Genomic DNA, 55,737 nt, shown 5'->3' on the forward strand with positions numbered 1-55,737 from the left:
TTGACCGACGTCTCAGGGTTCTGCTTCCACCCTTGCACGATCATCCCACTCACACTTCTTTCGGACGTCCGGGAGACAACCCTTCCTCATGCCTCCCCCCTTGACTTGGGACATAAGAGGATGACGGCAGTGCTCGCGGAGACAGTGCTAGCGCCTACAGCCCCAGATATGCCTTGCGCACGTCCGGATTGCCCCTGATCTCCGCCGACGGGCCCTGCATCAGCACGCGGCCGGTTTGCAGGATGTAGGCGCGGTCGGCGATCTCAAGGCACTCGGCCATGCGCTGCTCGACGATCAGGACGGTCATGCCGGAGTCGCGGATGAGCTTCACCGCCTGGAAGATTTCATCGACCAGCTTCGGCATGATGCCCTGCGAGGGCTCGTCCAGCATCAGGAGCCGCGGGCGCGTCATCAGCGCGCGGCCGATGGCGAGCATCTGCTGTTCGCCGCCGGAGAGCGTCTCGGCGCGCTGGTCGAGACGTTCGGACAGGCGCGGAAACAGTTTGAAGACGAGATCGAGCGGACCTTCGCGATCGGCCTCGCCGCGATAGAGGTAGCTGCCGAGGCGAAGATTGTCGCGCACCGACAGGCGCGGGAACAGGCGGCGGTTCTCCGGCACATAGGCGATGCCGGCCGCCGTGATGTGGTGCTGCGCCATGCCGTTGAGCCGCTTGCCGTCGAAGGTCACGGTGCCCGAGCGCGGACGCTCGGCACCGGCGATCGACTTGAGCAGCGTCGACTTGCCGGCGCCGTTGGCACCGGCGACACAGACGATCTCGCCCTTGGTGACTTCGATGCTGACCGCGGAGATCGCGACCAGGCCCTGATAGGCGGTCGTGACTTCATGCACCGACAGCATGACGATCTCCCAGATATGCCTTGATCACCTTGGGATCGCGGACGACGTCGGCGGGCTTGCCCTCGACCAGCACCTTGCCGAGGTCGAGCACGATGGCGCGATCGACCAGCGGCATCACGATCTCCATGACATGCTCGACCATCAGCACGGTGATGCCGGCATCGCGCACCTTGCGCACCAGCGCCACGCCGGTCTGCGCCTCGGTCGGCGTGAGGCCGGTGAGGACTTCGTCGAGCAGCAGCAGTTTCGGTTCGGTCGCGAGCGCACGGGCGACTTCGAGGCGGCGCTTCTCAGCCGGCACGAGGTCGCTCGCGAGCACGTCGGCGCGCGCGGCAAGGCCGGTGAACTCCAGCACCTCATGCGCCTTGCGGCGCGCCTCGCGCATTACCGTGTTGCGCACGAGCGCACCGACGATGACGTTGTCGACGACGGTCATGGTCTCGAAGCTCTTGACCACCTGGAAGGTGCGGCCGACGCCACGCTGGCAGCGCACGGCCGCCGGCAGATGGGTGACATCCTCGCCGTCGAACCAGATCGAACCCTGGGTCGGCGGCAACACGCCGGCGATGAGATTGAACAGTGTCGACTTGCCGGCGCCGTTGGGGCCGATCAGGCCGACGATCTCGCCGCGGCCGACCGAGATCGAGACGTCGCTGTTGGCTATGAGGCCGCCGAACCGCTGCCAGACGCCGCGGGTTTCAAGGAGCGCGGTCATCGCGTGGCTCCTTTCGCTTTTGAACGGGAGAACAGACTGACCAATCCCTGCGGCAAAGCCAGCGAGATCGCCACGATCAGTGCGCCATAGACGATGAGGTCGACGCCGCGGCCGGAGCCACCGATATAGGAGCGCGTCAGTTCGGTCATCGGGATCAGGATGGCCGCGCCAAGCACCGGGCCCCAGAGGGTGCCGATGCCGCCGAGCACGGCCGGCAACGCCATCAGCAGCGAGAACTGGAAGCCCATCACGCTTTCAGGATCGATGTAGGCAAGGAACTGCGCATAGAAGGCGCCGCCAATGGCGACCAGGAAGGCGGAAACGGCGGCCGCGCCCATCTTGGAGTTGAACACGACGACACCAAGACTTTCAGCCGCCTCCGGATTGTCCTTCACCGCGCGCCACCAGAAACCCCATTTGGAGTCTTCCAGCCACCAGGTGACGAACCAGGCGAGGCTACACAGTACCAGCGCGAAATAGAAGTACGGCAGCTTGCTGCGCATGAACTGGAATTTCAGCCAGCTGTCGCCGCGCACGGGAACGGTGATGCCCATCGCAGCGCCCGCCCACTCCCAGTTCTGGAACAGCAGCAGGCCGATCTCGGCGATGACGATGGTCGCGATCACGAAGTAATGGCCGCGCAGGCGGAAGAAGGGATAGCCGAGCCCCATCGCGATGATCGCCGCGATGACGCCGCCGGCGAGCATGCCGAACCAGGGCAGCACGCCGAACTTGGTGAACAGCAGCTCGGTGGTGTAGGCGCCGATGCCGAAATAGAGCGCGTGGCCCAGCGAGATCTGCCCGCAATAGCCGGACAGGATGTTCCAGCTCTGCGACAGCGCCGCGTACATCAGGGTCAGGATCAGGATGTTCTGGACGTAGACATCCTTGATGAACAGCGGTGCGAGGGCTGCGAGCCCGGCCAGGACCGCGGCGATGATGAGGTCGCGGCGGCGCCGCGCGGCAAAATTCTTGTCCATCACATCGACCCGAACAGGCCACGCGGCCGGATGAAGACGACGAGGAGATAGACGGCGTAGATGCCGACCGATTTCAGCGACGGCGGCAGCACCAGTGCGGTCACCGCCTCGACGAGGCCGACGATGATGCCGCCGGCGAAGGCGCCGAACACGCTGCCGAAGCCGCCGAGCGCCACCGTGACGTAGGCGATGAGCGCGAAGGACGCGCCGACGTCGGGATAGATGTAGAAGAACACCGCCATGATCGCACCGGCGAGGCCGACCAGCGCGGCGCCAAGGCCCCAACCGAACGCGAACACGCGGTTCTTGTCGATGCCGACGAGCGCGACCGCACCGGGATCTTCACGCGTGGCTTCCAGCGCGCGGCCGAAGTCGGTGCGGTGGATGAAGAAGTAGAGACCGGCGAAGGCCGCGATCGAGACCAGCGCGCCGACCAGTTGCGGCTCCGGCAGGAAGATCCCGGCCACCGAGATGGTTTTGCCGCCGAGCCAGGACTGCGGGATGCTGCGATAATCAGGCGTGAAGAAGTACTGCGCGAGGCCGCGCATCACGATGGCCAGGCCGAAAGTGGTGAAGATCTGCACCATGCCGGCATTGGCCTTGGCCCGCATGGCGAAGCGTACAATTAACAAGTAGACCACCGCCCCAAAGATGAAGAGCGCCGCCGCCACCAGCGGTGCGGACAGCAAGGGATCGATCGCGAAGAACGCGAACAGGAAGAAGGACAGGTACATCGCGATCATCAGGAACTCGCCATGGGCGAAGTTCGTGACGTCCATCAGGCCGAAGATCAGCGCGAGGCCGACCGCGATCAGCCCGTAGAGCAAGCCCATGAGAAGGCCGCTCGCGAGACTCTGGATAATGGCTTGGGCTGTCAACTCTAGTCCCCCGTTCGAAACGTCATCGTTTGCTCCGTCATTGCGAGCGAAGCGAAGCAATCCAGAGATGCCTCTGCGGCAATAGTCTGGATTGCTTCGTCGCCAGCGCAAAATTGCTCCGCAATTTTGTCGCGGCTCCTCGCAATGACGAGGCTCGTGCGACGATCTCGATTTGCTCCGCTGCCCCCGCAGCGCTTACTTCATCGGCCAGGTCGCTTCCGCGATCGCGGCCTGCGGCGGGAAGATGGTGACGAACTTGCCGCCGATATATTGCAGCAGCACCGGATCGGCGTCGTTGTTCTGGCCGGCCTCGTCGAACTTGACGCGCTTCCAGGGCATGATGGTCTGCTCGCCCGGGATGTCGGTGGCGGCCAGCGCGTCGCGGATCTTCTCGCCGTCGGCCGACTTGGCGCGGTTGATCGCGTCGGCGAGGATGATCAGGCCCATGAACTGGCGCGAGGTGAGGTCGTTGAAGTCCTTGCCCGAGCGCGCCTTGAACATCTCGTTGATCTTGCCGACCATCGGGCGCTTCTGCGCGAGGTCGAGCGAGAAGGTGCCGCGCGAGATCACGCCTTCGAGCTTGTCGCCGACGGCGTCATAGAGCGCCTTCTCGGAGAAGCCGGCGTCCTGCGCCACGATCGCGTTCGGCTTGTAGCCGAGCTCGGCCATGGTCTTGACCAGCAGGATGCCGTCGGTGGTGTAGCTCGACGGCATCAGCACGTCGGCATTGGCGGTCTTGAGCTGCTGCACCTCGGCCGAGAGCGAGGGCGAGTTGGCGCGATACTTGATGTCGGTGACGATCTTGTAGCCGCGCTCGCCGGCGATCTTGGCCTGGGCGTTGCCCGAGTCGGTGCCGAAGATGGTATCCTCGTGGAACAGCGACAGCGTCTCGATCTTGGTGCCCTTCTTCTTCATGGCATCGAAGAAGTCGAACATCGCAGCCGAGTACATTTCGTCGTGCGGGGCGGCGCGGAAGTAATATTTGAGGCCGCGGCGATGCAGGCTCGGCGAGGAGTTGTCGGCCGAGACGAACGGGATCTGGTACCGTTCGCAGATCTGGCTGACGGTGACGGCGACGGCGCTCTGATAGGTGCCGATGATGGCGGAGACCTTCTCCTGCGTGATCAGGCGCTCGGCTTCGGCGCGGCCCTTCTGCGGATCGGCCTGGTGGTCGGCGAAGACGAGACGCACCTTGGCGCCGCCGAGACCCGGCAGACCCTCGCCCTTGGCCAGCGGCAGATCGAAATCGGTGTCCTTGTTGATGACCTCGAGCGCGGTCTCATAGGCCTTCTGCGCATCGACGCCCTGCTGGGCGCTGCCGCCGGAGAACGGATAGATCACGCCGATCACGACTTCCGACGTTTGCGCGCGTGCGGCTAGCGGCATCAACGCGGCGGTTGCGGTAGCTCCGAGCAGAACGTCGCGGCGAGTGATCGTCATGGGTGGATTTCCTGTTACTGAATTTGCGCGTATCGAATGAAGTGATTGGTGGAGAGCGTAAAGCCTGAAGAAGCAGCAAACGCTGCCTACTAAATCACGGCCATGGTCCTGTTCTTCAGGTCCGTCACCAGCATCAGGCCCGGCGAATGCGTGATCGCGAACGGCAGCTTGGCGGCGTTGATGACCGATTGCGGCGTGACGCCGCAGGCCCAGAACACCGGGATCTCGTCGGCGGCGACAGGTACGGGATCACCGTAGTCGGGCTTGGCGATGTCCTTGATGCCGATCAGATGCGGATGGCCGAGATGCACGGGCGCGCCATGCACGGCGGGATAGCGCGAGGTGATCTGCACCGCGCGAATCGCATCGGCCGGCTTGAACGGGCGCATCGACACCACCATGGGGCCGGCGAAAGGACCGGCCTCGCCGCAGGCGATGTTGGTGCGGTACATCGGCACGCGCACGTTCTCTTCGATGTGGCGGATCGGCATGCCCTCGTCGAGCAGCGCCTCCTCGAACGAGAACGAGCAGCCGAGCACGAAGGTCACGAGGTCATCCCGCCAGAACCTGGTGACGTCGGTCGGCTCTTCCACCACTTCACCGTCGCGCCAGATTCGGTAGCGCGGCACGTCGGTGCGGATGTCGAGATCGGCGCCGAGCGCGGGGATGTACGGGCTGCCCACGTCGGACATGCCGATGATCGGGCACGGTTTTGGATTGAGCTGGCAGAAGCGGTGAAAGGCGCCGGCATATTCGGCCGGTAGGATCGCCAGATTGCCCTGGACGAAGCCGGGGGCGACGCCGGCGGTGGAACCCACCTCGCCGCCACGATAGGCGAGCCGGGCCTGACGGCTCGGGAGGCTGTCGGGTGTTTCAGTTTGCTGCGCTGCCACCAAAACAGTCATCGGATAGACCTGCCTATAAACTCGACAAAGACAGCCAACACCAAGCGTGCTATAAAGTCTAATCTTCCTTTCTAATCGATATCGATAAATCCAATTTATCGATCGGGAAAATCCTTCCAATGCTGGACTTCAGGTCGATCGAAACCTTTCTCTGGGTTGTGAAGCTCGGCAGCTTTCGCGGCGCCGCAGCAAGGCTCAATACGACCCAGCCGGCGATCTCCCAGCGCATCGCCCAGCTCGAGCGCGAGATGGGCGTCAAGCTCCTCAACCGCGACCATCGCGTCGCCTCGCCGACGCCGAGCGGACGGCAGATGATGGTCTATGCGGAAAAGCTGATCGGCCTGCGCGCTCAGATGATGGCGGAGATCGGCGACCGCTCGGCGATGCGCGGGGTGATGCGTCTCGGTGTCGCCGAGACCATCGTGCACACTTGGCTGCCGCGCCTCGTCAAGAGCGTGAACGAGGTCTATCCGAACCTGTCGCTGGAGATCGAGGTCGACATCACGCCGAACCTCACCGCGCGCCTGCTCGCACAGGAGATCGAGCTGGCCTTCGTCGTGGGACCGCTGTCGGCCTCCGGCGTGCACAATCGCGTGCTCGCCGATTATCCGATCGGATTTCTCGCAAGCCCCTCGCTCGGTCTAGGCAACGGCCCGGTGACGCGCGCCGAGCTGGCGCGGTTTCCGATCATCACCTTCCCGCGCAAGACCAGGCCTTACGAGGTCGTGCGCGAGGTGTTCGACCGGCCGGAGCTGCCGCCGATCCGGCTGCATGCGTCCGCTTCCCTGGCAACCGTCATTCACATGGCGGTCGAAGGCCTCGGCATCGCCGTGATCCCGGACGCCATCGTCGAGAACGAGCTGGCCGACGGGCGGCTGCAACTGCTCGACACAGATCTTGCGATCGCGCCGCTGACGTTCACCGCGAGCTGGCTCGCCTCGCCCGACGTCGTCGCGGTGGAGCGCGTCGCCGAGCTTGCACGGCAGATTGCGCAGAGCAGCCTCGCGGTTGACGCGCCCGCGCTGGCGGGTCATTGAAAAAGGCGCCGGATAATCGAGAGACCCAACGCATGAGCCGAGCCGCCACCAACCTGCAAATCGATTCCGCCCGCCTGTGGGGCTCCATCCACGAGACCGCGCAATTCGGCGGGACAGCCAAAGGCGGTGTGCGGCGACTGACACTGAGCGCCGAAGACAAGCAGGTGCGCGACTGGTTCCGCAAGGCTTGCGAAGACGCCGGGCTGGAAGTCCACGTCGACGCGCTCGGCTCGCAGTTCGGCCTGCGCAAGGGCCGCGACATGTCGAAGCTGCCCGTCGGCATCGGCTCGCATCTCGACACCCAGCCGACCGGCGGCAAGTATGACGGCATCCTGGGAACGCTCGGCGCGCTGGAAGTGATCCGCACGCTGAACGACGCCGGCATCGAGACCGACGCGCCGATCTGCATCGTCAACTGGACCAACGAGGAAGGCTCGCGCTTCGCGCCGGCGATGATGGCCTCCGCGGCCTATGTCGGCGATTTCACCACCGACGACATCCTGTCGCGCAAGGATATCGACGGCACCACCGTCAGCCAGGCGCTCGACAGCATCGGCTATCGCGGCGAGAAGCCGGTCGGTTTCCAGAAGCTTGGCTGCTTCGTCGAGCTGCACATCGAGCAGGGACCGATCCTCGAAGCCGAAGGCAAGACCATCGGCGTGGTCGATTCCGGCCAGGGCGTGCTCTGGTACGACGGCAAGATTTCCGGCTTCGAGAGCCATGCGGGCTCGACGCCGATGCCGCTGCGGCGCGATGCGCTGGCAACGCTGTCCGAGATCGTGCTGGCGATGGAGGCCATCGCCAAGAAGCACGGGCCGAACGCGGTCGGCACCATCGGCGAAGCCGTGATCGCAAATCCCTCGCGCAACGTCATCCCCGGCGAGATCGCCTTCACCATGGATTGCCGCAGCGCCGATGGCGCGATCATGGATGCGCTCGACCGCGATCTGCGCGCCGCCATTACCGAGATCGCCGCGCGCCGCAAGGTCGACGTGAAGATCGACCTCGTCTGGCGCAAGCCGCCGACGCATTTCGACCCCAAGCTGATCGCAGCGGTCGAGAACGCGGCGAAGACGCTCGGCTATTCCTCGCGCCGCATCACCTCCGGCGCCGGTCACGACGCCTGCAACCTCAACACCGTGATGCCGGCGGCGATGGTGTTCGTGCCGTGCAAGGACGGCATCAGCCATAACGAGCTGGAAGACGCGACGCAGCCCGACTGCGCCGCGGGGACCAACGTGCTCATGCACACCGTGCTGGCGATCGCCGGCGTCGCATCCTGACCGGAGAGAACCATGCGCGGAGTTTTCGTCGACGCCAACGAAGCCCTCGCCGTGATCATGGAGCGACTGGAGAAGCCGGACGATCCCAAGGTGCGGATCCACAGGGATCCCGACATCAAGCCCGAGCAATATCCTGAGATCCTTGATGGCGCCGAGATCGCGATCGTCGACCACACGGCGCTTCCGACCGAGGTCGCGAAGAAGTGCGCAGGATTGAAGCACGTCGTGTTCCTCGGCACCGGCGCACGCAGCTATATGAACCCGGAGGAGCTCGCCGAGCTCGGCATCTCCGTGCACCTGATCAAGGGCTATGGTGATACCGCGGTCGCAGAATCCGCGATCGCACTGATGTGGGCCTCGGCCCGCGTCATCGCCATGATGGACCGCGAGATGCGCGCCGGAAGCTGGTTGCGCGAGGACGGCATGCAACTCACCGGCAAGACGCTCGGCCTGATCGGCTTTGGCGGCATCGCAGCCGAGGTCGCGCGCATCGCCTCCGGCAGCGGCATGAAGGTGATTGCCTGGAACCGCTCGCCGAAGAGCCATCCGGGCGTCGAGTTCACCGATCTCGACACGCTGCTGGCGCGGAGCGACGTCGTGTCGCTGCATCTGCTGCTCAACGACGAGACGCGCGGCATGATCACGCGCGAGACAATCGCGAAAATGAAGCCGGGCGTCATCTTCGTCAACACCGCCCGCGCCGCCATTGTCGACGAGCAGGCGATGATCGACGCGCTGAAATCGGGCCATATCCGCCATGCCGGCCTCGATGTCTTCAACATCGAGCCCCTGCCCGGCGATCATCCCCTCACCAGGATTCCGAACGTGACGCTGTCGGCGCATTCCGCCTTCCGCACGCCGGAAGCCAGCGAAAACCTGATTGAAGCGGCATGGGTCCATTGCCGCCGGATCGTGAAAGGATAAGAGCAACAACAATGGCCGACTATCGCACCATCAAGGCAGAACCGCTCACCAACGCCATCCGCGCCATCGTCAAGGCGGGCGGATCTACCGACCGCGAAGCCGATCTCGTGTCCACCAATCTCGTCGAAGCCAATCTCAAGGGACATGATTCCCACGGCGTCGGCATGATCCCGCGCTATGTCCAGAGCGTCACCAATGGCGGCCTCGCCGTGAACCAGCACGTCAAGATCGTGCTCGACACGGGTCCCCTTCTCACCCTCGACGGCCTCACCGGCTACGGCCAGGTGATCGGCCATGAAACGATGGAGCTGGCGGCGGAGCGCGCCAAGCGCAACGGCGTGTGCCTCGTCGGCCTCTCCAACTCGCACCATATCGGCCGCATCGGCCATTGGGCCGAGCAGTGCATCGACCACGGGCTGGTCTCGATCCATTTCGTCAACGTGATCTCGCGCCCGATCGTGGCGCCCTGGGGTGGCAGCGATGCGCGTCACGGCACCAACCCGTTCTGCGTCGGCATCCCGCGCAGGGGGAAAGAGCCGATCGTGCTCGACTTCGCCACCAGCAGGATCGCGCAGGGCAAGACCCGTGTCGCCCACAACAAGGGCGCCGAACTCGAGCCCGGCACCATCATCGACAACGAAGGCAAGCCGACCGTCAACCCGCGCTACACCGTGATCCCGCCGTACGGCGCCATCCTGCCGTTCGGCGAGCACAAGGGCTCGGGGCTCGCGCTGGTGTGCGAAATCCTCGGCGGCGCGCTCTCGGGCGGACAGGTGGTCAAGGGCCCATCGGACGGCAAGTACAACGTCCTCAACGGCATGCTCTCGATCATCATCGATCCGGACAAGCTCGGCACCGGCGAAAACCTCGCGAGTGAAGTCGAAAGCTTCGTCGCCTGGCACACCGGCTCGCCTCCTGGCCCCGGTGTCGACAAGGTGAAGATCGCCGGCGAGCCCGAGCGCGAAACCAAGAAGAAGCGCCTCGCGGGAGGCATTCCGGTCGATCCCACCACCTGGCAGGAGATTATCGAGGCCGGGAAGAAGTTCGGGCTGGATCAGGCCGCGATCGAGGAGATCGTGGGCTGATAGCACCACCGCTGTCGTCCCGGACAGAGCAGCGAAGTAATCTGTAGGGTGGGTTAGCCCTGCAGATGCGCAAAGCGCATCTGCTCGGCGTAACCCACCACTGTTGGCATCCGCGGAGGAGAAAGAGGTGGGTTACGCCAGCGGACTGCGCTTTGCGCAGCCGCGGGCTAACCCACCCTACGCAGGGTCACCCCCGCCTCAATCCACCATATCCGCGACCGCCTTGCCGCAGGCGGTGGTGTCGGCATTACCGCCGAGGTCCTTGGTCCGCAGCGTGCGCTCGGCCAGGGTGCGCTCGATCGCCTCGACGATCGACTTGCCGGCGGCCTTCTCGCCGAGGTGCTCGAGCATCATCGCGCCGGACCAGATCATGCCGATCGGGTTGGCAATGCCCTGCCCCGCGATATCGGGCGCCGAGCCGTGGACCGGCTCGAACACCGACGGGAAATCGCCCTCAGGATTGATATTGCCCGACGGCGCGATGCCGATCGTGCCGGTGCAGGCCGGGCCGAGATCGGACAGGATGTCGCCGAACAGGTTGGAGCCGACCACGACGTCGAACCAGTCCGGATGCAGCACGAAGTTCGCGGTCAGAATGTCGATGTGGTACTTGTCCCACTTCACGCCCGGGAACTTCTTGGCCATCGCCTCCACGCGCTCGTCCCAATAGGGCATGGTGATGGAGATGCCGTTCGACTTGGTCGCCGAGGTCAGGTGCTTCTTCGGCCGCGACTGCGCGAGCTCGAAAGCGAACTTCAGGATGCGGTCGACGCCGGTGCGGGTCATCACCGTCTGCTGCGTCACGAACTCGCGATCAGTGTCGGGGAACATGCGGCCGCCGACCGAGGAATATTCACCTTCGGTGTTCTCGCGCACCACCCAGAAATCGATATCGCCGGGCTTGCGGTTGGCCAGCGGCGACGGCACGCCGGGCATCAGGCGCACCGGACGCAAGTTCACGTACTGGTCGAACTCGCGGCGGAATTTGATCAGCGAGCCCCACAGCGAGACGTGATCCGGAATCTTGGCGGGCCAGCCGACCGCGCCGAAATAGATCGCATCGTGCTTGCCGATCTTCTCCTTCCAGTCATCCGGCATCATCTGGCCGTGCTTCTCGTAATAGTCCCAGGACGAGAAGTCGAAATGGTCGAACTGCAGGGACACGCCGTGCTTCTTCGCAGCGGCCTCCAGGACGCGCAGGCCTTCCGGCATCACTTCCTTGCCGATGCCGTCGCCGGGAATGACTGCGATCCGGTATTGTTTCTTGCTCATCGAGAACGTCCTTGGTTGGTCCGGCAGCCGCCGCCTTTTTGACCGCACTGCAATGGACCAAAGTCAGCGGCAGTGCAACGCTGCACTGCAATGTTGACCATGGCGCGGCCGAGCGCCTACTGATTTCATCCTGTTTCCCACCGAGCGAGTACCCCTCATGGATCTGCATCTGCGTGGCAAGCGCGTCCTGATCACGGGCGCGTCCAAGGGCATTGGCGCAGCCGCCGCCGAGGCGTTTGCCGAGGAAGGCGCAAACCTGCTGCTCGCCGCCCGCAGCGGCGACCAGCTCAAGGCGTTGGCGGACCGCCTGCGCTCCGCGCACCAGATCGATGCCACGACGAGCGTCGTGGACCTGCGCAATGACGACGACCTGGCGCGACTCGCCAGGGAAGCAGCCGACATCGACATTCTGGTCAACAATGCCGGCGACATCCCCGGCGGCTCGATCGACAAGATCGACGAGGCGACCTGGCGCCACGCCTGGGAATTGAAAGTGTTCGGCTACATCAACCTGACGCGGCAGATCTACGCGCAGATGAAGGCGAAGGGCGGCGGTGTCATCGTCAACGACATCGGTGCCGCCGGCGAGAAGTTCGACGCCAACTACATCTGCGGCAGCGCCGGCAATGCTGCGCTGATGGCCTTCACCCGTGCGCTCGGCGGCAAAAGCCTCGCCGACAATATCCGCGTGGTCGGCATCAATCCCGGCCCTGTCGGCACCGATCGCCACGTCACCCTGCTCAAGACTCGGGCAAAGCATCAGTTCGGCGACGAGAGCCGCTACAAGGAATTCCAGAAGAGCCTGCCGCTCGGCAGGCCTGCGCATGCGCGCGAGATCGGTGATCTCATGGCGTTCCTCGCATCGGATCGCGCCGGCTATACGTCGGGCGTGATCTATACGGTGGACGGCGGCATCAGCGCCGGCTGGGGTTAACTCTATCGTCGTCATTGCGAGCGAAGCGAAGCAATCCAGGAATGTGGCCGCGGTGGCAGTCTGGATTGCTTCGCTTCGCTCGCAATGACGGACTAAAATAAGCACAGGAGTAAAATAATTGTCTCAAGACCTGATCCGTGAAACCGCCTGCGCCGTCGTCGACAAGCTGCGTTCCGGCGACGTCTCGCCACTCGAGCTGCTCGATGTGGTGGAGAAGCGCGTCAAGGAGGTCGACGGCAAGGTCAATGCGCTGCCGACACTATGCTTCGATCGCGCGCGAGACTATGCCAAGACGCTGATGCGGAAGCCTGCCGGCGCGCGCGGGCTGCTCGCGGGCCTGCCGCTGCCGATCAAGGACCTGACCGACGTCGCTGGCGTCTTGAACACCCAGGGCTCGCCGATCTTCAAGGACAACATCCCCGCGACGTCCGACCTCATGGTCGAGAACCTCGAGGCCAACGGTGCAGTCGTCTACGCCAAATCGAACACGCCGGAATTCGGAGCCGGCGCCAACACCTTCAACGAGGTGTTCGGCGCGACGCTCAATCCCTGGGATACGTCGAAGTCGGCCGCGGGCTCCTCGGGCGGCGCCGCCGTGGCGCTCGCGACCGGCATGGCCTGGCTCGCGCAGGGCTCTGACATGGGCGGCAGCTTGCGCAGCCCCGCGGCGTTCTGCGGCGTCGTCGGCATGCGGCCGAGCATCGGCCGGGTCGCGCATACCCCCAAATCCGGCATCGACCGCAATCTCGGCGTCGTCGGCCCGATGGCGCGCAACGTCGAAGACCTCGCACTGCTGCTCGACGCGATGAGTGGCGATTATGCGGACGATCCGCTGTCGCTGCCGGCGCCCACGACCTCGTTCCTGTCGGCGGCACAGTCGGGCAAGAAGCCCAAGCGCATCGCTTATTCGCCCAATCTCGGCATCACGCCCGTTGATCCCGAGGTCAAGGCGATCACGCGCAAGGCGGCGGAACGCTTCGCGGAAGCCGGCGCCATCGTCGAGGAAGCGCATCCGGACTGGCGCGAAGCGCATGAATGCTTCCACGTGCTGCGCGCCTTCGACTTCGCGATCACCAAGGCCAATCTGCTGCGCACCAAGCGCGACCTGCTCAAGCCCGAGGTGATCTGGAACATCGAGGAAGGTCTCAAGCTCACGGTCGAGCAACTCGCCCGGGCCGAGGCGCAGCGCGTCGGCATGACCGCCCGCGCGGTCGAGTTCTTCAAGACCTACGATCTGCTGCTGACGCCGACCACGATCGTGCCGCCCTTCCCGATCGAGCATCGCTATGTCGCCGAATGCGCGGGCAAGAAGTTCGAGAACTATGTCGAATGGCTCGGTATCGTCTACGCCATCACGCTCGCCTGCTGTCCATCGCTGTCGCTGCCTTGCGGGTTCACCGCGTCGGGCCTGCCCGTGGGCGTGCAGGTCGTCGGTGCGCCGCGCGCGGATGCGCAGGTGATCGCGGGCGCAAAGCTGCTCGAGGACATTCTGGGCCTGCGCGGGACGACGCCGATCGACCCGAAGGTCAAGGCTTAATACGGGCCGCACCGGGGGACCTTGATTGTCCCCCGGCGCCGGCATCCTTGTGCCCTAATCGTTCGCCTTCGGGCCACCGTGATACTGATGCGCGTCGTAGCCCGAATCCTCCGTCATAGCCGCGTTGGCCGTGAAACCCGGAGGGGACTGTGACATCCGGACGGTGGCTTCCGAAGCCATGGATGGATGGTGCACCACGTCGCGGGCGTCGGCAGCGGAGCAAAGCGCGACCAGAACGGCCGACGCGGCGAGAACAGATTTCATCATGATTTGACGTGCCTCTTGTTGAAGCCCACCAGCAAATAAGAGGTGGATGTCGCAACGTAGGATTCCCAGTCTGAATCCGGGCTCCTGCCATAGGCGCGGCATAAACATTTCGTGCTTTGCGGATTACCTCGCGGCGGTGTGAGCTTCGAGGCTCCGGCTGTAGCGCGACATCGCGAAGCAGAACACGAAATAGATCGCGGCGACGAAGATGTAGACTTCGACGGAGAACTGCTGCCAGGCGGGATCGATGATCGCGGTCTTGGCCGTCGTCAGCAGGTCGAAGATGCCGATGATCAGGACGAGGCTGGTGTCCTTGAAGAAGGCGATGAAGGTGTTCACCAGCGGCGGGATGACGTGGCGGATCGCCTGCGGCAGAACGATCAGGCGGTGCTTGCGCCAGTAGGACAGCCCCAGCGCATCAGCGGCCTCATACTGCCCGCGCGGCACGGCCTGGAGGCCGCCGCGGATGACCTCGGCAAGATAGGCCCCCGCGAACAGGATGATCGCGATCTGCGCGCGCAGCAGCTTGTCGATGTTGAAGCCGCTGGGCATGAACAGCGGAAACATCACGCTCGCCATGAACAGCAGGCTCACCAGCGGCACGCCGCGGATCAGCTCGACATAGAGCACGCTGAGCGAGCGGATCGCCGGCAGCTTCGACCGCCGGCCGAGCGCGACGAGAATGCCCAGCGGGAAGCCGAATGCCAATCCGAACGTCGCCAGGATCAGCGTCACCGGCAGGCCGCCCCAGCGGTCCTGCGAGACAAAGGAGAGCCCGAACACTCCGCCCCACATCAGCACGCTGATCAGCGCGAGCGCGCCGATCCAGAGAAAGGCCAGCTCGCGCCGCCACAGCGCGCGGCGGGTGGAGAGATAGAACAGCGCAATGAACAGCACCACGGACAACGCCGGCCGCCACTGCTCGTCGAACGGATAGGTGCCGAACAGGATGAAACGATATTTTTCGGGGATGACCGCCCAGCAGGCGCCGAGGCCGCGCACCGCTTTGCAGGCAGTGGAGTCATTCGTGGGCGTGAGCCAGACAGCATTGGCGATACCCCACTGCACGAAGCTGAAGATGCCCTTGGCGAGCACCGCCAGCAGCACGACCGTGAGGATGCCATTCGGAATCGAAGAGAACAGATTGGTGCGCAGCCAGCGCAGCACCGGATTGCCAATCTGCGGGCGGCGGGCCGCCCGCGGTGCATCGGGGATGTCGGTGATGGCAGTCATGATCAGCGCTCCACCAGCGCGATGCGCGCATTGTACCAGTTCATGAAGAAGCTGATGCCGAGGCTGATGGTCAGGAACACCGCCATGATCAGCGCGATCGCCTCGATCGCCTGCCCGGTCTGGTTCAGCGTCGTGTTGGCGACCGAGACCACGTCCTGGTAGCCGATCGCGACCGCGAGCGAGGAGTTCTTGGTGAGATTGAGATACTGGCTGGTCATCGGCGGCACGATGACGCGCAGCGCCTGCGGCAGGATGATCTGCCGCAGCATGAAGCTGCGGCGCAGGCCCAGTGCATTGGCGGCATCCCACTGGCCGCGCGGCACCGACTGGATGCCGCTGCGCACGATCTCGGCGATGAAGGCCGAGGTGTAGGTGACAAGCGCGATCAGCAACGCAAAATACTCCGGCGCGAGCGTCAGGCCGCCGACGAAATTGAAACCGCGCAACTGCGGCCATTCGATCGACCAGGACACCCCGAGCAGCACGGACACCGTCGCGGGCAACGCGAGGATGAGGCCAATCGCAAAGGGCCAGGCCGCCCGCGGCTTGCCATCGCGCATCTGCTGCGCAATCAGCCATCGCCTGATGAAGTAGAACACGACAAGCCCGAGCACCGCCGTGACGAGCACCCATAGCTGCGGCGAGCCTACCGGGATCGCCGGCAGGATCAAGCCGCGATTGGACAGGAACACGCCCTCGACTGGTCGCCACGCCGCACGCGCGGCCGGCAGGGCCTGCATCAGCACGTACCAGAACAGGAGCTGGAGCAGCAGCGGGATGTCGCGGAGCGTCTCGACATAGACCGCAGCAAGCCGTGACAGCAGCCAGTTCGCCGACAGCCGCGAGATGCCGACCAGCGTGCCCAGGATCGTCGCCAGCACGATGCCGATCACGGCGACGCGCAGCGTGTTGGCGATGCCGACGACGAAGGCCCAGAGGTAGGTATCTCGGGGATTGTAGGCGAGCAGGCTGTCGGCGATCGGCATGCCGGCTTCGCGGCCGAGAAAGGCAAAACCGGTCGTGATGCGGCGAGCCGAGAGGTTGGTGACTGTGTTGGACCAGAGGAAGGCGACGACGGCGAGCACGATGCCGACGACCAGAACCTGCCAGAACAGGCCCTTCAATTCGTTGCGCCCGGGCGCGAGGAAACTGCGGCGCGGCGGCGGCCTGGGGTGATCGTCGGTCACAGCACAAAAATCCTTCTCGAAATGCAGCGATTTCCGGCGGCGCACGTCAACTGTTGCACCAAACTCAGATCCATGCAACAAATGTTTCATGGCCGAGCCCGCGAAATCCTCGCCCCTGAGCGAACTGCGCATTGCATTGCCATCGCTCCCCCTGCGCCTGCAGGAGGTCGGCCGCTTCGTCGCCGCCAATGACTATGACGCCACCACCCGTTCGATGCGCGATCTCGCGGCCGAAGCCGGCGCCGATCCCGCCGCGTTCACGCGGCTTGCCAAGGCGATCGGCTATTCCGGCTGGGACGAACTCCGTGCGGCGCTGACGGAAGCGCGGCGGCCGTCGCAGACCTCGCCCTTCTCCGGCCGCGCGAAGAGCCGCCGCCACGGGCCCAACGCGGATGCCGCGTTCATCGCTGACAAGCTCGAGGCCGAAGCGGCCGGCCTCCCGCGTATTCCAGCGCAGCCGATCGCGGACGCGGCCCGTGCGCTGCACGAGGCCAAGCGGATCTGGATTGCCGGCTATCGCAGCTGCCGCAGCGTCGCGGAGCTCTTGAATTACGAACTGCGGCTGTTTCGCCCCGAGCAGGTGCAACTCGTCGGCGTGTCCGGCCCCGACGATCTCGATCTCGGCGCGTTCCGGCCCGGCGAGGCCGTCATCGTCGTCGGCTTCCTGCCTTACACCCATGCGAGCGTCCGCGTGGCGCAAGCCGCGCATCGCGGCGGCGCAACGCTGATCGCCATCGCGGACAGCTTGTCGGCACCGATGGCCGAGGGCGCCGACCACGTGCTGCTGTTCGAGGCGGCCTCATCGCCCGGCTTCTTCCCCAGCCTCACCGGCGCCATCGCCATCGCGCAGTCGCTCGCCGCGGTCACGTTCTCGCTCGGCGGCATCGCTGCGAAGAAGCGCCTTGAAAATACCGAGGCCCGGCTCGCCGCGGCTTCTACCTACGTCTCAGAGAAAGGTTGACCCATGGCCGCTCGCACCAGCCGCGTGCTGCACCGTTCGCTCCGCGAAACGCCGCCCAAGGCGATCGGCGGCGAAGGCGTCTATCTCTTTGCCGAGGATGGCCGCCGCGTGATCGACGCCTCCGGCGGCGCCGCGGTCTCCTGTCTCGGCCACCAGCATCCGCGCGTGATCGCGGCGATGGCGAAGCAGGCCTCGACGCTGGCCTATGCGCACACCGCTTTCTTCTCCTCCGAGCCGGCCGAGGCGCTGGCCGAGCGGCTGGTCGGGCACGAGCCCGGCGGCCTCGCCTATGCCTATTTCGTCAGCGGCGGATCGGAGGCGATCGAGGCCAGCATCAAGCTGGCGCGGCAATATTTCATCGAGCGCGGCGAGCCGCAGCGGCAGCATTTCATCGCACGGCGGCAGAGCTATCACGGCAACACGCTCGGCGCGCTCGCGGCCGGCGGCAACGCCTGGCGGCGCGCGCCTTACGCGCCGCTGCTCTCGGCCGCCTTCAGTCACGTGACCCCGGCCTTTGCCTATCACGAGAAGCACGACGGTGAATCCGATGCGCAGTTCGTGGCGCGGCTCGCGGCCGAGCTCGAAGCCGAGTTTCAGCGGCTCGGGCCCAACACCGTCGCGGCATTCCTGGCCGAGCCCGTCGTCGGCGCCACCGCCGGCGCCGTGACTGCCCCGGACGGCTACTTCAAGGCGGTGCGCGAGATCTGCGACCGGCACGGCGCCCTGCTCATCCTCGACGAGGTCATGTGCGGCATGGGCCGCACCGGCACCACGCATGCCTGGGAGCAGGAAGGCGTCGCGCCTGATATCCAGGCGATCGCCAAGGGCCTCGGCGGCGGCTACCAGCCGATCGGCGCGATGCTCGCGAGCGGCAAGATCATCGACACGATCCGCGCAGGCTCCGGCGCGTTCCAACATGGCCACACTTATCTCGCGCACCCGCTGGCCTGCGCGGCCGCGCTCGCGGTGCAGGACGTGATCCGCGAGGACAATCTGCTTGAGCAGGTGAAGCAGCGCGGCAGACAGCTCGAGCAGCGGCTGACCGAGCGCTTCGGCAATCACCGCCATGTCGGCGACATCAGGGGCCGCGGCCTGTTCTGGGCGATCGAGCTCGTCGCCGATCGCGCCAGCCGCACCTCGTTCGATCCCGCGCTCAAGCTGAACCAGAAGATCAAGGCGGAGGCCTTCGCCAACGGGCTCGGCTGCTATCCCGGCGGCGGCACTGTGGACGGCGTCCGCGGCGACCATGTGCTGCTTGCGCCGCCCTATATCGCTTCGGCAGATGAGATCGATCAGATCGTCGACAAGCTCGGCACGGCCGTCGACAACGTGTTGCGTAGTGTCAATCACTGAGGGGAGAGTCACATGATGAGGAAAGTGGTTATCGCAGCGGGCGTGCTCGCGGCATCGACGGTGGTCGCACCGGCGGCGACGCTCGACACGGTGAAGAGCCGCGGCACGCTGGTGTGCGGCGTCAGCGCGGGCTTTGCCGGTTTCTCGGCACCGGACTCGCAAGGCAATTACAAGGGCCTCGACGTCGACTATTGCCGCGCTCTCGCGGCCGGCGTGCTCGGCGATGCCAGCAAGGTGCGCTACGTCTCGCTGACGGCGCAGAACCGCTTCACCGCGCTGCAGTCGGGCGAGATCGACGTGCTCTACCGCAACTCGACGCAGACGTATTTGCGCGGCGTCACGCTGGGCTTGCGTCAAGGCCCGATCAACTTCTACGACGGCCAGGGCTTTGTCGTGAAGAAGGATCTCGGCGTGAAGGAGCTGAAGGACCTCAAGGGCGCCACCGTCTGCGTCGCGCAAGGCACCACGCATGAGGTCACGCTCGGCGATTACGGCCGCGCCAACGGCATCGACTGGAAGCCGCTGGTGTTCGACCGCGTCGACACCATGTACCAGACCTTCTTCGGCGGCCGCTGCGATGCCATGACCCAGGATGCTTCGGCACTCGCCGGCGCGGTCACGACCGCAGCGCCGAACCCGGCCGACTACGTCGTGCTGCCGCAGACCATCAGCAAAGAGCCGCTCGGACCCTTCACCCGCAACGGCGACGAAGTCTGGAGCGACATCATCACCTGGCTACATTACGGCCTGATCGAGGCCGAGGAGCTCGGCGTCACCCAGGCCAATGTCGACGAGATGACGAAGTCGCAGACGCCGGCGATCCAGCGGCTGCTGGGCGCCTCTGGCGATCTCGGCTCGCGACTCGGGCTCGACAACAAATGGCTGGTCACGGCGATCAAGGCCACCGGCAATTACGGCGAGATCTACGAGCGCAATGTCGGCAAGGCCAGTCCGCTCAAGCTCGAACGCGGCCTCAACGGCATCTGGAGCAAGGGCGGCTTGATGTACGCGGTGCCGTTCAAGTAACGTCTGCCGTGTCCCTGACGCGCTTGCGGTGTACAACGCTGCTGCGCAGAGCCGGGACCCAAACACGAATGGGCCCCGGCTCTGCAGCGCAATACTCCGCATTGCGCTGCGTCCGGGGCACGAGACCTGACAGGTAGTCACCTTCAATGACGACACCCCCGCGCATCGCCCTGATCCACGCCCTCAAGCACTCCATCGCCCCGATCGAGGCGGCGTTCGCACAGGCGTGGCCGGAGGCGCGCCTAATGAATCTGCTCGACGACAGCCTGTCGGCGGACCTCGCGCGCGCCGGCAAGCTTGACGATGCCATGACCGAGCGCTTCCTTGCGCTCGGCGATTATGCGGCGGCGACCGGGGCGAACGGCATCCTGTTCACCTGCTCCGCTTTCGGCCCCTGCATCGAGGCGGTCACACGGGCGCATGCGCCGATGCCGGTGCTCAAGCCGAACGAAGCCATGATCGAGCGCGCCGTGACGATGGGCAAGAAGATCGGCCTGCTCTCGACCTTCCCGCCGACGCTGGTCTCGATGCCGCCGGAGTTTCCAACCTCCGTCCAGATCGTGCCAAAGCTTGCCGAGGGCGCGCTGGCCGCACTCGACCGCGGTGATCGCACCACGCACGACCGGCTGATTGTCGAAGCATCGCAGGATTTGCGCGATTGCGACGTGATCGCGCTGGCACAGTTCAGCATCGCATCGACCGCGCCGATGGTCGCGGAAGCCACCGGCCGCCCCGTTGTGACGACGCCGGACAGCGCAGTCGACAAGCTGATGAAGCTGCTGAAGGCGAAAGCCTAAGCGCCGGCTTTCTTCCGGCGCCGCGCGTCCTTGATCGCGACCGCCAGCGCAGCCTTCGTCTCGTTGACGAAATCCTCGACCAGCTCCTCGCGCGTGGCATGCGCCGCTTCGCCGGTGAAGAGCCCCTGCTCGGCCAGCATCACCACGCCGTGCAGCGCCGCCCAGATCTTGAGGGCTTGTCGCTCGCGCAAATAACCGACCGCCGGCGCCTCGAGCGCCTCGATCACGAGCCCGAACGTCTCGTGCGTGGCCTCGTGCAGCTCGCTGCCTTTCGCCGCGCAGGAGACGGTGCGGGATGCGAACATCAGGCGGTACACACCGTTACGACGCAGGCCGAAGTCGAGCGTCGCCTGCGCCAGCCGCGACAGTTTCGATTGCTTCGACGGCTTCGCCATCGCTTCGCGCAACATCGCGCTGAACTGCCGGAACGCCTCGGCCGTCACCGCCGCGAACAGCGCCTCTCGATCGGCAAAATGCCGGTACGGCGCCGGCTGCGAGACACCGAGCTGCTTTGCCAGCGCCTTGATGCTGATCGCTTCCGCTCCGCCCTGCTCCGCCTCACGCAACGCGGCCTTGATCAAGGCGTCGCGGAGATCGCCATGGTGATAGGTGTTCTCGGGCTTGCGAGCCAGTTGTGAACGCATGTTACGGCGAAGCCTATAAGTTTGCGCTTGACAGGGGAAGCCTGTCGCGAATGTAATAGCATATAACTTAGAATGGACGGCAAATGCCGTCGATAATGTTGACAAGAGGAACGCGCGCAGTCTTCGGGCCGCGCATATGACCGAGGAAGCCGCCATGACAGAGCGACTGAGGGTTCACGTCGATCCCGACAAATGCCAGGGCCACGCGCGCTGCAAGGCGCTGGCGCCGGAGCTGTTCGAGCTCGACGAATACGGCAATGCCCATGAAGCCGGCGACGGCATCGTTCCGCCCGGCCTCGAGGACAAGGCCTGGCTTGCCAAATCCAATTGCCCGGAAATCGCGATCGACGTGATCGAGGAGTAGCGCGGCCCTGCCCGCCTCCACGTGCCTTCAGCGAACACGAGCCTCAGGGGATCCGAGATGTCCGACGTCAGCCAGCCCGCCGCCCATCCGCCCGTGACCGACTGGGTCAACGATTTCGACCACACCGATCCGCAATGGACGGACGATCCCTTCCCGATCTGGGAGAAGCTGCGCGCCGCGAGTCCGGTCGTGCATACCGACCGCTTCCTCGGCTGCTACATGCCGACGACCTATGAGGCGGTGCGCGAGATCGCCAACGACACCGAGCATTTCTCCTCACGCCGAATCATCGTCCGCGACGTCCGGCCCGAGGTGGCCAGGAACGCAGCCCCGCCGATCACCTCCGATCCGCCCGTGCACAAGACGGCCAAGCAATTGCTGCTGCCGCCCTTCACGCCGGACGCGATGAAGAAGCTGGAACCGCGGATGCGCGCGATCTGCAATGAGCTGATCGACGGCTTCATCGCCGACGGCAAGGTCGACGCCGCCGCGCGCTACAGCAAATACATCCCGGTCCAGGCCATCGCGCACATGCTCGGCATTCCCGAGAGCGACAGCGATCTCTTCATCAACTGGATCCACATGATCCTCGAGCTCGGCATCAAGGACGAGACCAAGCTGATCCAGGCCGTGCAGGAGATGAGCGCCTATTTCAGCGCGCATATCGAGGCGCGCAAGAACAAACCGACCGGCGACCTGATCTCCTATCTGATGAACGCCAAGGACAAGGAGGGCAACCCGCTCGAGGACTCCCATGTGCTGGGTTCGCTGCGCCTGCTCCTGATTGCCGGCATCGACACCACCTGGAGCGCGATCGGCTCCTCACTCTGGCATCTCGCGAGGACGCCGGCCGACCGCGAGCGGCTGATCGCCGAGCCGGGCCTGATCCCGACGGCGGTGGAAGAGTTGCTGCGGGCCTATTCGCCGGTGACCATGGCCCGCGAGGTGGTCAGGGAAACCACGATCTCGGGCTGCCCGGTCAAGGCGGGCAACATGGTGCTGCTGTCCTTCCCGGCCGCCAATCGGGACCCGAAGATGTTTCCGGACGCTGACAAAGTCGTGATAGACCGCCGGGAGAACCGCCACGCCGCCTTCGGCCTCGGCATCCACCGCTGCGTCGGTTCCAACCTTGCGCGGATGGAGATGCAGGTTGCGCTGGAGGAATGGCTGAAGCGCATTCCGGATTTTCGGCTCGATCCGGCAGGCACCGTGACCTGGTCCCAAGGCACGGTGAGAGGCCCCCGCCAGTTGCCATTTCTGCTTGGAAAGGCGATGTAGGCCTTTCCAAGACCAACGGAGAGAGGCCGGACGTGACTGAGCAAGCAACCCTACCGGCCTCCGACCATATCGACATCGCCGACGCCGAGCGGCGCATCAAGGCGATCCTCATCGGCTCGATCGGCAATCTGGTCGAGTGGTACGATTTCTACGCCTATACGGCATTCGCGCTCTATTTCGCTCCGGCCTTCTTCCCCGGCAACGATCCCGTCGTCCAGCAGTTGAATGTCGCCGTCGTGTTCGCGGCGACCTTCCTGATGCGCCCGCTGGGTGGCTGGCTGTTCGGCTACATCGCCGATCATTTCGGCCGGCGTATCTCGCTGACGCTGTCAGTGGTCTTCATGTGCTTCGGCTCGCTGATCATCGCGCTGACGCCGACCTATGCCACGATCGGCTTTGCCGCGCCGGTGATCCTGGCGCTGGCCCGCGTGATCGAGGGTCTCAGCCTCGGCGGCGAATATGGCGCCAGCGCCACCTACCTCAGCGAAGTCGCCGATCCCAAGCATCGCGGCTTCTATTCGAGCTTCCAATACGTCACCCTGATCGGCGGCCAGCTCACCGCGATCATCGTGCTGTTGCTCCTGCAAAAGGTCTTCCTCACGCCCGAAGAGCTGAAGGCCTGGGGCTGGCGCATTCCGTTCGCGATCGGCGCGGCACTCGCGATCTTTGCCGCGGTGATGCGGCGCAATCTGCACGAGACCGAGGCGTTCGAGGAAGCCAAGAAGGTGGTGAAGCCGACCGGCTCGATCGCCAATCTGCTGCGCTATCCGCGCGAACTGCTGCTGGTGGTCGGCCTCACCGCCGGCGGCACCGCGGCGTTCTACACCTTCACCACCTACATGCAGACCTTCGTCAAGCTCTCGGTTGGGCTGACCGAGGACCAGACCACCTTCGTGATCTTCGGCACGCTGATATTCGCGACCATCCTGCAGCCGATCTACGGCGCCATCTCCGACAGGATCGGCCGCAAGCCGCTGCTGATCTTCTTCGGCGTCGCCGGCACGCTCGCGACCGTGCCGCTGCTGATGACGCTGAAGGAAACCAAGTCGCCGTTCATGGCCTTCATCCTGATCTGCTGCGCCTGGCTGTTCGTCGCCGGCTACACCTCGATCAACGCGGTGGTGAAGGCCGAGCTGTTCCCGACCAATGTCCGCGCCCTCGGTGTCGGCCTGCCCTATGCGATCACGGTCTCGATCTTCGGCGGCACCGCGCCGGCGATCGCTCTCTATTTCAAGAGCATCGGGCACGAGGACTGGTTCTATTACTATCTCGCCGGCGTCATCTTCCTGTCGCTGATCATCTATTCCACCATGCGCGACACCAAGCACGCCTCCGCGATGCATCGCCACGAGTAGCTCATGGCTGACGACAACGAGCCGCCGCCCGACAGCAAGCTGACGCGCACCAAGGAGAAATGGGCGCGCGAAGGTCGCTTTCTGACGGGGAGGATTACGCGCTCCGAGGATCAGCGCCTGCCGCCCGGTCAGCATCTCACGAAAGACTGGCCCGTGCTCGATCTCGGGGTCCTGCCGCCAGTGTCGCGCGATCGTTGGCAGCTCGACGTCTACGGCGCGGTCGAGAACCCTGTGTTCTGGACCTTTGCCGAATTCGCCGCGCAGAAGCAGGACCAGTTCACCTCCGACATCCACTGCGTGACGACCTGGTCGCGCTACGACAATCTTTGGGAAGGCCTCGCCACGCGCGAGCTGCTGGCGGCCTGCCGGCCGCGCGAGGATGTTCACTTCGTCGTGCTGCATTCCTATGACGGCTACACCACCAATCTCGCGCTGGAAGACTTTGCCGCCGAGGACGCGCTGCTCGCCCATAGTTGGTCGGGCCAACCGCTGACGGAGGAGCATGGCGGCCCGGTGCGGCTGGTCGTGCCGCATCTCTATTTCTGGAAAAGCGCGAAATGGCTCCAGGCCATCGAATTCCTGACCGACGACGCGCCGGGTTTCTGGGAAGTCCGCGGTTATCATAACCGCGGCGATCCCTGGGCCGAGCAGCGCTATTCAGACGATTAGAATTTCAACAAGAACGGGGGAAGCCCATGCCGACGGAACGCTTTCAATTCACCGGCAAAGGCGGCCATCAGCTTTCGGCCGCACTGGAGCTGCCGGACGACGAGCCCGCCGCCTACGCGCTGTTCGCGCACTGTTTCACCTGCGGCAAGGACACGCTGGCCGCCAAGCGCATCTCGGTCGCACTCGCGGCCAGGGGCATCGCGGTGCTGCGTTTCGACTTCACCGGGCTCGGTTCCAGCGAAGGCGATTTTGCCAATTCGACCTTCTCCTCAAACGTCGCCGATCTCGTCCGCGCCGCCGATCATCTGCGCACGACACGCAAGGCACCATCACTCCTGATCGGCCACAGCCTTGGCGGCGCGGCGATCCTCGCTGCAGCCGGACAGATTCCCGAAGCCAGGGCGGTCGCGACCATCGCCGCGCCGTCCGATCCCGCCCATGTCACCGGCCTATTCAAAGAGCATATCGACAGCATCCGCGCGCAGGGCGAGGTCGAAGTCTCGCTCGCGGGGCGACCGTTCCGGATCAAGCGCGAATTCCTCGACGACGTCGCCGAGCACGAGTTGATGAAGGACATCACCGGGCTGCACAAGGCGCTGCTGATCATGCAGTCCCCCGTCGACGACACCGTCGGCATCGACAACGCGACCAAGATTTTCGTTTCGGCGAAACATCCCAAGAGCTTCGTCTCGCTCGACCACGCGGATCATCTACTGACCAAGCCGGCCGACGCGCTCTATGCCGCCGATGTGATCGTCGCCTGGGTCAGCCGCTACATTGATACGGCAAAGCCCGGGAAGGTGATGGATCTGGCCGAAGAGCCGCGCAGGGTCGTGGTGCAGGAGACCCGCAAGAGCAAGTTCAATCAGATCATCACGGTTGGGCCGCATCATCTCGTGGCGGACGAGCCGAAAGCTGCCGGTGGCGAGGATGCCGGCCCCGGGCCCTATGATTTCCTGCTCGCAGGCCTGGGTGCCTGCACCTCCATGACCATGCGCCTCTATGCCGACCGCAAGTCCTTGCCGCTTGACCGCGTCACGGTCACGCTGAAGCACTCGAAGATCTATGCCAAGGACTGTGCGGAGTGCGAGACGCGCGATGGCATGCTCGACCAGATCGAGCGCGACATCGCGATGGACGGCGCGCTCGACGCCGAGCAGCGCAAGAAATTGATGGAGATCGCCGACAAGTGCCCGGTGCACCGGACGCTGACCTCGGAAATCCGCATCGTCACGAAAGCCCTGGACTAGCTAGAAGCACGACGCCATCGTCCGTAGCGCTGCACTGATCTCGTTCTCACGCCAGGCCGCAAAGCCGAGCAGCAGACCGTGATCGCGCGGCTTGCCCAGGGCGAGACTCGATAAGGCCCGCGTCTCCACGCCGGCCTCAACCAGCCGCTTCACGGCCGCCTGATCGGCGCGACCGCGCTTGAGGCGCGCGACGAGCTGGATGCCGCCCGAGGGTACCTCGACTGAGAGCACTTCTCCCAACTGGCGCTCCAGCCCCTCAACGAGGTGATCGCGGCGCGCATGATAGAGCCGGCGCATTCGGCGCAGATGCGCGAGGAAATGCCCGTCGGCGATGAACTCGGCGAGCGCTTCCTGGATGTGGCTGGACGCGATCAGCCCGATGTGCCGCTGTGCAATCTCGAATATGCCGACCAGCGCCGGCGGCACGACGAGATAGCCGAACCGGATATCCGACGTCATCGCCTTCGAGAAGGTGCCGACATAGAACACGCGCTCATGGGCATCGAGACCCTGCAAGGCCGGCACCGGCCGACTGTCGTAGTGAAATTCGCCGTCGTAATCGTCCTCTACGATCCAGGTCTTTCCGGGCCTGCTCGACCTCAAGAATTCAGTGCGCCGCGCCAGCGACATCAGACGCCCGGTCGGATGCTGATGCGACGGCGTCATGAAGATGAGTTTTGGCGCGGCCGGTCCCGGCAATCGCTGCATGCCCTGCTCGTCCAACCTCATGCCCGTCACACGCGCACCGGAGGCGCGGAAGGCCGCAGCGGCGCCGGGATAGCCGGGATCCTCGACCCAGATGTCATCGCCCGGCGTGATGAGCGCAGCCGCGATCAAGGTCAGCGCGGCCTGCGCGCTCGGCAGGATCATGATCTGGTCGGCCGTGGCGCGAACACCTCGGCTGGTCGCCAGATAATGCGCCAGCGCCTCGCGCAAACGCGTGCGGTTGACCGGGCCGAGCTCGCGCTTAGCCGCGCGCACAGCGCTGCGGCGCAAGCATCGGGCCCAGACCTCGTTCGGAAACTCCCTTGCATCACCATGCCCCGGGCGCAGCGGCTTGAGCGGCGCCTGATAGGACATCGGCCAGTCGATCTGCCTGAGCTTCGAAGCCCAGGGTGAGAGCCGCAGCTTTCCAGACCGTGCGCCCGAGGCAGCGGTCGCGCTTTCGCTCCGCTGGCCGCCATCGACCGTCACCACCGGACGGCGGCCATGCGATGCCTCGAGATACCCCTCCGCGGCAAGCTGCTCGAACGCATAGGTGACGGTGTTGCGCGAAACGCCGAGATCGCTCGCAAGCCGCCTGCTCGACGGCAGCGCGCGGCCTTTGCCGAGACGGCCGGTCGCGATCAGGCCGCGGAGCTGGCTCGTCAATTGCGCCACCAGCCCCTCGTCGTCGGCCCGGTTCAGGTCGATCAGGCCGGCGATCACGTTGTCCGAAACTGGCACCTTATTCCTTTCCGATCTGGCACTTTTTTAGGAGCCAGACGGGATGCTATCCACCGGATCGGACTGCTTCAAGGACCTCGTGATGAACTCCTCCCTGTCTCCCCGCACGGCCGTCAGCCTGTTCCTCATCGTCGTGCTGGCCTGGGGCGTGAACTGGTCGGTGACGAAGCAGCTCGTGCAATTCCTTCCACCGTTGTGGACGTCTGCGATCCGGAGCTGGATCGCGCTGGCTGGATTGTTCGTGATCCTCGGACTGAGCAACAACCTGGTGATCCCGGAGCGGCGCGACATTCCGGTGGTCCTGAGCGTGGCGCTGCTGCACATGACGATATTCTCTGTCCTGGTTGCGGCCGGCGTGCGCTTTCTGCCCGCGAGCAAGGCCATCGTGCTCGGCTACACCACGCCGCTCTGGGTTGCGATTGCCGCGCCCCTGCTCGGGAAGGATACGCTGACCGCGCCAAAGCTCGCAGGTGCCCTGCTCGGACTGATTGGGCTGGCCGTGATCCTGAACCCGACGTCCATTGATTGGACCAATAGCAACGTCCTGCTCGGCGCCGGCATGGTCATCCTGGCCGCGATCTCCTGGGCCGCGAACATCATCTATATCCGCGCCCATCGCTGGATCGCGTCCCCGCTTCAGCTCCTGATCTGGCAGGTGCTGGTCGCCACGATCGTGCTGACTGGATCGGCGCTGGTGACCGATGGCCTGCCGCATGCGGAATGGTCGTGGCGGCTCGTGCTGCTGTTCCTGTATTCCGGCCTGATCGGAACAGCACTGGCCTATTGGGCGATGTCGATGGTCAACAAGAGCATCTCGGCGCTGACGACGGCGCTCGGCACCACCGGCACGCCGCTCGTCGGCATCGCCAGCGCGGCGATCCTGCTGGGCGAGCCCATCGACATCAGCCTTGCGGTCGCGGCCGCGCTGATCGTCACCGGCATCGGTCTGGCGACGCTCGGCGACCGGCTGCTGCGCGGTCAGGCCACCGCGAGCGGCTGAACGCGCAAGCTGCCGCGCAGGCCCGCGGTCGTGCCGAGCAGGATTCCGGCGATCGCAACGAACGAGCCCAGTGCGAGCGTCGATACGCCTGTCAGCCCCTGCCCGATCGAGCAGCCGAAGGCCATCACGCCGCCGATCCCCATCAGCGCGGCGCCGCCGGCCGAGCGCAGCATGTGGCGCGGCGAGGAATAGCCTTCGAGCTGGAAACGGCCGGTGGCGAGCGCGGTGATCAGGCTGCCGGTGAAGGCACCGGCGACCGTCGCAATGCCGAAATTCGGTGTCAGGCCGGTCGAGAGCATGGCGTATTGCAGGGCGTCCGCGATCGGCGCGACGAAGGTGAGCGAGGTCACCGGCACCGGATTGAAATCATCGGCCCCGAGATAGCCGGTCACGTACCAGCCGCCGGCGACGAGAAGACCGACGATGATTCCCGCCGCGATCTGGCCCGGCGAGCGGCGGAACGCCGGATGGGCGAAGGCAAACAGGATCAGCGCGACGACAATCATCGCAGCGGCCAGCGCGCGCGAGACGGCTTCGCCGGGACCAAGCGTCGCCAGCAGCGACGGCAGCGAATTCGCCTTGACGGTCGTTTGCGAGGCCTGAACCAGCGCAATGCGCGCCGGCGCGATCAGGCCCTTGAGCGTCATCTGCGCGGCGATGCCGAGCACGATCACGACGACGAAAGAGCGGAGATTGCCGCGGCCGAGCAGCACCAGCGCCCGCGAGCCGCAGCCGTTCGACAGCACCATGCCGTAGCCGAACAGCAGGCCGCCAAGAAACAGCACCGGCACCGAAAAGGTCGGCTGCAGATAGATCGACTTGCCGGGATCGACCATGCCGTTGCCGGCAAGGAACTGGCTCGCGGCGATCGCCACCGCAACGGCCAGCGCATAGGACCGCACCAGCCGCCTGTCCCCCTCCGCCAGCCATCCGCGCATGCTGCTCATCAGGCAGAAGCCGCTGAGCAGGCCCACGGCCCCGTAGACAAGACCGATGACGAGGCCGGCAAGGATGACGAGTTGGGTGGATTCCATCTTCTACTCTTAAACCTCTCCGCATTCTTCGTCATTGCGAGCGCGGCGAAGCAATCCTGTCTGCTTCCGCGGATACATTTCTGGATTGCTTCGCTGCGCTCGCAATGACGAGTTTCAAGGCTTCAGGATCACGCGATCGCGTGACGAACCGGCGACGGCGACATACGCCTCCCTGGCCCGCTCCAGCGCATAGATCGCATTCGCCTTGATCGGAAACGGCTTGAGGTGACCGCTCGCAAAGCCGGGGCCGAGGTCGCGCAGCACAGCGCCGGTCGCGGCCGACGATAGCCCCAGCGTGTCGATGCCGACATAAGTGTGCTGGCCGCGGTAGAACTCGAGGATGTTGAACTGCACGATGCGGTCGATCGCGGCGATCAGGATCTGACGGCCGCGCAACGCAAGCGACTTGTGCGCGGCCTGGAAATAGGGATCGCCGACCGTGTTGAAGACGATGTCGGCGCCCTTGCCGCCGGTCAATTCGCGCACGCGTGTGGCGACATCGATGGCGGAAGCGTCGATCACCTCGATGGGCGCCTTGGCGTGGCCTTCATAGGCCTCCGCCTTGCGCACAACGCCGATGACGCGCGCGCCCTGCCAGGTTGCGATCTGCACCGCGGCCTGGCCGACCTTGCCGTTGACGCCGAACACCAGCACGGTTTCGCCGGGCTTGGGAATGCCGGCGCGTCGAAAACCTTCCATCGCGGTGACGAAGGGCACGCCGATGCCGGCGGCCTCTTCCCACGACACCGTCTTCGGCTTCTCCACCACGGCATCGGCCTCGACGACGAGATGGCTCGCGTGGGTGCCGTCGCGGCGGATGCCGAGATCGCCGGAGGAACCGAATACTTCGCGTCCCATCGTGCCGGCCGGCCCGTCGATCACCACGCCCGCGTAGTCGCGGCCGGGCGTGCGCGGAAACACGGCATAGGGCATCAGACCGGTTGCGGCCTTGACGTCGGACGGATTGACCGCCGCGGCCTTCACCTCGATCAGCAGATCGTTTGGACCGCGCGCGAGCTTGTGATGCTCGACGCTAGGTGCGACCGCGGTGGCGTTCTCGGCCTTGGCATTGAGGCGAACGCAGCGCGCGTCGACGGTTTTGGTATCGGCTGACGACATGGATAAGACCCGCGATTTATCGCGGGCGTTGTCGCCTTTGGGGGCGGTCAAGTCAATCCGTCAAGTCAGTCCTTGGGCCGCTTGTCGTAGAGCCGCTTGGCCTTGCCAAGCGAGCGTTCCAGCGTGGCCGGCGCGACCACCTGCACCCTGGAGCTGATGCCGATGGTGTTCTTGATATGGGTCGAGATCCGGTCGGCATGGTCGACGAGCCCCCGTCCGTCCCAGCTCTCGGGCCGCGCCTCGGCAATGATGGTCAGCTCGTCCATGCGGCCTTCGCGGGTCAGCTCCAGGATGAAGTGACCGCCGCACCAGTCGGTCGCGAGCAGCACCTCCTCGATCTGAGTCGGGAACAGATTGACGCCGCGCAGGATGATCATGTCGTCCGAGCGGCCCGTCACCTTCTCCATCCGCCGCATGCCCGGCCGCGCCGTGCCCGGCAGCAGCCGGGTCAGGTCGCGGGTGCGATAGCGGATCACCGGAAAGGCTTCCTTGGTGAGCGAGGTGAAGACCAGCTCGCCCTTCTCGCCGTCCGGCAGCACCGCACCCGTCACGGGATCGATCACTTCGGGATAGAAATGATCCTCCCAGATGTGCAGGCCGTCCTTGGTCTCGATGCATTCCTGTGCGACGCCGGGGCCGATCACCTCGGACAGGCCGTAGATGTCGGTCGCATCCATGTCGAAGGCATCCTCGATCTCGCCGCGCATCGCGTTGGTCCAGGGCTCGGCGCCGAAGATGCCGACCTTGAGCGAGCACTGGCGCGGATCAAGCTTCTGCCGCTTGAACTCGTCGAGGATCGCCAGCATGTAGCTCGGCGTCACCGTGATGATATCGGGGCGGAAGTCGTTGATCAGTTGCACCTGTCGCTCGGTCATGCCGCCGGAGATCGGCACCACCGTGCAGCCGAGCTTTTCGGCGCCGTAGTGCACGCCGAGACCGCCGGTGAAGAGGCCGTAGCCATAGGCATTGTGGATGATCATGCCGGTGCGGCCGCCGGCGGCGCGGATCGAGCGCGCCATCACGTCCGACCAGGTGTCGATGTCGCGCTGGGTATAGCCGACCACGATCGGCTTGCCCGTCGTGCCGGACGAAGCATGCACGCGCACCAGCTTCTCGCGCGGCACGGCGAACATGTTGAAAGGATAATTGTCGCGGAGATCCGTCTTCACCGTGAACGGGAACTTCGCGAGGTCCGAGAGCTCGCGAAAATCGGACGGATGCACGCCGGCCTTGTCGAAGGCCTTGCGATAATGTGCGACGTTGTCGTAGGCGTGCTTCAGCGACCCGGCCAGCCGCTGCTTCTGCAGCGCCATGATCTCGTCGCGCGACGCGCGCTCATGCGCGTCCATCTCAGCACTATAGGAATTGCCACCTTCCTTGAGCCTCGTCAGAGCCATCCTCGTTTCCCCACATCATTGGTTTGTTCTTTTTGTTAGTCTTATTGATCTCTTAGTCTTCTTGCGCCGGTAGCCACGTGCCGGGAATGACACGCGAATGCCCGCGGAATTCCGCGACGACGGTGTCGCCCGCGGTAACGCGCACGTCGTAAATGCCGGAGCGGCCGCCGCGGGTGACCTCACGCGCCTTTGCGACGAGGCGATCGCCGAGCTTGCCCGGCTTGATGAAGGTGATTTGCCCTTGCGCGGCGACGACGCGGTCGTTGTGCGAGTTGCAGGCAAAGGCGAAGGCGGAATCGGCGAGCGTGAAGATGAAGCCGCCATGGGCGATGCGCTGGCCGTTGACCATGTCCGGCCGCACCGTCATGGCGAGCGTCGCAATGCCCGGGCCGATCTCGACGATCTCCATGCCGAGACCTTTGGAGGCATCGTCCTCCGCCCACATCGCTTCAGTGCAGGCGCGGGCAACATCCTCAGGCGACAGGGCGGCTTTGACGTTCACGCGCTTCTCCCGGCGAAATTTTTGCTCATGATGTTGTTCTGGTTGGCCGACACTGTCAAATCATGCGACGCATTTGCATTGCGGAGCAGCAAGCCGTCCGATCAGACATGATCATAATCGACCACGACCCGCTTGGATGACGGCTTGGCCTGGCAAGTCAGGACAAAGCCGGCCTTCAGCTCCCAGGGTTCCAGCGAATAGTTGATGTCCATCGGCGCCTCGCCCTCGACCAGTTTTGCACGGCAGGTCGAGCACATGCCACCCTTGCAGGCGAAGGGCAGATCGATGCCGGCGCGCAGCGCGGCATCGAGGATGGCCTCGTCCTCAGCGACCGGCACGTCGCGGCGCTTGCCGTCGATGATCAGTGACGCGATCGCCTTCGGTGGCGCGTTGGGCGCAACGGCCTTCTTCGGCCGCGGCTTGCCGCCGAATTCGGAGACGAAGCGTTCGACGTGAATGCGCTCGTCCGCAATGCCGAGATCGCGGCAAGTCGCCTCGATGTCCTCGCTCATGCCTGAGGGGCCGCAGATGAAGACATGATCGACGCTCGCCGCCGGCACCAGCGAGCGCAGCAGCACCCTCACCTTGTCGCCGTCGAGCCGGCCGTGCAGGATCGGGATGTCCTGCTCCTCGCCGGAAATGACGTGGAAGATCGAGAGGCGATCGATGAAGCGATCCTTGAGCTCCTCGAGCGCCTCGAGGAACATGATGTTGTCGGTGGCGCGATTGCCGTAGAACAGGAAGAAGCGGCTGCCCGGCTCGCGCGCCAGAATGCCCTTCACGATCGACAGGATCGGCGTGATGCCGGAGCCTGCAGCGAAACCGACATGAATGCGTCCGGCGTCCGCTGGCGGGATGACGCCGAAGCGGCCGGTCGGCGTCATCACGTCGAGCTCGTCACCGCATTTCAATTCGTCAGCGGCCCAGCTCGAAAACGCACCGCCGTCGACCTTCTTCACGGCGATGCGGATCTCGCCGTCGTCAGGGCCGGAGCAGATCGAATAGGAGCGGCGTACCTCTTCGCCATCCAGCATGGTGCGGAGCGTGAGGTACTGACCGGGCGTGAAAGCGTAGTCGCCGGCGAGCTCGCCGGGGATGACAAACGTCATGGAGACGGCATCCGACGCCTCGCGGCGGAGGTCGTTGACGGCCAGGCGATGGAAGCGCGGTGCGGCTGCTGACATCAGAAAGACCCTAGGTCGCCGTCATTGCGAGGAGCGAAGCGACGAAGCAATCCAGACTGCTTCCGCAGAGAAAGTCTGGATTGCTTCGCTTCGCTCGCAATGACGATGGAGTTGGCATCATGTGCCTCAATGACACTTGAAATAATCGAAGGGTTCGCGGCAGGCCTTGCAGCGCCACAGCGCCTTGCAGGAGGTCGAGCCGAATTCGGACAAGAGCTCGGTGTTGTCCGAGCCGCATTGCGGGCACGTGACGGTCTGCTCGCCGAACAGCGCACGCCGCGAGTGTGAAGCTTGCGGCGGTGCGATGCCATAGGCGGTCAGCTTGCGGCGGCCCTCCTCACTCATCCAGTCCGTGGTCCAGGCCGGCGACAGCACCGTGCGCACCTTCGGACGATGGAAACCGGCGCGCTCCAGCGCCACCTCGATTTCGAGCGCGATCATGTTCATGGCCGGGCAGCCCGAATAGGTCGGCGTGATCGCAACCTCGACGCGGTCACCGTCGAGCACGACATCGCGGAGCACGCCGAGATCGGCAATGGTCAGGACCGGGATTTCAGGGTCGACCACGCTCGCCGCGGCATCCCACGCGCGCTGACGCGTCTCGCTATCCCGCTCCAATACCGTCACCATGTCTGCCCCGGAAACGTGCGCTGCATCGCTTGCAGCTCGGACAGGAGATGGCCGAGATGCTCGCTGTGCCGGCCGGCGCGGCCACCCTGCTGCATCCAGTCGTTCTGCGGCAATCGAAGCGTTGCTTCGCCGATGACATCGGACAGCGTCGTCAGCCAGCGGCCGCGCAAGGTGCCGGGATCGATGGCGATGCCGGCATGGATCAGGGCGCGCTCGCCGTCATCGACGGCAAACATCTCGCCGGTAAAAGCCCAGAGATGATCGATCGCAGCTTGCGAGCGCGCGTGGCTCTCGTCCGTGCCGTCGCCGAGCCGGATGATCCATTCCGAGGCGTGGCGCAGATGATAGGCGCTCTCCTTCTCCGACCTGGCGGCTATCGCCGCCAGTGTCGTGTCGCGCGAACTCATCATCGCGCGCCAATAGAGGTCGGCGAAAGCGGAGTAGAAGAACTGCCGCACCAGGGTCTGGGCGAAGTCGCCATTGGGCTGCTCGACCAGCAGCAGATTGCGGTACTGCCTGACGTCGCGCAAATATGCGAGCTTGTCCTCGTCGTTGTCCTTGCCTTCGACCTTGGCGGCGTAGCTGTAGAGCTCGCGTGCCTGGCCGATCAGGTCGAGCGCGATGTTGGAGAGTGCCATGTCCTCTTCCAGCATCGGCGCATGCCCGCACCACTCCGACAGCCGATGGCCGAGGATCAGCGCATCGTCGGCGCGGCGCAGTGCGTAGAGCACCAGCGGCGTTTCGGAGACCTGGATGTTCGCGGTCGCCATCACATGTGTCCCACTTCCTCGGGCACCTCATAGAACGTCGGGTGCCGGTAGATCTTCGATTCCGCCGGCTCGAACATCATGCCCTTCTCGGCGGGATCGCTCGCGGTGATCGCGGTGGACGGCACGACCCAGATCGACAGGCCCTCGCCGCGGCGGGTGTAGATGTCGCGGGCGGCCTGCAGGGCCATGGTGGCGTCGCTCGCATGCAGCGATCCGACATGCTTGTGCGCGAGCCCGTTGCGGCTGCGAATGAAGACTTCCCACAGCGGCGTGTTCGGCGTGGCCATAATGATCTCCTACTCCGCGGCTTGTGCGGTTTGGCGCTGTGCGCGTTTCGCGGCGTAAGCGGCAGCGGCCTCACGCACCCAGGCGCCCTCGTTGTGCGACTTGCGGCGCGCGGCCATGCGGTCGCGGTTGCACGGACCGTTGCCGGCGAGCACCTGCTTGAACTCGGTCCAGTCGATCTCGCTGTAGCGCCAGTGCCCTTCGGCATCCTGAATCATGCCGGGATCGGGAATGGTGAGGCCGAGATATTGTGCCTGCGGCACGGTGGCATCGACGAACTTCTGGCGCAGCTCGTCATTGGAGAAGCGCTTGATCTTCCATTTCGTCGAGGTGTCGCTGTGCTGGCTGGTCGCATCCGGCGGACCGAACATCATCAGCACCGGCCACCACCAGCGATTCAGCGCGTCCTGCGCCATCGCCTTCTGCTCCTCCGAGCCGCGGCACAGCGTCAGCATGATCTCGTAGCCCTGGCGCTGGTGGAACGACTCCTCCTTGCAGACGCGGATCATCGCGCGCGCATAGGGGCCGTAGGAGCAGCGGCACAGCGGGATCTGGTTCATGATCGCCGCGCCATCCACCAGCCAGCCGATGGTGCCGATGTCGGCCCAGGTCAGCGTCGGATAGTTGAAGATCGAGGAATATTTTGCCTTCCCCGCAAGCATGGCGTCGACCAGCTCCTCGCGCGAAGTGCCGAGCGTCTCGGCGGCGGCATAGAGATAGAGCCCGTGGCCGCACTCATCCTGCACCTTGGCGAGCAGCGCAGCCTTGCGGCGCAGCGTCGGGGCGCGCGTGATCCAGTTGCCTTCGGGCAGCATGCCGACGATTTCGGAATGGGCGTGCTGGGAGATCTGGCGTGTGAGCGTCTTGCGATAGGCCGCCGGCATCCAGTCGTTCGGCTCGATGCGCTCTTCGGCATCGATGCGGGCCTGGAACTGCGCAGCCTTGGCCGCGTCCTCGAGGCCGCGATCATCGGTCTCGGCCATGTTCAGCGCCTGGGTATACACGCGCGTCCTCCCGTTTTATTGGGAGGCAATATATAACAAAAAATGCTTCATGCAAGATATTTCTGTAACATATAGATCAGGCCTCGAACCTCCTTTCCAAGAGCTCTCGCGCCGGCGGCAACGGCCCTTTTTCATTGGTTCCATGGCCATCAAGCCATTGTTCCGACGGTGCAAGCAGCGCCCGATAGATCTCGCCACAGAGCGCGCGGGCAGCCCTGCCCGGCCAGTCGGCCGGCAGCAGGCTATCCGGCAGCAGCGGATCGCGCAGCACGACGCGGCGATAATAGTGGATCAGCAGGATGCGCGCGGTGAAGGCGTCGGCTTCGGACAGATCGGAGCCGCGGGCGAGCGCGGCGCGGAGCGGCTCAAAGGTCTTCATGAATTTCAGATAGGCGTCGGCGGTGCGGTCCAGCGGCCAGCTCGCGCTGAGCAGGCGGCGGCCGCTGTCATCCTCGGCCGAAACTTCGAGACGGATGGCGCTGGCGGCCTCGTCCGGCACCGGCACGCCTGACGGCGCAACCCACACGCCCGGCAGCGGGCTGCCGAAGCCGGCATTGCGGAGCGCTTCGCGCGAGACGTCGCGGTCCTCGCCATTCCCGATCAGGAGCAGCTCGAAGCGGCCGGTCCAGTCGGACGGCGGCGGATCGTAGATGTGGCGCGTGGCTGCCTCGAACGTCTGGCGTCCTTTCTCGGCCAGGCGATAAAAGCTGTTGCGGCCGACCTTTTCGCGCGTCAGCCAGCCATCGGCGGCGAGGCGCGACATCGCCGTGCGCACCACACCGGCGTCGATGTCCAGGCTCTCGAAGAATTCCAGCAGCGTGCCGAGCCACACCGAGCCGCCGCGCGGCACGATGGCGTCGCCGAACATTGTGATGACGATGGAGCCGGTACGTGACGGCTCACGCTTGAGCTGGTCGATGATGCGGGAGAGCGGATGCGCCATGCCTCACGCATAGCGCGATTTGCGCGGGGCGAACAATCCAATCAATAGGATGTCGCTTCCTTGGACAGCATGGCAGCCCGTTTAGAGACGTAGGATCACTTCCTCTACGCGACGCTTCCAAACGTCGAAATCTCGAGACTCGCCCCAGAGTCCAAGGAGCGCGGAAGGTTCGACGAGAATTCGGGCGACTGACCGTTTGGCTTTCTCTACCAGCTCGTCCGAAATTGTGACCTTCGAGTTCGCAATCCACGAGTCTATCTCGGCCGTATACGCGGTCTGCTCCCCGGGGCTCCCCCTCAACCTCGCAATGATATCGGCGGCGGCAAGGCATTCTTCAGCATCCCGAGTTTCAACGTAGCCATTTCCGATCGATGCCACACGATCGATTGCCTCGATGAGGATGTCGATGCCACCGCCCTCCCTAACCGTGAATGCGAAATCGCACGCGGTATCGTTATCAAAAACGCCAGTTCCCCAAGCACCCAAAGCGATTGTCCTGTACCCGGATAGGAAGCTGCACAAACACCTTCTAGCGATGCGGATCGGGATAGGCCAAGCTGCGCCAGCCGCTGCGGTCGAAGGGACGCCACTGGCCTTCCTTCTGCGCGAGGCGGTCGGCGACGGCATAGACCACAGCGGGATGGTGGCCCATGCCGCAATGGCTGCTCTCGACCTCGATGCTCTCGGTCTGCGCGCCCGACTTCTCCATGCAGCCCTGCCAGGCGCAGACGCCGTCGGTGCGGCTGAAGATGGCGGTGGTCGGCACCGGCGGCGGCACTGCGAGCTCACCGCCGAACTCCGGATCAACCTCGTCGGACTTCCGTCCGCTCGCCCATTCATAGACGCGCCAGGCATTGGTCGACCGGGGATCGCCGGCGAAGGGGCTGCCGAGCGTGATCACCTGGCGCACGCGCTCGGGCATCATCTTGGCGAGCTGACGCGCGTAGAGGCCACCGAGGCTCCAGCCGACCAGGCTGATCTTGCGGCCGTGCTTGTCGCTCAGCTCGTGGACCAGATCGACCATCGCATGCTGCACGCCCTCGCGCAGGCCGTAATTGCGGCCCTGGCGCCAGCCGCTCACTGCATAACCCTTGCTGGTCAAAAACGTGCGCAGCGCGCGCGTGGACGCATCGGAGGCCACGAGGCCCGGCAGCACCAGCACCGGATGCCCATCGCCGCGCGGCGCGCGGCTCAGCAGCGGCAGCGCGCCGAGGAATGCGCCGAACTCGTGGATCGCGCGTCCTTCCAAAAACATCAGAGTCCGGGACGGCGGACGCAGCGTCTGGGCAGTAGCGGTCATCAATGGATCCCCTGGAGAAGGCGCCGGCCGCGATGCCGGCAATGGGCATGAATTCCAATACGCCGGCTTCTTGAACGTTCCGCAGCGCAACATGAATCAGCTAGGCGGCCGGTTCCTCACATTCAAGCGGGAGAGGCGCGAGGCGACAATAGGCCTGCGCGTTAATGCTAACGGCCGTGACGCAAAAGTCACAACAATCGGAGCAGGGATTCTACGGAGTAGAGCGCAAGTCCGGCGAGGCCGCCGATCAGCGAACCGTTGAAGCGGATGTATTGCAGGTCGCGCCCGATGTTGATTTCGATCAGCGAAATCAGCTGCGCCATGTCCCACGCCTTGACCTGGTCCGAGATGAAGATCGAGACGCCGCTCTTCTGGTCGGCGACGAAGCTGCGCAGCACCGCCACCAGGCCCTTGTTGATCTCGCCGCGCAGCTCGGCATCGCCGGCGAGCGCATCGCCCGCCGAAACGAACATGCCGGCGAGATGATGCTGCAGCACCTGCGTCTCGCCGCTCGCGCTGCGCTCGATGAAGGAGCGCGTGTTGGCCCAGACGGTGCGGGCGAGATCGGCAAGCTCGGGCCGCGCCAGCAGATCGCGCTTCAAGCCGTCGATGCGGTCGATATAGGCCTGGTCGGTGCCGAGCCGGTCGACGAAGCTCAGCACCATGCGGTCGAACTCGCCGCGGAACGGATGTTTGGGATCGCTGCGCACTTCATTGAAGAACGCGGTCGCCGACGACACGATCTTGTTCACCAGAAACTTGTCGGCGCGATAGAGCTTGAGCAGGGTCGGCAGCTCCGCGCGCACCTTCTCGCGGATCATCGCCATCGTCTCTTTCTGGTTCAGCGTCTCGTGCATCACGCGCAGGAGATCGTCGAACAGGATCTGGTGGCGCCTCTCCGCGACGAAGCCGCGCAGCGTGCCGGCGGCGAGCGGCGCGAGGTCGATCGCCTGGAGCTGCGAGGACATGCGGCGGATGATGAAGGTCATCAGGCCGGAGCTTTCGGTCGCGGACACCGCCTCCGGCAGCAGACTCAGTGCGAAGCGTGCGAGGTCATCGCTGCGCTTGCGATCACGCAGCCAGTCGGCGACGAAGGAGCCGAAGTCGATCTCGTTCAGCTTGGCCTCGACCGGGCCGGCCTCGAGGAAATGCACCTGGATGAACTCGCCGAGCTTGTCGGCGATGCGGGCCTGATTGCTCTGGATGATCGCGGTGTGCGGGATCGGCAGGCCGAGCGGCCGCTTGAACAGCGCGACCACCGCATACCAGTCGGCGAGCCCGCCGATGGTCGCGGCCTCGGCGAAGGCCGCGATGAAGCCGAACACGGGATGCACCGGCAGCAGCCATTTCGCGACGACGAACAGTGCCAGCGTCGAGGCCAGCACCAAGGTCGCCAGCGCCTTCACGCGACGCAGCTCGGCCGCGCGTTCAGCATCGGCATGTGTCTCAAAGGAGAAGCTGGCAGATGAGTCCATGATGGCATCACAGTACTCGTCATTGCGAGCGAAGCGAAGCAATCCAGTCTGCCTCCGCACAAAGACTCTGGATTGCTTCGTCGCTTCGCTCCTCGCAATGACGACGGCCAATGACGGCAGCGCAAAAAACAAAAGGCCCGCCGAAGCGGGCCTCAAATTTCAGTTTGCACTCAGGGCGCCGGATCAGGCGGTCTTGTTGTAGACCTTGGCGAAGTTGTCCTGAGCGGACTTCGCACCGTTGGCAGCGAGCTTGCCGAAATAGTCGGCGGTCGCCTTGGCGCGCGAGACGAACACTTCGCCGCGAGCGCGGAGCAGGCTCGACTGGATCTCGACGGCTTCGCTGACCGACTTGGCGGACGCGAGCTTGTCGATGCCCGAGAAGAACGCCTCGGCGTCCTCGTAGATCGCCTGCTGAATGTTGCGGCTGATCTTGCCGGCTTCAGTGACGGACTCTGTCACCGCGTTCTCGACGGCGGCGGTCACGCGTTCGGAGCCAGCGAACACCTCGGCAGCACGGTCCTTGGCGGTGTTGGCAGTCTTCTTGACGAATTCGCGGGCAGCCTCGGGAACTTCCAGGTTCTGGATGTTCTTGAAAGCGTCTTTGAAGCCCTCGAAAGCGGTGTTGGTTTCAGTGGTCATGGGGTTCTCTCCATCCTCATTGGGTTGAGCTATGGGCTCACCCCGTCCGCATTGGCCCGGGGCACGGCTTATATGACACAGTTAATTGTGCATCGCAATATTGATGCTGCATTGCGGTATCACGAAACCGTGAACGGCCTTAACGGGAGGCATCCTGATGCCTCCTTAGCCAGCCGGGTTCCCGGGCGGCGCGCTAGTGCTGGACGGCGCCTGGCAGCCCATAGGCCTCCATCTGGGCCTGGACCTGCGCGATGTTGTGGCCGAGCACGACAATGTCGTGGGTCTTGCCGCCGACATCCCGGACATGGTCCCGCAGCAGCGCCTCGGCCTTGAAGCCCAGGCTCTCGAACAGCGCGATCGCCGCCTGCTGATCCACCGTCATCTGGACCGAGAGCTTTTCGAGGCCGGCGCCGAGCGCGAGGGCAAAGGTCTCCTGCGACAGCGCCCGCCCCACCCCCTTCCCGCGCACATCGAGCGAGACCACCATCCGGATCTCGCCGACATGGGGCGACCAGGAATGCGGATCGCGCACCAGCGTGCCGCAGCCGACGACCCGGGCGTCCTTCACGGCAAGGAGGCTGGTAATCGCCCCGCGTTCGATCTCCTTGACCCAGGCCGACAGCACCTTCGGCTCGCTGATGTTGCGCGGCAGGAACAGCAAATCGTGGGTCGGCAGGCCCTTGCCGAAGGCGAGCACTGCGGCCTCATCCGCAGGCGACATCAGGCGGATCTCGATATCGCCGGCGTCGGTCTTGACGTGACGCGGATAGGAACGCTGCTCGCTCATGTCGATCTCTTCCCCAGCCAGGAATCCAGTTTCGGCCACAGCCGCTTTACCGCATTGGCGCCGGCGACCAGCGAGACGTGACCGCCCTTCAGCATCACCTCTTCCTTGTCCTCCGACCCGATCTTCGTGATCAGGTGTTTTGCGGCGTCATAGGGCACGATGTGATCGTGCTCTGCGACCGCATGCAGGATCGGCACCTTAATGTTCTCGAGCTTCGCCGCGCGGCCGCCCACCGACATGCTGTCGTTGAACAGCTTGTTGTCCCACATCAGGTCTTTGGTGATGGTGCGGAAATATTCGCCCGCGAGCGGCAGTGTGTCGGTCGCCCAGCGGTCGAACATCCGGTACGACTTCACGAACTCGTCGTTCCAGATGTTCTCCCAGAGCTGGATCTGGCTCACGGTGCGCGAGGCCGGGCGCAGCATCTCGAACGAGGACAGGATCATCTCCGGCGGCACGTTGCCGACGCTGTCGACGAGGCGGTCGACGTCGAAATAGCGGCGATCGGAGAAATTCGAGAACAGCTTCATCTCGCGGAAGTCGATCGGCGTGGTGAAGCAGATCAGATTCTTCATCGGCCCGTCCCTGTGGATCGCGCCGTAGAGCAGCGACAGCACGCCGCCGAAGCAATAGCCGATGACGGAGACCTCCTGCTCGCCGGAATCGGCCTGCACGCGGCGGACACAGTCCGGGATGAAGTCGAGGACATAGTCCTCCATCCGCAGGCTCTTTTCCTCCGGCCGCGGCGCGCTCCAATCGAGCATGTAGACGTCGTAACCACGCCTCAGCAGGAACTCGATGAAACTCTGGCCGGGCACGAGGTCGAGGATGTAACCGCGGTTGGTGGTCGCCATCACGATCAGCACCGGCACGCGGTAGATCTCGTTGGACATCGGCCGGTAATGATAGAGGCTCATCGTGCCGCGCGAATGCAGCACATCCTTCGGCGTCGAGCCGAGCGCGGGTCCGGAGGTCGAGAAATATTCGACGCCCTTGATGCTGCGCTGGATGGCGCGCTGCACCTCGGTCTGGATGCGCTCCGGGATAGATGCGAAATCAAGTCCCGTCGCCGCGTTCATTTCTGCTCTCCGTTTTCGGAGGGCGGACGCTTGGTCCGCGGCGGCTTCGGCGCCCCATCGAAGCCCTGCGAGATGCCAGAATTCGCCGCCATCTGGCTCAGCATCGCCTTCATCTCACCGATCTGGGCTTCGATTGACTGCAGCCGCTCCGCAAGGCCCGTCACCTGCTCCCGGCTCGGCAGGTTCATCGTAACGAGGTATTTCTCCATGAGCTCGCCGAGCTGCTTCTGAGCACCTGCAGCAACTCCACCCGCACGGTTCATCGCCTGTGAAAATTCGGGCGAAGACATGGCCTTGTTGGCGAAGGAGTTGAACCCCTTCTCCATCTCACCCACCATCTTCTGCCACATGGCGACCGGGTCATTGGTCTTGTCGGTCATCGGCGTCCTCCTGGTACCGAGAGCTTCGACGCCCTTCTTTTTCGCCATACCACACCGTTGCGAGCGAGCGGTCAACCGGCAGGTCATCAGGTGCGGCGCACACGGCTTCTTTGCCGCCTGAAACCGTGCGATACAGCATCAACCAGCAGAGAGGGAACGCATCCGTGACCGCCCATCAGCCGCCCCAGACCATCCGCGCCAACGGCATCGACATCTGCTACGAGATCTTCGGCAACGACAATGCCGAGCCGCTGCTGCTGATCATGGGGCTCGGCGCGCAGATGATCCATTGGGACGATGCGTTCTGCGAGCAGCTCGCCGTGCACGGCTTTCGCGTGATCCGCTTCGACAATCGCGACATCGGCAAGTCGAGCCATCTCACCGGCGGCAAGCGCCTGACGCCGCTCGAGCTGCTGAAGCTGCGCTTCCTCAAAATTCCTGTGGCCGCAACCTACAAGCTGATCGACATGGCCAGGGACACCATCGGGCTGATGGATGCGCTCGGCATCAAGTCGGCGCATCTGGTCGGGGCGTCCATGGGCGGCATGATCGCGCAGGAGGCGACGCTGTCGTTTCCCGAGCGGGTGCGGTCGCTGACCTCAATCATGTCGACCACGGGCAATCCGCGCGTGCCGCCGCCGACCCGCGAGGCCGCCGCGATGCTGATGGCGCCGCCGCCGCAGAGCAAGGAAGAGTTCATCGTCCGCTTCGGCGAGACATGGAAGCTTTTGCGCGGCGGATCGTTTCCGGAAGAGGAAGCGCTCGATCTCGACCGTGCCGAGCGCGTGTTCGCACGCGGGCTCAATCCGGCCGGCGTCGGCCGGCAGCTGCGCGCTGTGCTGGCCTCCGGCAGCCGCAAGGAACGGCTGCGCAGCGTGAAGACGCCGACGCTGGTGATCCACGGCACCGTGGATCCCCTGGTCCGTCCCGAAGGCGGCAAGGACACGGCGGAGTCTATCCCCGGCGCAAAGCTGTTGATGGTCGAGGGCATGGGCCACGCGCTGCCGATGCGCTTCTGGCCCGACATCATCCGCGCCATCGACAAGCACGCGCATGGCGCGGCGGCCAAGGCGGCTTAGAGCGGCGGCTTAGGCCTTCTTCGCCATCCAGATCACATGGCGCGCGCCACCGCCCCGGCCGGTGGCGCGGACAGCGACTTCATTCACATCGAAGCCGGCAGTGCGGAGGCGCTTGGTGAAGGCAGGGTTGGGTCCTGACGACCAGACTGCGAGCACGCCGCCCGGCCGCAATGCCGTCTTCGCCGCCTTCAGCCCGCTCGCACTATAGAGTGCGTCATTACCCTTCCGGGTCAGCCCTTCGGGCCCGTTGTCGACATCGAGCAGAATGGCGTCGAAGGCAGCGCTCTTCGCCCGGACGACTTCGCCGACGTCAATCTCGCGGATGCTGACACGGGGATCATCGAGGCTGTCACCAAAAACCTCCGCCATCGGACCGCGCGCCCAGGTGACGACCGCCGGCACCAGTTCGGAGACCACGATCTTCGCCTTGGCACCCAGCACGGTGAGCGCCGCGCGCAAGGTAAACCCCATGCCGAGGCCGCCGATGAGGACGATGGGTTTTACGACCGTCTCGATCTGCTTTGCCGCCAGCGTCGCGAGCGCTGCTTCCGAGCCGGACAGGCGGTTGTTCATCAGCTCGTTGGTACCGAGCTTGATCGAGAACTCCTTGCCCCGGCGCATCAGCCGGAGCTCTTCGTCGGAGCCGGGGATCTTGGCGGTGTCGAGTTTTTCCCAGGGAATCATGCCTGACGTTTAGCACGATTGTGCTGGCGGTCACCCTCCCGCCCAGACATCCAGCACGTACCGGTTCTTCGCGCCCATCTCCTCGATCCAGCGGGCGCCCGTTGCGGCATCGCTGCCGCCCTTCTCCCGGTGGATCGCGACCAGCGCCGCCTTCACGTCGGGCTCCATCTTGCCGCCGTCGCCGCAGACATAGATGATCGCGCCCTGCTCGATCAGCGGCCAGACCTTGTCCTTTTGCGCGGCGAGGAGGTGCTGCACATAGGTCTTCGGTCCGTCCGCGCGCGAGAACGCGGTGAACAGCTCGGTGATGCCGCTTGCCGCGAGCGCCTTCAACTCGTCCGCATAGAGGAAATCCTGCTCGGGGTGGCGGCAGCCGAAGAACAGCATCGCGGGGCCGAGCGCAGCGCCCTTCGCCTTGCGCGCGGCGCGCTCCTGGAGGAAGCCGCGGAACGGCGCCAGTCCCGTGCCCGGGCCGATCATGACGATCGGCACGGATGGATCATCAGGAAGCCGGAATCCAGCCTTGGTCTCGCGCACGGTGGCGTAGATCGCATCGCCCGAACGCCGGTTGGCGAGATAGTTCGAGCAGATGCCTTTGTAGGTGCCGCGCCCCGACGCCGCCGGGCCTTCGACCACACCGACCGTGACGCTGCAGCGCGTCGGATCGACCGACGGCGAGGATGAGATCGAGTAATAGCGCGGCGCGAGCAACGAGAGCATTTCCAGGTAGACGTGGAACGGCAGTTCGCAGGCTTGATGTTCGAGCAGCAGGTCGAACACCGATTTGCGCCGCGCCAGAATCTCGCTGCGGTAATGCTCGAGCGTTTCAGCCTCTTCGCCGACGAAGGCCAGCAGCTTCGGCTTGGTGACCGGGCAGCGGGTGTGCTCGGCCAAGGTCTGGATCTGCTTGCGCGTCGCCACCTGCTGCAGCTCGACGAACTCGCTGAGCAGGCGTCCGACCGATACGGCATTGCCGACCGGCAATTGCGCGCGGCGGCCCTCGGCGACCTGAAGCCTGATCTGGTCGGCCGGCAGGAAGCCGAAGCGGCGCGCAACGGAATCCACCAGCGTCGGATCGTTGCGCGGGACCACGCTCAAATGATCGCCGACACGGTAGGTGATGTTGGCCGGCAACTGCACCTCGATATGGCGCGTCGAGCGCTCGGACGGGTTGGCGCCCATCTTGTTCTGGAGCTCATCATTGACCAGCACCTTCATCGCCACCGCGCCGCCCTGCGCGACGATGGTGTTGACGGCGGTCACTGCGACCGGCTCGATCGCATAGAGCGGATCGTCCTCCGCGGTGCGCGTAAAATTCCAATCGATGCCGAATTCCTTGGTCGCGACCTGGGCCGCCGCCGGGAACCATTTCTGGAACTGGCCATCGAGATCGCTGCGCGCATCGCCCTCGCCGCGCGGATAGACCGCGCGCGCACCATGCGCCGACAATTTCTCGTCGATGAAACGCGGCACCGATTGATAGGTCGCGGCCCAGTCGCTGTTGCCGCAGCCGAACACGGCGTAGCGCACATTGGCAAAGGCGTCCTTCGGCAGATCGTCGCCGAGCCATTTGACGAACTGGGTCGCATTGTCCGGCGGCGCGCCGTTATAGGAGGCGCAGATGATCAGGACGCCGCCCTCCTGCGGCAGCTTGCCGACATAATCGTCGAGTGGCCCAAGGTGCACGGCAAAGCCGTTGATCTCCGCGAGATCCGCCATGCGTGTCGCGAGCTCCTCGGCGGTACCGAGATTGGAGCCGTAGAGCACCAGCATCGGCGTGTTGTGACCGGGCCGCGTGGTCGGCTGACGCGGCGCCCTCGGCGCCGACACCGCAGCCGCGATGGGCCCGCCGTAGGCTCCGCGCTCGCGATCGGCGCGCGGACGCACCTTGATCTTGAAGCCTTCCGGCTTCATCGTCAGCGTTTCCTTCAGATGCATCTGGTAGCGCTGGTGGTCGATCAGCTTGAAGCGCTGCAGGATCATGCCGAGCGCGAGCGCGGCCTCGTGCATGGCAAAACCGCGGCCGATGCAGGCGCGCTGGCCGTTGCCGAACGGCTTCCAGGCATTGATCGGCCGCTTCGCCTCGGCTTCCTTGCTGAAATTCTCGGGATCGAAAGCGTCTGGGTTCGGGCCCCAAACGCTGGGATCGCGATGCAGCGCCGTCACCAGGATCGTGGTGAACGTGCCCTTCCTGAGCTTGTACTTGCCGCCGCCGATGGTCTCGTCGTTCAGCGGTGAGATACCGTAGGCCGGCGCCGGAGGCCACAGCCGCAGCGCCTCCTTCAGGATCTGCGTGATGTAGGTGAGCTGCGTCACCTGCTGGTAGGTCGGCTTCGCATTGACGTCGGGACCGAAGACACGGTCGACCTCGTCATAGGCCTTCCTGAGAATGTCCGGATGCTTGAGCAGCGCATAGAGCGAGTAGGACAACAGGCCGCTGGTGGTCTCGTGCCCCGCGATCAGGAAGGTGTTGATCTGATAGCGGATGTTGACGTCGTCGAGCTGCTCGCCGGTCGAGCGGTCGACGCCGGTCATCATCGCGGCCAGCATGTCCTTCTTGTCGTCGATCCCTTCCGAACTCTTGCGGCGCTCGGCGATGATCTCGTCGACCATCTTGTTCATGAAGGCGACGTCTTCGGCCAGTGCCTTGCGGCGCTTCTGCATCCAGAGCTGCTCGAACGGCAGGCCGCGCGTCATCATGATGGTTTCGAGCGAGCGCACCAGCGACTCGACGAAGGGATGATAGTCGCGCCGGTAGAACGAGTTGAAGCGATACTCGAAGCCGCACAGGCCGATCGTATCCAGCGTCAGCGCGGTCATGTCGTGGACGACGTCGATCTCGTCGTCGTCGTTGAGCCGCTCCCATTTCTGGACGAGCTGCTCGGCGATATCGACCATGCTCGGGTGGTAGGACTGCATGGCGCGATTGCCGAACGGCTGCAGCAGGATGTTATGCGCCTTGCTCCAGTTCGGCTCCCTGGTGTCGGCCGTGAACAGTCCGTCGCCGCCGACCGCTCGCACGCGCCGCAGCGCGCCGCGCACCGTCTTGTCGAAGCGCTTTTCGTCGGAGAGCTCGTCAACGAGATCGTGGCCGGAGACGACGACAATCGGCGAGCCCATCATATCGAGCCAGAAGATCGGGCCAAGCTCCTTGGCGAGCCGCGTCAGGTGCTGCACGGGCGCGGCCGAGTCCAGCGACAGCATGTTGCCGACCACCGGCTTGGTCGGCGGATGCGGAATCGGATCCAGACGGTTCTTAGTTGACATTAAATGCGCTCCCCCCTGCCTCGATATTCACCGTCGTCATTGCGAGCGAAGCGAAGCAATCCAGAGATGTATCCGCGGCAACAGATCTGGATTGCTTCGTCGCTTCGCTCCTCGCAATGACGGGCTCGCAATGACGAGCTTAACCAAACCGCCTTCTACGCCATTCGATCAGCTTGGCGCTGACCTCTTCCGGCTTCTCCTGCTGCGTCCAATGGCCGCTGTCCTTCACCAGATACTTCTCGAGATCAGACACCAGCTTCTCCATGCCGTCGGCCGCCGACGGCGGCAGCACGGCATCGTTCTCGGCCATGATCATCAATGAGGGAACGCTGATGTGGTGGTCGAGCCCCTTCGACCGCTCCCAGTTGCGGGTGAAATTGCGATACCAGTTGATGCCGCCGGTGAAGCCGGTTGCCGTGAACGTGTCGACGAACACCTTCTTCTCGTCCGCCGACAGGATCGGCGTACGCGGATCATGCCTGGAATCGTAATTCGCAATCATCTGCGGAAACGCCAGATTGATGCGGGGCGAGGCCCCAATGCCCGCAATCGGCTGTTCCTCCGGCGCACCCGGAGGGCGCGCGGCCGGCTTGCGCATGAAGGCATCGAAGGTCTCTTCGACGCGGCTGCCAAAAATCCTGTCCGGCTCGCGCGCGGGATCCTGGAACTGGACGATATACATCTGATCGCCGAAGCGCTGGCGGAACAGCGCGATCGGATCCATCGGCGCACGCTCCCAATGCGGGGTGTTGACGCCGACCACGCCGGCGACGCGCGTGGGATGGCGCAGCGGCATCTGCCAGACGACAAAGCCGCCCCAGTCGTGGCCGACGAAGATCGCCTTGTCGATGTTGAGATGATCGAGCAACCCGACGAGATCGGCGGTCAGATGCTCCATGTCGTAGGCCTCGACCGGCTCGGGCCGATCGGTCGCGCCATAGCCGCGCTGATCGGGCGCGATCACGCGGATGCCGGCCTCGCTCAGCGCCTTGATCTGGTGGCGCCAGGAGAAGGCGAGCTCGGGCCAGCCGTGACACAGCACGACCGGCGGTTTGTCCGTGACCGGACCCGCCTCGTAATAGCCCATGCGGATTCCGTTCGTCTGCGCGAACTTGAGCGGCGGCATTTCAATCATCATACGCTTCCTGACAAGTTCCCTATTCCGCCGCGCCCTTGATGTCCGCCGCGGGCGGCGCATAGGCCGCCTCGAGCGCGGCGAACTCCGCCGGCAGCATGTCGCACATTACCTGCACATGCGGGATGATGTTGGCGCCGACGATGAAGCCGAAATCGAGCTGGTCGCGATAGCTTTGCACGGTGATATTGAGCGCCTGCCCGTGCGTCGAGATCGACACCGGGAAGATGTGCAGCAGCTCGGCGCCAGCCGCGTAAAGCGTTTGCCGCGGCCCCGGCACGTTGGACACGGTGATGTTCGCCGCCGGCGGCAGCACGTCCGACAGGTTCGAGCGGCTGTAGAGCAGCGCCAGGATCTGCACCATGATCGGCGCACCCAACATCGAGATGTTGGAGACCTGGGGCATCAAGGCGCGCAGCGGATGCGACATCTCCTTGGACTTGGTCGATTGCGCGATGATCGCTTCCAGCCGCGCCCTGGGATCGTCGATGTTGGTCGCGATCGCGCAGATCATGCCGAACACCTGGTTGTTGGCCTCGGTGTTGCCCTCCTCGCGTAGCGAGATCGGCACCGCCGCGGTCAGCGATTTCGCCGGCAGCGTGCCATATTGCAGGAGGTAGCGCCGGACCACGCCGGAGGCGAGCGCCAGCACGACGTCGTTGAGCTTGCCGCCGGCGAGCTTTGCCAGCGCCTTGGAGCGCGACAGCGAGATCGACACGCCGGCAAAGCTGCGTTCCGACGAGATCGTCTTGTTGAGCATGGTCGGCGGCGACACCATGCTGGCCAAGCTCTCGCGCGATTTCGGATCGGACACCTTGCCGAGCACCTCGGAGACGCTCTTGACCATGGTCGGGATGTTGCCGGCGAAGCGCACCGCGCTCTCGATCTGGTACATCGCATTGTCGAACAGGATCGAGCCGATGTCGCTCTTGCCGGTCCGCGGCAATTGCAGATTCTTCGCCGCCGCCGACGCATCGAGCGGCTGGCTGAATAGCTGCTGATAGGAATCCAGCAGGTTCGCCGCGATGTCGCGCGGCTCCTGGCCGGGTTTCGACCCGCCTGTGGGCGGATCGACCTGCCGCGGGATTGGCGAGATGTCGTAGATCATGTTGGTCAGCGCAGCACCGGCGCCGCCGTCGATCGCGGCATGATGCATCTTGGAATAGAGCCCGACCTCGTTGTCCTTCATGCCTTCGAAGACATAGAACTCCCAGAGCGGGCGGGCGCGGTTCAGGAGCTTGGCGTGCATCCAGCCGACGATGCGTTCGAGCGTGGCGCGGTCGCGCGGCTGCGGCAGGCTGGCGCGGAAGATGTGGCGATCGATGTCGAACTGGTCGTCCTCGACCCAGGAGGGGTGGTCGATGTCGAGCGGCGCCTTCTCCAGGCGTGCCTTGAGGATCGGCGCGATGTGCAGGCGCGAGACGATCATCGCCTTGAAGTCTTCGAAGAAGTCGCCCTTGTAATCATCCGGCAGGCGAAAGATGGCCATGCTGCCGACATGCATCGGCATTTCCGGCGTTTCCAGATACAAAAACGATGCGTCCAGCGACGACAGTTTCTTACCGTCAGCCATAGTTCCCTCCCGAGTATTTGACGGGCGCCTTGGCGGCGCTTCTCGTCAGGCCGATACTGCCTGTTCCGGCGGGGCATATGCAATGGCAAACGGCCCTGCCCGGTCAAACGGCCAGAATTCCCCTTCCGGCTGGGCGAGGCGGTCGGCCACCGCCCACAGCGCGGCAGGGTTGACGCCGAGCCCGATATGGCTCGCCAGATGCACCTCGATGTTCTCGGCGCGGTCGGAGGGACGGAGCAGACAGGTCCGCCAGTTCACGACGCCGTCGGCGCGCGAATAGATCGACGTCGCCGGAACCGGCAGATCGCCGGCTATCGCCTCGCGCAGCTCCGAGAGATCCTCGACCCGCTCGCCGGACAGCGCCTCGTAGAGCCGCGTGGCGTTGGTCGCTCTGATATCGTTGGCGAACGGACTGCCGAGTGTAATGACAGAGCGAACCATCTCCGGCGACTGCAGCGCGAGATCGCGGGCATAGACGCCGCCGAGGCTCCAGCCGACCAGGCTGACCTTGCGACCGCTCGCGGCATGGATCTCGGCAAGACGTCTGTGCAAGGCCTCCCGCATCCGCCCGAGACCGCCGAGATTGCGGCCCATCCGCCAGGCATGTGCCTCGTAGCCGAGCTCGCTGAGATAGCGTCGCATCGGTGCCATCGAGAGATCGCTGGCGAGAAAGCCCGGCAGCGCCAGCACCGGATGGCCGTCGCCCCTGGGCGCGCGCATCAGGACCGGCGACAGCAGCAGGCTCGCATTGAACTCGAACAGGCCGCGGGCTTCGGCCAGCAGCAGGCCGAGGCTCGGCGGACGAAGCCGGCGTGTATCCTGCGGCCCGTCCGGCCTGGACGCCATTATTTCTTCTTGTCGTGACTACGCGGGCTGCCGAGACCGGCCATGGTGACGAACATGTCCTGAAACCGCTCGGCGATCTTGGGATCGAAGGTGAACCAGCTCTGGATCAGCGATTCCGGCGAAACCTTTTCGATGTTGCTGAGGACCTGCTGCTGGAGCTTTTCCATCACCGCCGTCTGCATCGGAGACACGTCGGGCAGACCGAAGAACTGGCGGGCTTCAAGGGGGGTGCAGTCGATTTCGATATTAACTTTCATGTCCCCTCCGGATGAGATTCGAGCGGCCTGTCGGAGTATCGCCGCGACCCGGTGTGCAACGCAAGCGACCTGAGGCGGGTGACGGGCGCCGGCTTCCGCAATCGGCAGGTATAGTCAATCAAATCGCTTTCGTCGCAAAAAGCGCTTCGGCCGAGGCCGGCATGGGCCGTTACAGCCGTGCTCCCGGGGCTTCACCGGTCGAAAGTCGCACATCGGCCGCTGACCTTTCGTCCCCAAATTGCCGGTCAGCATTGCTGCACAGCGGTGCAACTTGGCGCGTTCCTTGCTGGAATGGCGCTTGCACGGGTCGAGAACTCTGGGCAACATGGATCGATCAGCCCCGCCGAACAATCAAAAACGACGGTGCGGGCGAGTGGAGAGGGTTAAGAATGTCAGTCGGACGAAGTCTGTTTGCGGCGACGCTCGCCGGTGCGCTTGCGTTGGCAGTGTCGCCAGCGTCGAGCCAGACGCTGCGCTACGCCAACCAGGGTGAGCTGAAATCGCTCGACCCCTACACACTGAACGAGTCGACCACCAGTGCGCACCTCGGCCACGTTTATGAGGGCCTGGTCGCCCGCGGCAAGGACCTCAAGATCATCCCGGCGCTCGCCGAAAGCTGGGAGACGCCGGAGCCGACGCGCTGGCGCTTTCACCTGCGCAAGGGCGTGAAATTCCACAACGGTGACCCCTTCACCGCCGATGACGTGGTGTTCTCGGCCGAGCGCGTGCGAGCGAAGGGCTCGAATTTCCAGAGCCGCGTTCCCGCCGATGCCAAGGTCGTCAAGATCGACGATTACACCGTCGATTTCATCTTGACCTCGCCCAATCCCATCCTGACGGCGCTGTGGGCGACCTGGTACATCATGGACAAGAAATGGGCAGAGGCGAACGATGCAGTGGCACCGACGCCCGCAGCCGCCACGACCCCGAGCTATGCCTCGCTCCATGAAAACGGCACCGGAGCCTTCGTCATCGAGAGCCATCAGCCGGGCGTGAAGACCGTCTACAAGGCCAACCCGAACTGGTGGCGCAAGCCGGAGCATAATCTGAAGGAGATCATCTTCACGCCGATCGCAAACCCGGCCACGCGTGTCGCGGCGCTGCTGTCGGGTGAGGTCGACGTGATCGAGCCGGTTCCGGTCCAGGACATCGAGCGCGTCAAAGCGAGCCCCAACGCCACCGTGCTGACGGGACCTGAGCTCCGCACCATCTTCGTCGGCATGGATCAGGCGCGCGACGAACTCTTGTTCTCCAACGTCAAGGGCAAGAACCCGTTCAAGGACGTTCGGGTCCGCGAAGCCGTCTACCGGGCGATCGACGTCGACCTGATCAAGAACCGCGTCATGCGCGGCCTCTCCACGCCGTCCGCATTGATGGTCGCACCAGAGATCTTTCCCTCGAAGGATTTCACCCGGCCGAAGTTCGATCCCGACGCCGCCAAGAAGCTTCTGGCCGACGCCGGTTATGCGGACGGTTTCGAAGTGACGATGGACTGCCCGAACGATCGCTACGTCAATGACGCCGCGATCTGCCAGGCCATCGTTGGGATGCTCGCCCGCATCAACATCAAGGTCGACCTGCTGGCGCAACCCAAGGCTCAGTATTTCGCCAAGGTGTTGAAGCCCGGCGGCTACAAAACCTCGCTGTTCATGCTGGGCTGGACCCCGGATACGCTCGACTCCCAGAACGTGCTGCACGACATCATGGGCTGCCGGGACGATCCCAAGGATCCCAACCGCGGCGAAGCCAATCTCGCCGGCTATTGCAACAAGCAGTTCGACGAGCTCGCCGACAAGGTTCTCGTGGAGTCCGATACAGCCAAGCGCGATCTCCTGATCAAGCAAGCTTTCGAGGTCTCGATGAAGGACTGGGCCTATGTCCCGCTGCACCAGCAGGCGCTCGCCTGGGGCGTGTCGAAGAAGGTGAAGCTGACCCAGCGTGCGGACAACATGGTCATGCTCTACTGGGCGACCAAGCAGGACGAGTAGGTGTCGACAAGTTGTGAAGTCCCGGAAGCCATCGCTTTCAAGATCTGGCTTCCGGGACTTGCCGTTTCGGGCTAACGCGATGATGCGTGCTGCTGAAGACATGTGAAAGGAACAGATGCTCGCTTTCACACTGCGCCGGGCCATCCAGGCCATCGGCGTCATGATCGCCGTCGGGATCATCGCGTTCTCGATGTTCCGCTTTGCCGGCGATCCCGTAAACCAGATGGTCGGGATGGATACGTCCGGCGCCGAGCGCGCCGCGATCCGCAAGTCCCTCGGCCTCGACGATCCCGTGATCGTGCAGTTCGGCCGCTATATCGGCAATGCTGCCCAGTTCAAGTTCGGCGTGTCCTACCAGTTCCGCCTGCCCGTCACCAACCTGCTGATCGAGCGGATGCCCGCGACGCTGGAGCTCGCGATCTGCGCCACCATCTTCGCGATGGTCAGTGGCATCCTGATGGGGGTCTATTCGGCGCTGCGCCGCGACAGCTGGCTCGCGCATGTTTTCCAGGCTATCTCGCTGATCGGCATCTCGCTGCCGACCTTCCTGATCGGCGTTCTCATGATCTACCTGTTCTCTGTGACGCTCGGCTGGCTGCCCTCGTTCGGCCGCGGCGACGTCGTGCATATCGGCTGGTGGACGACGGGCCTCCTGACGCTGTCAGGCCTGAAAGCGCTGATCATGCCGTCGATCACGCTCGGCCTGTTCCAGATGACCTTGATCATGCGGCTGGTGCGCGCCGAGATGCTCGAGGTCATGCGCACCGACTACATCCGCTTCGCCCGCGCACGCGGCCTGACCACGCGCGCCATCCATTTCGGCCACGCGCTACGCAACACGCTGGTTCCCGTGATCACCGTCGCGGGCCTGCAATTTGGCTCGGTAATTGCTTTCGCGATCATCACCGAGACCGTGTTCCAATGGCCGGGCATGGGGCTCCTGTTCGTGCAGGCCGTTCAGAACGTCGATATCCCGATCATGGCGGCCTATCTGATGATGGTGTCGCTGATCTTCGTCACCATCAATCTCGTGGTTGATATCCTCTACACCATCGTCGATCCGCGGCTGCGCTCGACGGTCAGCCGGGCGCATTGAGATGAGCGAGGCCGTCGTTCCGCACACTGCCGAGAAGCGCGCCGCCGCACCCGGCTGGTTCAGGCGCGCGCTCGACAGCGACCTGTTCTATTCGTTCCGCCGCTCCAGGATCACCATGATCGCGGCGGGTGTGACGCTGCTGTTCTTCCTGCTCGCGATCTTTGCCTCGGTGCTGTCGGTGCAAAATCCGTTCGATCCGGCGCAGCTTCAGCTGATGAATTCGCGTATCTCCCCGCTCTGGACCGCCGACGGCCAGAGCCCGTTCCTGCTCGGCACCGACGAGCAGGGCCGCGACGTGCTGTCCGCGATTCTCTACGGCCTGCGCATCTCGCTTCTGGTCGGCGTGCTCGGCGTGGTCTTGTCCGGCGCGCTTGGCATCCTGCTCGGGCTGACGGCCGGCTATTTCGGCGGCGCCGTCGACGGCCTGATCATGCGCATCGCCGACGTGCAGCTGTCCTTCCCGGCCATCCTGATCGCGCTGCTGATCAACGGCATCGCCAAATCGGTCTTCGGCAACAAGCTCGACGAGATGAGCATGTTGGCGGTCCTGGTCTTCGCGATCGGTCTGAGTTTCTGGGTGCAGTACGCGCGCACGGTACGCGGCT

General features: G+C 64.5%; 55 protein-coding genes (1 of these 55 only partly in view). 20 read left to right on the plus strand and 35 right to left on the minus strand.

What is annotated here, in order from left to right:
* Positions 1-154: 154 nt before the first annotated feature.
* The 6 genes from RAD16_RS38330 to RAD16_RS38355 form a co-directional block, all read right to left on the minus strand.
* Positions 155-859, minus strand: coding sequence for an ABC transporter ATP-binding protein (locus RAD16_RS38330; protein WP_458163052.1), 705 nt, complete (start codon positions 857-859; stop codon positions 155-157).
* Positions 843-1,574 carry an ABC transporter ATP-binding protein gene (locus tag RAD16_RS38335; protein ID WP_458163053.1) on the minus strand — a complete coding sequence of 244 codons (732 nt, stop codon included), beginning with the start codon at positions 1,572-1,574 and terminating at the stop codon, positions 843-845. The genes RAD16_RS38330 and RAD16_RS38335 overlap by 17 nt, the downstream gene beginning before the upstream one ends.
* Positions 1,571-2,554 carry a branched-chain amino acid ABC transporter permease gene (locus tag RAD16_RS38340; RefSeq protein ID WP_458163054.1) on the minus strand — a complete coding sequence of 328 codons (984 nt, stop codon included), beginning with the start codon at positions 2,552-2,554 and terminating at the stop codon, positions 1,571-1,573. Before RAD16_RS38340 ends, RAD16_RS38335 begins: the two co-directional genes overlap by 4 nt.
* Entirely contained in the window at positions 2,554-3,432 is an 879-nt protein-coding gene (locus RAD16_RS38345; RefSeq protein WP_458163055.1) for a branched-chain amino acid ABC transporter permease, read from the minus strand. The genes RAD16_RS38340 and RAD16_RS38345 overlap by 1 nt, the downstream gene beginning before the upstream one ends.
* A gap of 195 nt (positions 3,433-3,627) precedes the next feature.
* The gene (locus RAD16_RS38350) at positions 3,628-4,872 is read right to left on the minus strand and encodes an ABC transporter substrate-binding protein (RefSeq protein WP_458163056.1); all 1,245 of its coding nucleotides are present in this window, start codon (positions 4,870-4,872) and stop codon (positions 3,628-3,630) included.
* Between the two features lie 89 nt (positions 4,873-4,961).
* Entirely contained in the window at positions 4,962-5,777 is an 816-nt protein-coding gene (locus tag RAD16_RS38355) for a putative hydro-lyase (RefSeq protein WP_458163057.1), read from the minus strand.
* Between the two features lie 119 nt (positions 5,778-5,896).
* On the opposite strand from RAD16_RS38355, the gene RAD16_RS38360 reads away from it, so the two are divergent.
* Genes RAD16_RS38360 through RAD16_RS38375 form a run of 4 tightly spaced genes read left to right on the plus strand, consistent with a single transcriptional unit; the run spans position 5,897 to position 10,106 of the window.
* Entirely contained in the window at positions 5,897-6,814 is a 918-nt protein-coding gene (locus tag RAD16_RS38360) for a LysR family transcriptional regulator (protein WP_458163058.1), read from the plus strand.
* A gap of 32 nt (positions 6,815-6,846) precedes the next feature.
* On the plus strand, positions 6,847-8,097 hold the full coding sequence (locus RAD16_RS38365; protein WP_458163059.1) for an allantoate amidohydrolase: 1,251 nt from the start codon (positions 6,847-6,849) through the stop codon (positions 8,095-8,097).
* A 12-nt stretch (positions 8,098-8,109) separates the two neighbouring features.
* Positions 8,110-9,021, plus strand: coding sequence for an NAD(P)-dependent oxidoreductase (locus RAD16_RS38370; RefSeq protein ID WP_458163060.1), 912 nt, complete (start codon positions 8,110-8,112; stop codon positions 9,019-9,021).
* An 11-nt stretch (positions 9,022-9,032) separates the two neighbouring features.
* Complete coding sequence (locus RAD16_RS38375) at positions 9,033-10,106, plus strand: malate/lactate/ureidoglycolate dehydrogenase (RefSeq protein WP_458163061.1); 1,074 nt, start codon at positions 9,033-9,035, stop codon at positions 10,104-10,106.
* A gap of 198 nt (positions 10,107-10,304) precedes the next feature.
* Here the strand turns inward: RAD16_RS38375 and RAD16_RS38380 are convergent, their stop codons facing one another.
* Positions 10,305-11,378, minus strand: coding sequence for a tartrate dehydrogenase (locus RAD16_RS38380; RefSeq protein ID WP_458163062.1), 1,074 nt, complete (start codon positions 11,376-11,378; stop codon positions 10,305-10,307).
* A gap of 157 nt (positions 11,379-11,535) precedes the next feature.
* On the opposite strand from RAD16_RS38380, the gene RAD16_RS38385 reads away from it, so the two are divergent.
* Complete coding sequence (locus RAD16_RS38385) at positions 11,536-12,312, plus strand: SDR family oxidoreductase (RefSeq protein WP_458163063.1); 777 nt, start codon at positions 11,536-11,538, stop codon at positions 12,310-12,312.
* 118 nt (positions 12,313-12,430) lie between these two features.
* Positions 12,431-13,849 (plus strand): amidase, encoded by a 1,419-nt coding sequence (locus tag RAD16_RS38390; RefSeq protein ID WP_458163064.1) that lies wholly within the window; start codon positions 12,431-12,433, stop codon positions 13,847-13,849.
* A gap of 54 nt (positions 13,850-13,903) precedes the next feature.
* Here RAD16_RS38390 and RAD16_RS38395 read toward each other — a convergent pair whose 3' ends face one another.
* The 3 genes from RAD16_RS38395 to RAD16_RS38405 all read right to left on the minus strand — a co-directional run bounded on the left by RAD16_RS38395 (position 13,904) and on the right by RAD16_RS38405 (position 16,536).
* Positions 13,904-14,116 carry a hypothetical protein gene (locus RAD16_RS38395; RefSeq protein WP_458163065.1) on the minus strand — a complete coding sequence of 71 codons (213 nt, stop codon included), beginning with the start codon at positions 14,114-14,116 and terminating at the stop codon, positions 13,904-13,906.
* A 123-nt stretch (positions 14,117-14,239) separates the two neighbouring features.
* Positions 14,240-15,349, minus strand: coding sequence for an amino acid ABC transporter permease (locus tag RAD16_RS38400; RefSeq protein ID WP_458163066.1), 1,110 nt, complete (start codon positions 15,347-15,349; stop codon positions 14,240-14,242).
* Positions 15,350-15,351: 2 nt separating this feature from the next.
* A complete protein-coding gene (locus RAD16_RS38405) occupies positions 15,352-16,536 on the minus strand; it encodes an amino acid ABC transporter permease (protein WP_458163067.1) in 1,185 nt (394 codons plus the stop codon).
* Between the two features lie 88 nt (positions 16,537-16,624).
* On the opposite strand from RAD16_RS38405, the gene RAD16_RS38410 reads away from it, so the two are divergent.
* The 4 genes from RAD16_RS38410 to RAD16_RS38425 all read left to right on the plus strand — a co-directional run bounded on the left by RAD16_RS38410 (position 16,625) and on the right by RAD16_RS38425 (position 20,673).
* The gene (locus RAD16_RS38410; protein ID WP_458163068.1) at positions 16,625-17,497 is read left to right on the plus strand and encodes a MurR/RpiR family transcriptional regulator; all 873 of its coding nucleotides are present in this window, start codon (positions 16,625-16,627) and stop codon (positions 17,495-17,497) included.
* A gap of 3 nt (positions 17,498-17,500) precedes the next feature.
* Positions 17,501-18,850, plus strand: a complete 1,350-nt coding sequence (locus tag RAD16_RS38415) for an aspartate aminotransferase family protein (RefSeq protein WP_458163069.1) — start codon at positions 17,501-17,503, stop codon at positions 18,848-18,850.
* Positions 18,851-18,862: 12 nt separating this feature from the next.
* The gene (locus RAD16_RS38420; protein WP_458163070.1) at positions 18,863-19,876 is read left to right on the plus strand and encodes an amino acid ABC transporter substrate-binding protein; all 1,014 of its coding nucleotides are present in this window, start codon (positions 18,863-18,865) and stop codon (positions 19,874-19,876) included.
* 146 nt (positions 19,877-20,022) lie between these two features.
* Positions 20,023-20,673: an aspartate/glutamate racemase family protein gene (locus RAD16_RS38425; RefSeq protein WP_458163071.1), complete on the plus strand. Its 651-nt coding sequence runs from the start codon at positions 20,023-20,025 to the stop codon at positions 20,671-20,673.
* On the opposite strand, the gene RAD16_RS38430 is transcribed toward RAD16_RS38425, so the two are convergent.
* A complete protein-coding gene (locus RAD16_RS38430) occupies positions 20,670-21,317 on the minus strand; it encodes a TetR/AcrR family transcriptional regulator (RefSeq protein WP_458163072.1) in 648 nt (215 codons plus the stop codon). The genes RAD16_RS38425 and RAD16_RS38430 overlap by 4 nt on opposite strands.
* Positions 21,318-21,471: 154 nt before the next feature.
* On the opposite strand from RAD16_RS38430, the gene RAD16_RS38435 reads away from it, so the two are divergent.
* From RAD16_RS38435 to RAD16_RS38455, 5 genes are read left to right on the plus strand one after another with little or no spacing between them, the layout of a single operon-like run.
* Positions 21,472-21,681, plus strand: coding sequence for a ferredoxin (locus RAD16_RS38435; RefSeq protein WP_015687579.1), 210 nt, complete (start codon positions 21,472-21,474; stop codon positions 21,679-21,681).
* A gap of 57 nt (positions 21,682-21,738) precedes the next feature.
* Positions 21,739-22,959, plus strand: a complete 1,221-nt coding sequence (locus RAD16_RS38440; RefSeq protein WP_458163073.1) for a cytochrome P450 — start codon at positions 21,739-21,741, stop codon at positions 22,957-22,959.
* Between the two features lie 32 nt (positions 22,960-22,991).
* Positions 22,992-24,314 (plus strand): MFS transporter, encoded by a 1,323-nt coding sequence (locus RAD16_RS38445; protein WP_458163074.1) that lies wholly within the window; start codon positions 22,992-22,994, stop codon positions 24,312-24,314.
* Positions 24,315-24,317: 3 nt separating this feature from the next.
* Positions 24,318-24,983 (plus strand): sulfite oxidase-like oxidoreductase, encoded by a 666-nt coding sequence (locus RAD16_RS38450; RefSeq protein WP_458163075.1) that lies wholly within the window; start codon positions 24,318-24,320, stop codon positions 24,981-24,983.
* A 26-nt stretch (positions 24,984-25,009) separates the two neighbouring features.
* Positions 25,010-26,233 (plus strand): bifunctional alpha/beta hydrolase/OsmC family protein, encoded by a 1,224-nt coding sequence (locus RAD16_RS38455; protein ID WP_458163076.1) that lies wholly within the window; start codon positions 25,010-25,012, stop codon positions 26,231-26,233.
* Here RAD16_RS38455 and pdxR read toward each other — a convergent pair whose 3' ends face one another.
* A complete protein-coding gene (gene pdxR / locus RAD16_RS38460) occupies positions 26,234-27,661 on the minus strand; it encodes a MocR-like pyridoxine biosynthesis transcription factor PdxR (protein ID WP_458163110.1) in 1,428 nt (475 codons plus the stop codon).
* A gap of 61 nt (positions 27,662-27,722) precedes the next feature.
* Between pdxR and RAD16_RS38465 the strand changes: the two genes are divergently transcribed.
* Entirely contained in the window at positions 27,723-28,679 is a 957-nt protein-coding gene (locus tag RAD16_RS38465; protein WP_458163077.1) for a DMT family transporter, read from the plus strand.
* Here RAD16_RS38465 and RAD16_RS38470 read toward each other — a convergent pair.
* The 17 genes from RAD16_RS38470 to RAD16_RS38550 form a co-directional block, all read right to left on the minus strand.
* Complete coding sequence (locus tag RAD16_RS38470; protein ID WP_458163078.1) at positions 28,658-29,713, minus strand: YeeE/YedE family protein; 1,056 nt, start codon at positions 29,711-29,713, stop codon at positions 28,658-28,660. The two genes, RAD16_RS38465 and RAD16_RS38470, sit on opposite strands and share 22 nt — an antisense overlap.
* Before the next feature lie 114 nt (positions 29,714-29,827).
* Positions 29,828-30,832 (minus strand): quinone oxidoreductase family protein, encoded by a 1,005-nt coding sequence (locus RAD16_RS38475; protein ID WP_458163079.1) that lies wholly within the window; start codon positions 30,830-30,832, stop codon positions 29,828-29,830.
* Between the two features lie 65 nt (positions 30,833-30,897).
* Positions 30,898-32,229: a phenylacetate--CoA ligase PaaK gene (gene paaK / locus RAD16_RS38480; protein ID WP_458163080.1), complete on the minus strand. Its 1,332-nt coding sequence runs from the start codon at positions 32,227-32,229 to the stop codon at positions 30,898-30,900.
* A 52-nt stretch (positions 32,230-32,281) separates the two neighbouring features.
* The gene (gene paaI / locus RAD16_RS38485; RefSeq protein ID WP_458163081.1) at positions 32,282-32,731 is read right to left on the minus strand and encodes a hydroxyphenylacetyl-CoA thioesterase PaaI; all 450 of its coding nucleotides are present in this window, start codon (positions 32,729-32,731) and stop codon (positions 32,282-32,284) included.
* A gap of 101 nt (positions 32,732-32,832) precedes the next feature.
* Entirely contained in the window at positions 32,833-33,915 is a 1,083-nt protein-coding gene (paaE, locus tag RAD16_RS38490) for a 1,2-phenylacetyl-CoA epoxidase subunit PaaE (protein ID WP_458163082.1), read from the minus strand.
* Positions 33,916-34,041: 126 nt separating this feature from the next.
* Positions 34,042-34,545 (minus strand): 1,2-phenylacetyl-CoA epoxidase subunit PaaD, encoded by a 504-nt coding sequence (gene paaD, locus RAD16_RS38495; protein WP_458163083.1) that lies wholly within the window; start codon positions 34,543-34,545, stop codon positions 34,042-34,044.
* Positions 34,539-35,315, minus strand: coding sequence for a 1,2-phenylacetyl-CoA epoxidase subunit PaaC (gene paaC / locus RAD16_RS38500; RefSeq protein WP_458163084.1), 777 nt, complete (start codon positions 35,313-35,315; stop codon positions 34,539-34,541). Before paaC ends, paaD begins: the two co-directional genes overlap by 7 nt.
* On the minus strand, positions 35,315-35,602 hold the full coding sequence (paaB, locus tag RAD16_RS38505) for a 1,2-phenylacetyl-CoA epoxidase subunit PaaB (protein ID WP_008136594.1): 288 nt from the start codon (positions 35,600-35,602) through the stop codon (positions 35,315-35,317). Before paaB ends, paaC begins: the two co-directional genes overlap by 1 nt.
* Before the next feature lie 9 nt (positions 35,603-35,611).
* Entirely contained in the window at positions 35,612-36,604 is a 993-nt protein-coding gene (gene paaA / locus RAD16_RS38510) for a 1,2-phenylacetyl-CoA epoxidase subunit PaaA (RefSeq protein ID WP_458163085.1), read from the minus strand.
* A gap of 76 nt (positions 36,605-36,680) precedes the next feature.
* Positions 36,681-37,547, minus strand: a complete 867-nt coding sequence (gene paaX, locus RAD16_RS38515; protein WP_458163086.1) for a phenylacetic acid degradation operon negative regulatory protein PaaX — start codon at positions 37,545-37,547, stop codon at positions 36,681-36,683.
* Positions 37,548-37,628: 81 nt separating this feature from the next.
* Positions 37,629-38,174: a DUF4259 domain-containing protein gene (locus tag RAD16_RS38520; RefSeq protein ID WP_458163087.1), complete on the minus strand. Its 546-nt coding sequence runs from the start codon at positions 38,172-38,174 to the stop codon at positions 37,629-37,631.
* Positions 38,077-38,847 carry an esterase/lipase family protein gene (locus tag RAD16_RS38525; RefSeq protein ID WP_458163088.1) on the minus strand — a complete coding sequence of 257 codons (771 nt, stop codon included), beginning with the start codon at positions 38,845-38,847 and terminating at the stop codon, positions 38,077-38,079. The genes RAD16_RS38520 and RAD16_RS38525 overlap by 98 nt, the downstream gene beginning before the upstream one ends.
* Before the next feature lie 188 nt (positions 38,848-39,035).
* Positions 39,036-40,322 (minus strand): DUF445 domain-containing protein, encoded by a 1,287-nt coding sequence (locus RAD16_RS38530; RefSeq protein WP_458163089.1) that lies wholly within the window; start codon positions 40,320-40,322, stop codon positions 39,036-39,038.
* 183 nt (positions 40,323-40,505) lie between these two features.
* Entirely contained in the window at positions 40,506-40,961 is a 456-nt protein-coding gene (locus RAD16_RS38535; protein WP_212343595.1) for a phasin, read from the minus strand.
* 193 nt (positions 40,962-41,154) lie between these two features.
* A complete protein-coding gene (locus RAD16_RS38540) occupies positions 41,155-41,748 on the minus strand; it encodes an N-acetyltransferase family protein (protein WP_458163090.1) in 594 nt (197 codons plus the stop codon).
* Entirely contained in the window at positions 41,745-42,827 is a 1,083-nt protein-coding gene (locus RAD16_RS38545) for a PHA/PHB synthase family protein (protein ID WP_458163091.1), read from the minus strand. The genes RAD16_RS38540 and RAD16_RS38545 overlap by 4 nt, the downstream gene beginning before the upstream one ends.
* Complete coding sequence (locus tag RAD16_RS38550) at positions 42,824-43,207, minus strand: hypothetical protein (protein WP_458163092.1); 384 nt, start codon at positions 43,205-43,207, stop codon at positions 42,824-42,826. Before RAD16_RS38550 ends, RAD16_RS38545 begins: the two co-directional genes overlap by 4 nt.
* A 164-nt stretch (positions 43,208-43,371) precedes the next feature.
* On the opposite strand from RAD16_RS38550, the gene RAD16_RS38555 reads away from it, so the two are divergent.
* Positions 43,372-44,286 (plus strand): alpha/beta fold hydrolase, encoded by a 915-nt coding sequence (locus RAD16_RS38555; RefSeq protein ID WP_458163093.1) that lies wholly within the window; start codon positions 43,372-43,374, stop codon positions 44,284-44,286.
* Between the two features lie 9 nt (positions 44,287-44,295).
* Here the strand turns inward: RAD16_RS38555 and RAD16_RS38560 are convergent, their stop codons facing one another.
* The 6 genes from RAD16_RS38560 to RAD16_RS38585 form a co-directional block, all read right to left on the minus strand.
* The gene (locus RAD16_RS38560; RefSeq protein WP_458163094.1) at positions 44,296-44,970 is read right to left on the minus strand and encodes a spermidine synthase; all 675 of its coding nucleotides are present in this window, start codon (positions 44,968-44,970) and stop codon (positions 44,296-44,298) included.
* 30 nt (positions 44,971-45,000) lie between these two features.
* Complete coding sequence (locus RAD16_RS38565) at positions 45,001-48,237, minus strand: bifunctional cytochrome P450/NADPH--P450 reductase (RefSeq protein WP_458163095.1); 3,237 nt, start codon at positions 48,235-48,237, stop codon at positions 45,001-45,003.
* A gap of 139 nt (positions 48,238-48,376) precedes the next feature.
* Positions 48,377-49,372 (minus strand): alpha/beta fold hydrolase, encoded by a 996-nt coding sequence (locus tag RAD16_RS38570; RefSeq protein WP_458163111.1) that lies wholly within the window; start codon positions 49,370-49,372, stop codon positions 48,377-48,379.
* Positions 49,373-49,394: 22 nt separating this feature from the next.
* Complete coding sequence (locus RAD16_RS38575; RefSeq protein ID WP_458163096.1) at positions 49,395-50,945, minus strand: wax ester/triacylglycerol synthase family O-acyltransferase; 1,551 nt, start codon at positions 50,943-50,945, stop codon at positions 49,395-49,397.
* A 45-nt stretch (positions 50,946-50,990) separates the two neighbouring features.
* Complete coding sequence (locus RAD16_RS38580) at positions 50,991-51,791, minus strand: esterase/lipase family protein (RefSeq protein WP_458163097.1); 801 nt, start codon at positions 51,789-51,791, stop codon at positions 50,991-50,993.
* Positions 51,791-52,048, minus strand: a complete 258-nt coding sequence (locus RAD16_RS38585) for a DUF6489 family protein (protein ID WP_458163098.1) — start codon at positions 52,046-52,048, stop codon at positions 51,791-51,793. Before RAD16_RS38585 ends, RAD16_RS38580 begins: the two co-directional genes overlap by 1 nt.
* A 389-nt stretch (positions 52,049-52,437) precedes the next feature.
* Here RAD16_RS38585 and RAD16_RS38590 point away from each other — a divergent pair, with 389 nt between their 5' ends.
* The 3 genes from RAD16_RS38590 to RAD16_RS38600 all read left to right on the plus strand — a co-directional run.
* Positions 52,438-54,036: an ABC transporter substrate-binding protein gene (locus RAD16_RS38590; protein WP_458163099.1), complete on the plus strand. Its 1,599-nt coding sequence runs from the start codon at positions 52,438-52,440 to the stop codon at positions 54,034-54,036.
* Between the two features lie 115 nt (positions 54,037-54,151).
* The gene (locus tag RAD16_RS38595; protein WP_458163100.1) at positions 54,152-55,132 is read left to right on the plus strand and encodes an ABC transporter permease; all 981 of its coding nucleotides are present in this window, start codon (positions 54,152-54,154) and stop codon (positions 55,130-55,132) included.
* 1 nt (position 55,133) lies between these two features.
* Positions 55,134-55,737: the 5' portion of an ABC transporter permease gene (locus tag RAD16_RS38600; protein ID WP_458163101.1), read on the plus strand. It continues 356 nt past the right edge of the window; only the first 604 of its 960 coding nucleotides appear in the window; it begins with the start codon at positions 55,134-55,136; its stop codon lies beyond the right edge, outside the window.

The organism is Bradyrhizobium sp. 18BD (assembly GCF_054185225.1).

What these genes read in the sequence shown, in the direction of transcription:
- RAD16_RS38395 (WP_458163065.1), bottom strand. Translation starts at nt 14,116, where the DNA reads ATGATGAAATCTGTTCTCGCCGCGTCGGCCGTTCTGGTCGCGCTTTGC.
- RAD16_RS38340 (WP_458163054.1), bottom strand. Translation starts at nt 2,554, where the DNA reads ATGGACAAGAATTTTGCCGCGCGGCGCCGCCGCGACCTCATCATCGCC.
- RAD16_RS38415 (WP_458163069.1), top strand. Translation starts at nt 17,501, where the DNA reads ATGGCCGCTCGCACCAGCCGCGTGCTGCACCGTTCGCTCCGCGAAACG.
- RAD16_RS38365 (WP_458163059.1), top strand. Translation starts at nt 6,847, where the DNA reads ATGAGCCGAGCCGCCACCAACCTGCAAATCGATTCCGCCCGCCTGTGG.
- RAD16_RS38420 (WP_458163070.1), top strand. Translation starts at nt 18,863, where the DNA reads ATGATGAGGAAAGTGGTTATCGCAGCGGGCGTGCTCGCGGCATCGACG.
- RAD16_RS38370 (WP_458163060.1), top strand. Translation starts at nt 8,110, where the DNA reads ATGCGCGGAGTTTTCGTCGACGCCAACGAAGCCCTCGCCGTGATCATG.
- RAD16_RS38575 (WP_458163096.1), bottom strand. Translation starts at nt 50,945, where the DNA reads ATGGCTGACGGTAAGAAACTGTCGTCGCTGGACGCATCGTTTTTGTAT.
- RAD16_RS38410 (WP_458163068.1), top strand. Translation starts at nt 16,625, where the DNA reads ATGGCCGAGCCCGCGAAATCCTCGCCCCTGAGCGAACTGCGCATTGCA.
- RAD16_RS38400 (WP_458163066.1), bottom strand. Translation starts at nt 15,349, where the DNA reads ATGACTGCCATCACCGACATCCCCGATGCACCGCGGGCGGCCCGCCGC.
- RAD16_RS38545 (WP_458163091.1), bottom strand. Translation starts at nt 42,827, where the DNA reads ATGAACGCGGCGACGGGACTTGATTTCGCATCTATCCCGGAGCGCATC.
- RAD16_RS38350 (WP_458163056.1), bottom strand. Translation starts at nt 4,872, where the DNA reads ATGACGATCACTCGCCGCGACGTTCTGCTCGGAGCTACCGCAACCGCC.
- RAD16_RS38430 (WP_458163072.1), bottom strand. Translation starts at nt 21,317, where the DNA reads ATGCGTTCACAACTGGCTCGCAAGCCCGAGAACACCTATCACCATGGC.
- RAD16_RS38360 (WP_458163058.1), top strand. Translation starts at nt 5,897, where the DNA reads ATGCTGGACTTCAGGTCGATCGAAACCTTTCTCTGGGTTGTGAAGCTC.
- RAD16_RS38335 (WP_458163053.1), bottom strand. Translation starts at nt 1,574, where the DNA reads ATGACCGCGCTCCTTGAAACCCGCGGCGTCTGGCAGCGGTTCGGCGGC.
- RAD16_RS38580 (WP_458163097.1), bottom strand. Translation starts at nt 51,791, where the DNA reads ATGGCGTCCAGGCCGGACGGGCCGCAGGATACACGCCGGCTTCGTCCG.
- RAD16_RS38550 (WP_458163092.1), bottom strand. Translation starts at nt 43,207, where the DNA reads ATGACCGACAAGACCAATGACCCGGTCGCCATGTGGCAGAAGATGGTG.
- RAD16_RS38565 (WP_458163095.1), bottom strand. Translation starts at nt 48,237, where the DNA reads ATGTCAACTAAGAACCGTCTGGATCCGATTCCGCATCCGCCGACCAAG.
- paaC (WP_458163084.1), bottom strand. Translation starts at nt 35,315, where the DNA reads ATGGCGACCGCGAACATCCAGGTCTCCGAAACGCCGCTGGTGCTCTAC.
- RAD16_RS38455 (WP_458163076.1), top strand. Translation starts at nt 25,010, where the DNA reads ATGCCGACGGAACGCTTTCAATTCACCGGCAAAGGCGGCCATCAGCTT.
- RAD16_RS38355 (WP_458163057.1), bottom strand. Translation starts at nt 5,777, where the DNA reads ATGACTGTTTTGGTGGCAGCGCAGCAAACTGAAACACCCGACAGCCTC.
- RAD16_RS38385 (WP_458163063.1), top strand. Translation starts at nt 11,536, where the DNA reads ATGGATCTGCATCTGCGTGGCAAGCGCGTCCTGATCACGGGCGCGTCC.
- RAD16_RS38475 (WP_458163079.1), bottom strand. Translation starts at nt 30,832, where the DNA reads ATGTCGTCAGCCGATACCAAAACCGTCGACGCGCGCTGCGTTCGCCTC.
- RAD16_RS38435 (WP_015687579.1), top strand. Translation starts at nt 21,472, where the DNA reads ATGACAGAGCGACTGAGGGTTCACGTCGATCCCGACAAATGCCAGGGC.
- paaK (WP_458163080.1), bottom strand. Translation starts at nt 32,229, where the DNA reads ATGGCTCTGACGAGGCTCAAGGAAGGTGGCAATTCCTATAGTGCTGAG.
- RAD16_RS38535 (WP_212343595.1), bottom strand. Translation starts at nt 40,961, where the DNA reads ATGACCACTGAAACCAACACCGCTTTCGAGGGCTTCAAAGACGCTTTC.
- RAD16_RS38330 (WP_458163052.1), bottom strand. Translation starts at nt 859, where the DNA reads ATGCTGTCGGTGCATGAAGTCACGACCGCCTATCAGGGCCTGGTCGCG.
- RAD16_RS38450 (WP_458163075.1), top strand. Translation starts at nt 24,318, where the DNA reads ATGGCTGACGACAACGAGCCGCCGCCCGACAGCAAGCTGACGCGCACC.
- RAD16_RS38465 (WP_458163077.1), top strand. Translation starts at nt 27,723, where the DNA reads ATGCTATCCACCGGATCGGACTGCTTCAAGGACCTCGTGATGAACTCC.
- RAD16_RS38560 (WP_458163094.1), bottom strand. Translation starts at nt 44,970, where the DNA reads ATGATTCCCTGGGAAAAACTCGACACCGCCAAGATCCCCGGCTCCGAC.
- RAD16_RS38570 (WP_458163111.1), bottom strand. Translation starts at nt 49,372, where the DNA reads ATGATTGAAATGCCGCCGCTCAAGTTCGCGCAGACGAACGGAATCCGC.
- paaD (WP_458163083.1), bottom strand. Translation starts at nt 34,545, where the DNA reads ATGGTGACGGTATTGGAGCGGGATAGCGAGACGCGTCAGCGCGCGTGG.
- RAD16_RS38425 (WP_458163071.1), top strand. Translation starts at nt 20,023, where the DNA reads ATGACGACACCCCCGCGCATCGCCCTGATCCACGCCCTCAAGCACTCC.
- RAD16_RS38470 (WP_458163078.1), bottom strand. Translation starts at nt 29,713, where the DNA reads ATGGAATCCACCCAACTCGTCATCCTTGCCGGCCTCGTCATCGGTCTT.
- paaE (WP_458163082.1), bottom strand. Translation starts at nt 33,915, where the DNA reads ATGTCAGCAGCCGCACCGCGCTTCCATCGCCTGGCCGTCAACGACCTC.
- paaB (WP_008136594.1), bottom strand. Translation starts at nt 35,602, where the DNA reads ATGGCCACGCCGAACACGCCGCTGTGGGAAGTCTTCATTCGCAGCCGC.
- RAD16_RS38525 (WP_458163088.1), bottom strand. Translation starts at nt 38,847, where the DNA reads ATGACCGCTACTGCCCAGACGCTGCGTCCGCCGTCCCGGACTCTGATG.
- RAD16_RS38440 (WP_458163073.1), top strand. Translation starts at nt 21,739, where the DNA reads ATGTCCGACGTCAGCCAGCCCGCCGCCCATCCGCCCGTGACCGACTGG.
- RAD16_RS38585 (WP_458163098.1), bottom strand. Translation starts at nt 52,048, where the DNA reads ATGAAAGTTAATATCGAAATCGACTGCACCCCCCTTGAAGCCCGCCAG.
- RAD16_RS38380 (WP_458163062.1), bottom strand. Translation starts at nt 11,378, where the DNA reads ATGAGCAAGAAACAATACCGGATCGCAGTCATTCCCGGCGACGGCATC.
- paaX (WP_458163086.1), bottom strand. Translation starts at nt 37,547, where the DNA reads ATGGCGCATCCGCTCTCCCGCATCATCGACCAGCTCAAGCGTGAGCCG.
- RAD16_RS38590 (WP_458163099.1), top strand. Translation starts at nt 52,438, where the DNA reads ATGTCAGTCGGACGAAGTCTGTTTGCGGCGACGCTCGCCGGTGCGCTT.
- RAD16_RS38540 (WP_458163090.1), bottom strand. Translation starts at nt 41,748, where the DNA reads ATGAGCGAGCAGCGTTCCTATCCGCGTCACGTCAAGACCGACGCCGGC.
- RAD16_RS38595 (WP_458163100.1), top strand. Translation starts at nt 54,152, where the DNA reads ATGCTCGCTTTCACACTGCGCCGGGCCATCCAGGCCATCGGCGTCATG.
- RAD16_RS38530 (WP_458163089.1), bottom strand. Translation starts at nt 40,322, where the DNA reads ATGGACTCATCTGCCAGCTTCTCCTTTGAGACACATGCCGATGCTGAA.
- RAD16_RS38520 (WP_458163087.1), bottom strand. Translation starts at nt 38,174, where the DNA reads ATGCCGTCGCCGACCGCCTCGCGCAGAAGGAAGGCCAGTGGCGTCCCT.
- RAD16_RS38375 (WP_458163061.1), top strand. Translation starts at nt 9,033, where the DNA reads ATGGCCGACTATCGCACCATCAAGGCAGAACCGCTCACCAACGCCATC.